The organism is Microcoleus sp. A006_D1, assembly GCF_036702805.1.
Classification (GTDB): Bacteria; Cyanobacteriota; Cyanobacteriia; order Cyanobacteriales; family Microcoleaceae; genus Microcoleus.
The window spans coordinates 1-57,671 of record NZ_JAUBVZ010000003.1; the positions used below are offsets into that span (position 1 = coordinate 1).

The window sequence follows — 57,671 nt, forward strand, 5'->3', positions numbered from 1 at the left end:
TTTGCTGGCATTTTTGTATTGATTGATTGATTGAGTTACTATTTATAGTATACCCTATTTAAATGCGCAACAGCTTACCCAAGTCCATAGACATGGAAAAATGGAGAAAGGGCAGCAGGGATATAAGTGTCCTTGCTGTTGTGGTAAAACTTTCCCCGAACACTTTGACAGTCTCTACTATGGTCGTCATTTAACAAAGAGAGGAAGTTCATACCATCCTTCAAGCTCATGGAGAGGGAAGTAGCCTTCGGGGAATTAGCCGTATCAGTGGCAGAGACTACGGGACGGTAGTTTCCCTTCTTTAAGCCCACATTCCGCAGATATTCAGAATTTATGTTAGAACTCGCCTACGCCGTAATTCATGGAGTAGAAGTTATACCAAATCCGCCTTCAAAATCTCCGATCGGACTCGGCGGTTTTAACCTATCCTCTACAAAGGAATTCCACTCCCAGCGGACTAATAAATAAAGGGGGTATTTAAGCCGGATTTGGTATTAGAGGAGAAACAGGAAACTACACAATACAACGTGTTAAATTTAACTCCAATCAGGCTGCTTAGCATTTCGTTACATAAAGGTGATTTTTCCCACCTACCTACTTAGTGCGTCAGATTGTGAGTTTTTCTCAAAAAACTCACAATCTGAGAACTGACGCACGCCTGAATAAATGGTGCGGAGCGAATTAGATTTTTGATGCGGAATTGAGAATTACCTTTCCTAACGCACCCTACCGCTCACTGTTTGTTAGGTGCGTCGATCGCTCGATTGTCCATATTTTTTTGATGACTTTTCTGTGACGACGCACCCTACGACGACTACTTCATCTCATAGCCAAACAAATTCGGATCGACCTCACCCAAATTCAAATCAGCCAAACCATACTCAGCCCAACGCCGCTGAACCATCGCCACCATATCAGGATCGGACTCCAAAGGTTTCCCCCATTCGTGATCCGTTTCCGGCGGCATCTTCGTAGTAGCATCAATCCCCATTCTGCCGCCCAAACCAATCTTTTCGCTGGCAAAATCCAAACTGTCAAACGGCGTATTCGGCAAAATAAAAACGTCTCGAACTGGGTCAACTTTAGAACTAATTGCCCAGACTACTTGACGCGGGTCGCGAATGTTGATACTTTTATCGACAACAATCACAAACTTAGTGTAAGTAAACTGCGGCAACGCACTCCAAAATGCTAAAGCAGCCCTGCGCGCTTGACCGGGATAAGCTTTATCTATCGAAATAATTGCTGCTTTGTAACTCAGCGCTTCCATTGGTAAGAAGAAATCGACAATTTCTGATACTTGCTGCCGCAAAATAGGGGTATAAATGCGGTTCAGCGCGATCGCCATCATAGCTTCTTCTTTCGGCGGCCGCCCGCTAAATGTGGTCAGATAAATCGGATCTTTCCGGTGCGTCATGCAGTTGAATCGCACCAGTGGCGAATCTTCCACACCGCCGTAATAACCCATGTGATCGCCAAAAGGCCCGTCGGGCAGAACTTCACCGGGGGTAATCGTTCCTTCTAACACGATTTCCGAGTCCGCCGGTACTTCTAAATCTACTGTTTTGCACTTCGCCAACTGCACGCCGGAACCGCCGTAAAGTCCCGCAAATAACCATTCTGACAAGTCAACCGGAATCGGTGTCGCAGCAGCGAGAATAATCAGCGGGTCAACTCCCAGGGCGATCGCAACTTCCAACTTTTTACCAGCCTGCGCCGCTTTCCGCAAGTGCCGCGCGCCGCCCCGGACAGATAGCCAGTGGACAGTCATCGTGTTTTTTGACTGCAACTGCAACCGATAAACCCCCACATTCGGCGTGCCGGTTTCGCAATCCTTGGTAATTACCAAACCCAAGGTGATAATTTTGCCCGCATCTCCCGGATAGGGGCGAATCATCGGGATTTTGTTCAAATCGACGCCTTCTCCTTCAAATACCACTTGCTGGCAAGCTGGGAAGAAGTCGCGGCCTGGTTTGGCTTTCACTACGTCGAACAGGACTTTGCCGAATTCTATGGCTTGGGAAATCTTTTTCGGCGGTTTGGGCTGTTGTAGCATACCTAATTTTTTGCCGAGCTCTTCAAGTTCGATCGGCTTTTCCATGTTCAGGGCCCAGCAAACCCGCTGTTCCGTGCCCAACAGATTAATCGCCACGGGGAACTCTGCCCCTTTGACGTTTTCAAACAGCAATCCGGGGCCGCCTTTTACCAGCATTTGGTTGGAAATTTCGGCAATTTCTAGGTCGGAATCGACTAAAGCGGTGATCCGGCGCAGTTGTCCCCGGTCTTCTAGCAGTTTGAGGAAGCCTCGCAAGTCTCTAGCCATTTTTTTTAAGAATTGTTAACGTTCTTTTGTTATTATGAGGCGATCGACCACCCTAAGTTAGGCTACGATCGTCAGTTAATGAAAAATCCCCGACGCTCCCCCGATCGATTTCGCAAAAGAGGTCGTTCCTGTGGCAGGCAGTTTTATTCGTCCCAAGCTCGCCGCCAACAATTGTTTGAGCCTTTGCCGCCGTCTAACAGTGGGTGCGCCGAAAGTACGATCGCCCCAGAAACAGCCGTAAAGTGCGATCAGGGAATTGCGATTTTATTGCTAGATGCAGAAAACTTGAAACTCGACATTAATACGGAAAAGTTTTTAGCCAGTCTGTGCAGCTATCCCCTGCAAGTTAAGATTGCTTTTGCTAACTGGAAAAACCCGCTAGGGGGCAAGCTAGATGCTGAACTTTACGATCGCGGTTACGAACTAATTCACGCTCCGGGCGGTTCTAACAGCGCTGACGGTAAAATGATTGCCTTTGGTGCTGCTATTTTATACCGCTATCCTGCTGTCCGACAAGTTTTTGTTGGTTCTTCGGACAGTTTGTTAAATCACCTCTGCAATCAACTGCAAAATCAGGGATTGACTGTCTTTCGGGTACGCAGTCAAAATGCTGTGTTGTCTGTAGAAAATCATCTGACTGGGGAGAGCAAGCACTATTCTTGCAAAGAGGAAGTGGAACTCCCTACTTTTGCAGAACTGGCTAATAAAATTGGCGATTTGCTGAAGGCAGAAAACCAATCTATCGAGGAGCGGATAGCTTGGTTTTCTAGTGTTACTCAACTTTTTCAAGAGCGCCGCGCAATCGAATTCAATCCTATAAATTCCCCCAATCTAGGAGGATTTTCGTCAGCCCAAAACGAAATTACTGCCGCAGAAGAACCCGCAAGTTCTCTTCCCCTCGCTCAAATTTTTCAACATCAGAACTTGCCAGAAACTTTACCTGCTAATTCAATTGCTATTGATTCGCTGGATGATTTAGAAAAGATACTTTTCGAGATGATTGAGGCGACGAGAGTTGAGTCGGGAGAGGATGCTATTTCTGTGGCAAAACTCAAGAAAAAAGTTTTCAAGACATATGACTGCCATGCCGATTTAATTGTCAAACATTTTTTGGCTAATTCCAGTTTGATCAAATTTTTGCAGTCGCGAGCTTCGGTTTTCAAACTAACATTAAATGGCAGCGAACATCAAGTAGCGATAGCTGAAAAAGATGCGCCGTCAAAAACTGACTCTCCGGCAGCGCTGAAAGCATCTGAGCAAAAATTGTGAGAGCTTTAACCGCTCAATCTCCCGGCAACTTTATTCCGATTCCCCACGTAGCCAGCGAATTAAACAAGCAATACGGTCAACCAATTACTAAAAAACTGAAAGCGCTCAAATTAGACAGCCCATTTCCCGATTTTTTGCAGTCGTGCCCAACATTTAAAGTGCAGAAGAAAGGTAAGGGGTATCAAGTGGCGATCGCCCCAAGCTCATCTTTTTAATCTAATTAGGACTTAGACACGGGGATAGGGAATCGGGTTTGTGTACGAAAAAACTTGATTGTGAACCGCAGATTTAGTAAAAAACCCGGTTTCTTCGGCCAGGAGTAAGTAAGTCCTGCTAATGTTAACTATAGATTAAAGAAAGGTTATCGTTTGTGCAGCCATTGCTTAATCATTAAAAGCTTAATCTATTCTTAACCATAATTTAAAACAAGCTTATCATTTCCCCTGTTTTTACTTAGGATTTCAGTCTATCCTATGGAAGAGATTTGTAAAGTCTGCTATTAATACTAAGGACGAGGAGTTATGGTTTTCTTCACTAAAGGCTGGCGACGTGGCTTTATTGTTTCGCTAGCAGTAGCAGCATTGTCGCTAAGTTTGATTACTTCGGCTGTAGCTGCGGTAACATTAAACGGTTCGGGAGCAACTTTTCCTAAACCTTTGTACGATCGCTACTTCTCTCAGATGAGAAGTGCAAATCAAATTACTGTAAACTACGAAGGCACTGGCTCCGGCGCTGGTATCAAAGCATTAATTTCAGGTACTGTGGATTTCGCTGGTAGCGACGCGCTGATGACTGCTGCACAAATCTCTCAGGTAAAGCGCGGTGTCATGGCAATTCCGACTGCTGGCGGCGCGGTTGCAGTTGTCTACAACTTGCCCGGAGTCAACAATGTCAAGCTGAGTGCCGATGCCATGAAGGGCATTTTTGAAGGCAAGATTACCCGCTGGAATGATGCGAAAATAGCAGGGATTGCCGGACAAGCTAAAAACTTGCCAAATACTGCAATTCGAGTAGTTGTGCGGGCAGACAGCAGCGGTACAACCTTTATTTTTGCTAACCACTTGCAGGCGATCGGCAGCAGCATCAAAGGTGCCGCTCAACCGAGTTGGCCCGGTAGCCCTCTCAGCGGTCAAGGAAACGCTGGCGTAGCTGGTTTGGTGAGACAAACAGCGGGTGCAGTTGGCTACGTTCAAGATACTTACGCTCGACAAAACAAGCTCCAAACAGCGTTTATTCAAAATAAAGCTGGTCGGTTTGTAGACGCTAACTTGGCAGAAGCCGAAAAAGCTTTAGCAGGGGAAACATTCCCGGCAGACTTCCGCTTGGTTGAAGGAAATCCTAATGATGGATATCCGATCGTTGGCTTGACTTGGCTGTTAATCTACAAAGAGTATCCTACTGCAAAAGCAGATGCTATTAAAAAGATGGTGAATTGGGTGATGACCACAGGTCAAGGTCTCAACAAACAACTAGAGTTTACCTCGATTCCCCAAGGCACAGCTCAAAAGGTGATTCAAACAGTGAATCAGAGTGTAGTTGCTAAAGGTTAATTCAAAAATTTTTCAGGGAGTTGAGTAGGTGAGCACAAAAAAGATAGTATTTGGTAGGGGCGGGTTTAGCTAAGAAGCTCTGATACAAGCGAGTATATAAATGCAAAACCCGCCCTCCCCATGTCAGATTTATTTGTTATCACCTACTTATGAGTTTTGAGTTAAATGTATGACGAAAAACTCATAAATTTCAGGGGCTTTGGTGCGCACTGCGCACCCTACAATATCGTTTAAGGGTCTTTGGTGCGTAATTCGCACCCTACTAGCTAGTTTCAGGGTAAGGTGCATAACAAGCACCTTACAAGCTAGTCTCTCAAGCACATATTTCGCTTTTTACGCCATAACTTGGTATGACCAATTCTTCAAAGAAACCGAAAAAATCGACTCGGAAGCTTGCTGAAATCAACACGCACGTAGACTTGACTGATACTGCTGGCGAAGGTTTATGGCTGGAGTCGGGATTTACAGTATTTGTATGGGCTTTTGCCTTAGCGACGGCGGGCACACTGTTCTGGATGAGCTGGATAATTTTCAAGGATGCTTGGCCCGCGATTAGCAAGTTTGGACTAGGGTTTTTGTGGAATACCAAATGGGATATCGGGGAGTTGCAGTTTGGGGCTCTACCTTTTATTTACGGTACAGTAGTTAGTTCTGCGATCGCCATTATCATCGCAATTCCTCTAGGACTTTCAGTCGCTCTCGTTACCAGCGAGAACTTTTTGCCGAGTTGGGTGCGATCGCCCTTGGGATTCATGGTTGAATTAATCTCAGCCATTCCCAGCGTCATCGTTGGCCTGTGGGGAATCTTCGTATTAATTCCCTTTCTGCTACCTTTACAGCAGTCGCTGTTCAACAATTTTAGTTGGTTTCCCCTATTCAGCAGCGAACCCTTTGGGCCGGGAATGCTACCCGCCGGGATACTTTTATCGATTATGATTTTGCCGACAGTCGCCGCCATCAGCCGCGATGTCTTGATGTCAGTGCCAGTAGATTTGCGAAGTGCTTCCATGTCCCTCGGTGCCACCCGCTGGGAAACCATATTTAAGCTGTTATTGCCAGCAGCAAGTTCGGGAATTATCGGAGCGACTATCTTAGCATTGGGACGCGCATTGGGCGAAACAATGGCAGTCACAATGGTAATTGGCAACTCGATTCAAATCAACCAATCCATATTAGCTCCAGGGTACTCAATTCCCGCCGTTTTGGCAAGTCAATTTCGGGAAGCTCAAGAAGAACTGCACATCGGTTCTTTAATGTATTTAGCGCTAATTTTATTTGTGATCACCCTATTAGTGAACGCAGTAGCAGTCTTGCTAGTTCAGCTAATCGGCGTTAAGGGAGCTAAGAATTAATCATGACTCAAACACAAAATTCAAACAGTATTCTGGATACGGAAATCTACAAACCCCTGTCACTGAGCCGCAATTTTTTCAGCCAGGGAATGACAGTTATTGCTTTCGCTCTCACAGCTCTTGCCCTGCTGCCTTTGTTCGCTATTTTGTACAAAATATTGGGCGAAGGACTGACACATTTGAGCTGGGAAGTGCTAGTATCTCTGCCCGCACCCGTCGGAGTTGAAGACCAGCCCAACGGCTTTGCAAATGCGATTTTCGGCACTGCTTTAATGGTAGGAATTGCCACATTATTTAGCGTACCAATCGGCGTGATGACGGGAATATTTCTGTCAGAATTTGGGAGAGAAAATAAGGCGATAGCGAATACCATCCGCTTTATCACCGTCATTCTCAGCAGCGTTCCCTCAATTGTTGTCGGCGTGTTTGCTTACGCCCTAATTGTAGTTACAACTAAGGCATTCTCAGGATTGGCCGGCGGTTTCGCTCTCGGCATTATCATGCTGCCCGTTGTGGCCCTGACAACAGAACAAGCATTAAAATTAGTGCCTGCTTCTTACCGCCTCGCTTCTGCTGGTTTGGGAGGCGGACGCTTTCAAACTATTTTTAGGATTATTATTCCCTCAGCACTCCCGACAATTACCACAGGCATTTTACTAGCAGCTTCCCGCGCCGCCGGCGAAACTGCACCCCTAATCGTAACTGCCTTGTCGAGCCAATTTTGGCCTCCTTTAGTTGAGAAACTGGGCGAGATAGTTCAGTCTCCCGTCGGCGCAGAAACCATCGCAAAAATCCAAGAAATTCCACAGACATTGCTGACTCCGACTCCTTCGATGTCAGTATTAATATACAGTTACGCCAGCTCTCCTTACAAGGAGCAGAACGAATTGGCCTGGACTGCTGCTTCTGTCCTTTTGGGAATGGTTTTGGTGACCAGCTTGGCTTCCCGCGCCGTCACTCGCAAACGCTTGCAAAATCGGTAAATTGCTGGTGAAGGAAGTTCGGCAACGGATTCTGTAACGGATTTAACGGATTGATGTGAGACAAGATTGCATTCATTCTATTTCCTATCTTGAAATTATCTGCCTTAATCTGTGTTTATCTGCCTTAAATCTGCGGTTTGTGTATCAATATATCCGTGATTTAAGAAATGAGTGCATAGCTAGAACGTCTAACTAAATAAGGTCATCGGGTAATCTTCTGCCTCTAAAAATCTACTACCAACACTAGAACAACTGCAAATCATGACACCCAAAAGTAACTTAAAGAGTGAAAAATATAGCGACAATTTCCTAGAAGACGCAACTCCTGAAATCGACCCCAATGCAATGCCAGCATTGCGGGTTCAGGACTTGAGTTTCTCCTACGGAACTCACAAAGTGCTCGAAAATTTGTCGATGAATATCCCTCACCCGCAAGTGACCGCGATTATCGGCCCTTCAGGTTGTGGCAAATCAACGTTTCTTAAAGCTCTCAATCGCATCGGCGAATTGGAAGGAAAAGTTCAAATCAAAGGCACGGTTGAGTTTTTTGGACAGGATATTTACAGTCCGAAAGTCAATATTAATAGTTTGCGCCGCCAAATGGGCATGGTGTTTCAAAGGCCGAATCCTTTTCCGCTGAGCATCTACGATAATATTGCTTACGGAGTACGAATTTTTGGTCGCAAAAGCAAAGCAGAATTAGATGAAATTGTGGAATCTGCCCTGAAAAGTGCGGCGCTTTGGGATGAGGTGAAAGACAATTTGAAGAAGTCGGCGCAGGGGATTTCGGGCGGACAGCAGCAGCGGCTTTGTATTGCTCGTGCTTTGGCGGTGAAGCCGAAAATTTTGCTGATGGATGAACCTTGTTCTGCTCTCGACCCGATTTCTACTATGAAGATTGAGGAGTTGTTTCAGACTCTGCGGCAGCAGTTGACTGTGGTGATTGTCACGCACAATATGCAGCAGGCGGCTCGTGTTTCTGATTATACGGCTTTCTTTAATACTGATGAAAGTCGCATCGGTCGCATGGTGGAATTTGGGCCGACTAGCCGGATTTTTACTTCTGCAAGTAATTCGAGTACGAGGGATTACATTCAAGGTCGTTTTGGTTAATATTTAGTCGCAATCCCACCGTGACATCAGAAACCGGGTTTCTACGGGATTTGGCGTTTAGTAACGACAAATATAGCCTTTCTCAGAAAGATGAGGTACGCTTCCGGCATAGGGCATAGGGCATAGGGCATAGGGCATAGGGCATGAGGCTCTCCTCACTTTTTTGAGAACCGCTATATACGAAGAAACCCGGTTTCTCGCCCCCCACCGTGAGCACAGAAACCGGGTTTCTACGAGATTTGAGGTTGAGTAGCGACAAATATAGGAAGAAACCCGGTTTCTCGCCCCCCCATGCAAAGCACAGAAACCGGGTTTCTACGAGATTTGAGGTTGAGTAGCGACAAATATACGAAGAAACCCGGTTTCTCGCCCCCCCATGCGAGCATCCCGATCGCATATAATTCCAATGTTACCGTATTTGAGATCAGTCATTACTGCGAACAATTTTTATATGTCTCCCCCACTTTTAAAGCGAGAATTGGGTGTTTTCGGTGCAACTCTCATGGGCTTGGGCTCGATTGTGGGCACGGGCGTGTTTGTGAGTATCGGAATTGCTGCGGAAATTGCGGGGCCGGGAGTTATTTGGGCTGTGGCTGTGGCGGCTTTGGTTGCTGTCTGCAACGGCCTTAACAGCGCTCAGTTGGCGGCGAGTCACCCTGTTAGCGGCGGTACTTATGAATATGGTTACAAATATCTCAATCCTTGGCTGGGTTTTACTGCCGGCTGGATGTTTCTTTTAGCTAAAACGGCTTCTGCTGCTACTGCTGCTTTGGGTTTTGCGGGGTATTTTTTAAATGCAGTTGGTGTAGCCGATCGCACTTACCTAATCCTAACAGCTTTAATCGCCCTCGCCGCCCTAACTTTAATTGTGTTGACCGGAATCAGGCGATCGAATATCATCAATACTGCCATAGTCTCAGTTACACTCTTATCTCTGACTGTCTTTATTGCTGTCGGTTTGCCAGAGGTAAACTGGGAAATGCCCACGCTACAGCATGATAGCTCGATCGGCTCCATCCTCCACGCCAGCGCCCTAATGTTTGTCGCTTACACCGGTTACGGCCGCATCGCCACCATGAGCGAGGAAGTGCGGGAACCACAAGAAACTATTCCGAAAGCCATAATTTTAACTTTAGTCCTGACAATGGTGCTTTACGTGGCGGTAGCAATAGTTGTCGCCGGCGCGGGGGGAGCCGATAAATTGTCTTTGCAAACAGGCGGCACGGCTGCACCTTTGGAAGTCATCGCCCGCAGTTTCCGAATTCCCGGAGTTTCGCAACTGCTAGCCGTCGGCGCAATTACTGCCATGCTGGGAGTCTTGCTGAACTTAATTTTAGGGCTGTCGCGCGTCTGGCTGGCGATGGGGCGGCGGTTGGATATGCCGAGAGTCTTGGCGCGGCTGAATCCTGCGGGGACAACGCCTTATGTGGCTGTCGTGTTTGTCGAAATTACGATCGCACTTGTAATCCTCATCGGCGATGTCAAAACCACTTGGTCGTTTAGTGCTTTTAGTGTTTTGATCTACTACGCTATCACCAACGCAGCCGCGCTGCAACTTTCTCCCGCCGAAAGGCTTTATCCCCAGTGGTTGGCTTGGGTAGGTTTGGCTTCCTGTCTGTTTCTGGCTTTCTGGGTGGAGAGGCAAATTTGGCTGACAGGGCTGGCGTTAATTGCCGCCGGTTTAATTTGGCGGGCGATGATCGTCCGACAGTCACAGAGAAACTAACATTATGATAGATTTGGGTTTAAAACCCCGTCCTTCGCTTGACGGCTTTTCTTGGATTCCAAACATCTTACAGAATAAATGCTATAGTGTAAGACATGACACAGAAAGCATTCAAGTACCGATTCTATCCAACGCCCGAACAGGAATCCCTGTTGAGGCGGACAATGGGTTGCACCCGTCTTGTCTATAATCGTGCCCTTGCCCTGAGGACAGAAGCATGGTATTCACTGCAAAAGCGAGTCGGATACGCTGAAACTTCTGCAATGCTGACTGAATGGAAAAAAGAAGATACTCTCACTTTTCTAACAGAAGTGAGCAGCGTTCCACTTCAACAGGGATTGCGACACCTCCAAACAGCATTTACCAACTTCTTTGCAGGTAGGGCAAAATACCCGAACTTCAAGAAAAAGCATCATGGTGGCAGTGCAGAGTTTACCTCATCCGCTTTTCGCTGGAAAGATGGTCAAGTCTACCTGGCTAAATGCGTTGAACCACTGGCTATTCGTTGGAGTAGGTTGCTGCCTCAAGGCATACAGCCATCCACTGTGACAGTGAAACTATCGCCGGCTGGTAGATGGAGTGTTTCTCTGTTGGTAGATGTCGAGATTGAAACATTACCTGAGTCTCCTAATCAAGTTGGGATTGACCTGGGTATTACAAGCTTGATTGCATTGAGTACGGGCGAGAAGATTGCTAACCCTAAAGCTTTTAAAGCTAAACGCCGCAAGTTGCGTAAAGCGCAGAAGGCTTTGAGCCGTAAGCAGAAAGGCTCGAACAACCGATACAAAGCCCGTTTGAAAGTCGCTAAAGTCTATGCTGAAATTAGCGACGCTCGTCAGGATTTTATTCACAAGTTAACGACTCGATTAGTGCGTGAAAACCAAACCATTGCTGTCGAAGATTTGGCTGTGAAGAATCTGATGAAAAACCACAAACTTGCTCTGGCAATTAGTGACGGTAGTTGGGGGGAACTGGTCAGGCAACTTGAATATAAGTGTGATTGGTATGGTCGCACTTTGGTCAAGATTGACCGATGGTTTCCTAGCTCTAAGCGTTGTGGGCATTGCGGTCATATTGTTGACAAGTTGCCTCTAAATATCAGAGAGTGGGATTGTCCCAAATGTGGGGCGAACCATGACCGTGATATTAATGCCGCGAATAATATTTTGGCGGCAGGGCTTGCCGTGTCAGTCTGTGGAGCGAATGTAAGACCCGACAGAAATACTTCTGAAGGGCAGTTGCGAAGAAGCAGAAAATCTAAGAAGTGATTCTTAGAATCCCCCCGGTACGGCCGAGGAGTATGTCAAGATAGATTGAGACACCATCCGCATTGTAGAGGGCCATGCCCGATCTAACTCCCTTGCTGACGACTCAAGAATCAGTCGCATTCAGCGCCATCAGTCGCTATATCGCTCAAACACTAATTTCCATTCAGCAACAGCACCCCGAATGGATAGCTGAAAAATATAGGAAAACCCCCTGGGGTCAACCTGATTTTCAGTCAGTTTTGATTGGAAAATTGACCAAAAGTTTTAGAGTAGCCAGCGATACAGATTCCCTGCTGCTGACGGCCAAAAAATATCTCCAAATTCTGCTGATTCCCGAATTCATTAATTCACCTCAATTCAGCAAATTATTGGCCAAAATTCAGCAGCTAGCCGCACCCCAAACACCACCAGCCCAATCACAAAACTCTGTTTCCTCAAAACCTCCAACTCCAACAGCCAATCAAACAACCCCCCTTCCTGCCGGCATTGCTATCTTGCTGCTAGATGTTGAAAACTTGCAACTCAACATCGAAACCGAAAAATTCCTAGAGGGAATCTCCCACTATCCCATCCAAATCAAAGTAGCCTTTGCCAACTGGCGCAGCATGGGCAAAAAAGACGCCGAATTTCACCAGCGCGGCTATCAACTGATTCACGTCCCCCCCGGCAAAGACAGCGCCGACTTGAAAATGGCGACTGTTGGCGCATCGATTTTCGTACATTATCCCACAGCCAAGGAGATTTTTGTCTGTTCGTCCGATCGCGCCCTCACCCACCTCAGCAACACACTGCAAGCCCACGGACTAACAGTCTTTCAAGTCCGCAAGCAAATAGATAAAATTATAGTTTTAAACAGCAAAACAGGTCAAGTGGAAACCCATTCCCTGGTAACAGTACCGGAAATTACACCTGTAGAACAATTAGTTATTCAGCTCAAAGAATTAATCAAAAAAGAGCAACAACGCACATCAGCTCAATGGATAAAACTTTCTACAGTTTCAGCTTTATTTAGGGAAAATTACGGTTTAGTCCTCAATGAAATTGTTGCAACTCATTTCCTAGGCACTAAAACCCGGGATATCTTTATCAAATATCCAACCGAGTTTGTCCTCCACAAACCCTCAGAAACTTCTCAAAGTTATGTCACTCTCTTTGAAATCAAATTGTCGCCCCCACCGCCAATACTGAGCAAAGAAAATCTCACTAACACCCCGGCAGCACCTGCGACATTAACAGACATCAATTCTCTGGAAGACTTGGAAAGAGCTCTAGTCAAAATAGTTAGCGACTTAACCGGCAACTCTCGTGATAATTCTGTATTTCTCTCCAACGTAGGCAGCGAATTTCACAGACAATACGGCAAACAAATTACCCAAATAATTAAGGAATTTAATCTCGGTAGAAAGTTTCCTAAATTTTTGCAATCCTGCACTTCTCTCCACCTCAAAAAAGCCGAAAAAGGCTGGCAAGTTTCTCTAAATTAATTATAAATTAAACAGCAATTCTCAAATAGGTAATGGGTAATTGCGAATTGGTAATGAGTAATTGGTAATAGGCTGGCGAGTACCTCACGAAAGTTTAGAACCGCTATACTTCGCTGTCGCTCCCCATGACCAATGACCAATGACCAATGACCAATGACCAATGACCAATGACCAATGACCAATGACCAATTACTAGCAACTTGAGTTATCATACAATCGGGACGTAAAGAAATGTAAAGCGATATGCAAGACAAAGTTGTAGTTGTAGTGGGTGCGACTGGTGGCATCGGTTCAGCAGTAGCCCGCAAACTCGCCGATGCGGGTGCGACGCTAGTGCTCGCCGCCAGAGACAGCAGTAAATTAGACGCTTTAGCAAGCGAACTTTCGACAACAGAGGTACTGTGCGTACCGACAGACATCACCGATTTGCCGCAAGTCGAGACGCTGATGCAAAAAGCTGCGGGGCATTTCGGACAAATTGATGCCCTCGTAAACGCTGCCGGTGCGGGAATTCTCAAGCAGTGGAACAAATTAGAACCCGCTGATTTAGATGCGATGCTTGACTTGAACTTGAAAGGCAGTTTTTACACATCTCAAGCAGCCGCAAATGTGATGAAAGACCGTAAATCTGGCCACATCTGCAATGTCATCGGAATTTTGGGCAAGCATTCGATGGCGATGGGAACGGCTTATTGCGCTTCAAAGTTTGGGGTAGTTGGTTTCAGCAAGTGCATGGCAGATGAGCTGCGACGCTACGGCATTAAATTTACGCTATTCTATTTTGGTGGGGTGGATTCTCCGTTTTGGGATAATGTGAGTTTGAAGGTAGACCGCTCAAAAATGCTGAGTACCGAAACTGCTGCAAATGCAATTATGTTTGCTCTTTCTTCTGACCCGCAAGCTGTGCCATTAGAAATTAATATTCAGCCAGAAAGTCATTTGTTCTTTTAGTGGTTTGCAGGGTGCGCAATGCGCACCGATTGAGTCCATACTAGGTAGCACGTCAACCATTTTTTGAACCCAGAACTGTTGGCGAAGGCCTCACCACAAAACTCAAGTCATCCCAGACACCGCGTTTCTTTTAAGTGCCGATGTATTTCTGCCTTCAGAGGGAGCTAGGATATTCAATTTTTGGGTTATGATTAAACGAGTATACAAAAAATTAATGAAAAATCTCCATTCCTCAGTCTCTCCCTTGCAGTTTAGCCCTGAAAATCAGCCAATTTTCAATTGTTCACGTTCCATTTTCAATTATTGATTATGGAGTTCGATCGCATTCAATTTTACGTTGAAAATGCTAAAGTATCCCGCGACTGGTTTGTCAGCCACTTAGGCTTTCAATCAATAGCAGGTTACGCCAACAGCCACACTCGCACTGAAGTTGTCAGCAGTGGCAATGTCTGTTTTGTGTTATCTTCGCCCCTGACACCAGCCAGTCCGGCTGCTAGTTGGTTGAAGTTTCATCCTGCCGGGATTGCGGATGTGGGTTTTAGGGTAAAAAATATTGAATTAGCGGTGGCTAGAGCGCAGGCGGCAGGCGCTAAAATTCTGGAACCGATTCAAGAAGACCTAACAACAGCAGGCTGTTTTAAGCGGGCAAAAATCTCTGGCTGGGGAGATTTAAGCCACACGCTTGTTGAGGGAATTGGCGAGAATTTGGTGATCCCCACTTCTGGTAAGCAGCCGCTGTTTAGGCTCATCGACCACGTAGTGTTAAATGTTGAATCTGGCGATTTGTCAAGTGCTGTTAGTTGGTATCAAAAAATATTCGGTTTTCAACCGCAGCAAAATTTTGATATTCAGACTGAGAAGTCGGCTTTGCGGAGTCAAGTTATGGTGCACGCTGAAGGTGGGGTGCAATTCCCGATTAATGAACCGGCATCGGCTAATTCTCAAATTCAAGAGTTTTTGAGTGCAAATCGAGGGCCGGGTATTCAGCACATGGCTTTGCAAACTAATAATATTGTGCAAGTTGTTGGAGAGTTGCGATCGCGCGGTTTGCCTTTTCTGCCAGTTCCTCCAACATATTACTCCGAATTGCGGCCGCGACAAAAGTATTTGCCCGCAGATTGGCAAGAAATTGCAGCTTCGGAAGTTTTGGCAGATTGGCAAGAAGATACTCCCGCTGCGATGCTGCTGCAAATCTTTACCCAGCCAATTTTTGCAGAACCGACTTTCTTTTTCGAGATTATTGAGCGCCGAGTTACTTTAGTTAACGGCAAACAGGTGCAAGCAGGAGGTTTTGGGGCTGGAAATTTTCGAGCTTTGTTTGAGGCCATTGAACGGGAACAAATGAAGCGGGGAAGTTTGACCGATGATTGATAAAAATTCCACTTTTTAGGTCATGCCGCCTTGTTGATAAGCACTGCGATATCCTTCCACCCATAGGCAATTTCTTTGAGTAGAACTCCTGCCCTGCTTGTCTGTTCTTCGTCCACTTTTTCACCTCCTAAAAATACATAAAACTGGCAGGCTGAATTGTCTCCCAGTACCCAAACCAGCATCGAATTTAAACTCAATTCTGCCAATTTTGTGGCAACTGCTCGCACGAGTTGCTGTCCGATTCCTTGACGCTGATATTCCTCCAATATATAGATGGCAAATAATTCTCCTTGATAAATATATTTGCCCGTGCGCTCGCAACCGCCCGCAGCAAAACCCACAATTTGTCCCGAGTCATTCTCAGCAACGCAGACAAAACCCCCAGTATTTTTGACGTTTGCCAGGATTTCTTGCCAACTGCTTTCTCGTTTTTGATATGACTGTTGCGCCAGGTAATCTGGCGGTACAATTTTTCGGTAAGCTGTCCGCCAAGTGTCTACGTTAACCCGTGCAATTGCAGGTGCGTCAGCGATTTTAGCTTCTCTCACAATCATCATAAAATACTCCTTTCCCGCTCTGAAATTCTCTCTTCGAGTCTAGGTAAACTATCCGATCACGCCCTTCTAGTTTAGCTTGATACAGCGCGCGATCGGCCTCCCCAATCAACCACTCCACAGATAGTTCAGGAGCGGGCACAGCACTAGCTACGCCCATACTCGCCGTCAGGGACTCACTTATCTTTGAACCTTCGTGGGGAATTGCCATAGCATTCAAATCCCTGCGAATTAATTCAGCTACCCGCTGGGTTCCCCTGGCATCAGTCCCGGACAAAATTACCGCAAATTCTTCGCCACCGTAGCGGGCTGCTAAATCGCCTCCCCGGTGAGCATTTCTGTCTAAAATTTCAGCCACTTTTTTGAGACATTCGTCGCCTCCTTGATGCCCGTAGCGATCGTTGTAAAGTTTAAAAAAATCGATATCTAGTAAAATCAAAGATAGTGGCTCTTTCTCTCTAGCCATCCGCTGCCATTCCGATTGCAATGTTTTGTCAAAACAGCGGCGGTTAGCAATCTGAGTCAAACCGTCCACAGATGCCAGTCTGTGCAATGCCTGATTAGCAGCTTCTAACTCTAATTTAGTCTGTTCTAAAGCTAAATTTTGCTGAGCTAATTTTTCACTTTGTTGTTTTTCTTGCTCGTACAAAAACCGGATGGAAGCTTCAGCTTCTTGCAATTCTTGCTCCGCATATTTGCGCTTGACAAACTGCCCTAATTGGGAACCGATCGCCGCCATCATTTGAAGCAAGTCTTCATCCGACGGCTGTTTTTCCCGGCAGAAAAAAGTCATTACCCCTACAACTTGACCGCTAGCGCGAATCGGGAAACCGAAAGCCGATCGCAATCCTGCTTTAGAGGCTAAGTGCGATCGTACAAAATTGCGATCCTTAAGAAGATCCGTAATCCACTGCGGATAACCGGTGTTCCAAACTATTCCCGGCAAACCCGCACCAGGCTCTAGACTAATCTGCTGGCAATTTTCCACAAACTCCCCAACTTCACTCCCCCGCCGCCAAACTCCCACTCGGAGCAACAAAGGTATATCTTCAACATTACTATCTGGTACAGTCAACAAAAATGGTACTCGTTCGCGCGTATATTCCGCATCAAATTTAGTCTCTTTTCCATCCATAGGCGTCCAAAGTTCGCCGATATCCCACCCCAAACTTTCACAAATAGCTTGCATAATTTTCGGAGTGGCGCTTTCTAAAGAACCCGATTCTGACATGATGCGAGCTACCGCATACTGTGCTGCTTGACGCTTTTTTGTCCGCTGTTCCTCGGTGATATCCCTGCCCACATAGACAAAATTTTGTATGGTTTTGTTGTCTGAGTGCTGGCTTTCTATGCTTGTCTCGATAGTAGAGCAGGAAAATGCAACTGTCAGCTTTGAACCTTTTTTAGTTGTACAAGCTACTTTTACTTGATGCCAAGATTCATTTTTAAGTTCAGGAGGTAGCTGGCTAACTTGACGCAATAATTCCTCGTCAGTCGTAATCATTGAGATTGGTTGACCGATTAATTCTGATTCTGTATATCCAAATAATAGTTGGGTAGATTTATTCACTTTTTTGATTTTTCCCGCTTCCGTTGTCACCAATAAAATATCATTAATAGAGTTAAGGATTTTATCAATATAATCTCGATCGCTCACCAAGTAATCAACTTTAATACTGTTTTCGTTTGCTGCCTGAACCATACTTTGCTGAAGCGCAGTAGTGTCTGTTACGTCTTCGCATAAAACAATCAATCTCTCAGGCTTCAGGTGATCTTTCTGAGCAAAAAAATATAAATCTAGATACAAATAAGAGCCATTAGTTAAAATTCTTGTTACTGATTTCAATTGAAAAATTGGCTGTCGTTGTTCAAGAATATCGTCGAGGAGTTCTTCAATTCCGATCAGTTCTGGAAAACTATCGCGCACATCTTTGCCTTTTTCGACCCCATCAGGAATGTCGGCAAACTCTTGCACGTTTAAGGATGTTTCTTGAATCTTCAGTTCTCGATCGACTGCGAGGTATTCAATTCGACGTAGGGATAACAATTTTTCAAGAAAATTGTTAATAGTTTTGGGGCTGATTTGTAAGCTTAATTTTGGCAGCATTTCGTTGTTATAGAACATGAACTTTACAGGTTAGCAGTTAAAGTTAGTTGTTATTTGATGCCTATTTTGCCTGAGAATTGTTATACTGGCAGATGCCAGCAATTGTTACCGCTGGCTAATTTGTCGAAACAGTAAACTTTTGATTCTCCAAGCAGTTTCTTTCCCTATTTTGAAAATCGGAGAACATATTAATTTGACCCACTTTTCTTGAGTAAGCGCGGTCAAAATTTGTCTCGATTGAGGCTTAAATTTATTAACAATATGTAGCGGTTTGCACTATTTGTGCTGCACATTTTAAATTGTAGATTCCCTGATATTGGTTACAACCGCTACAGTTGATGATCGGCACAGTTGAATTTAACTGTTTTCTTTAATTAGCACCATTCCTATAGACTTTACCTTCTGTGGGTAGTTGTGTCAAGTTTTGTAAATAGACTCTGACGTTTAAGTGATATAATCGCTAACAATTTGTATAAAATATTAAAAATACTCTGTTCAATGCTGAGACTTATTACCGACTTTGATGGCCCAATCATGGACGTGTCCGATCGCTACTACCGAGTTTACCAGCAGTGTCTGGCCGAGACTCAACGTGAAGGCGAACCAGTGCGCGAACTCTCAAAATCCGAGTTTTGGGACATGAAGCGGGCGCGGGTTCCCGAAACCGAAATCGGCATCCTCTCAGGATTAGACGCAGCCCAAGCCGTCGAATTTGCCCGCAAACGCCGTCAAACTGTCCACACTCTCCCGTTCCTGATGTACGATCGACCAGTTCCCAGCGCCGTGGAAACGCTCGAAAAGGTGCAGCGCGCTGGAGTAGACTTAGCGGTGATGACTATGCGCCGGGTCAGGGAATTAGACGAAGCCTTCAACCGCTGCAATTTAGGGCATTTTTTCCCAGAAAACCGTCGCTATTGCCTCCCCAACGATTACCTCAAAACCGGGGATGTTAAAGATAAGCCCCTGCTGATGGCAAGAGCTCTCGCCGAACTGCCGCCGGCTTCTGAGGTTTGGATGGTGGGGGATACCGAGGCGGATATTATTGCAGCAAAAACGCACGGTGTCAAGGTTATTGGTGTTTTGTGCGGAATTCGCGATCGCACCCAACTAGAAATGCACCAACCGGATTTAATTGCTAACAATTTGAGCCAAGCAGTTGAGATTATTTTAGTTAATAGTCATTAGTCAGTTGTCAGTTGTCAGTTGTCAGTTGTCAACAGTCATCAATCATTAGTAAACAGTCATTAGTTATTGGTAATTGTTAATTGGTAATTAGTAATTGGTAATTGGTAACAATCAACTAACTACTAACACCTAAAAACTACGAACCAACCAATAACAATTAATCAATAACAATAATTAACCACTGCCAACTGTCAACTGTCAACTGTCAACTGACAACTGACTATCGCAGAAAACCGCTGACCAGCCACAGAATTAAAAACGTAAACAAAGCGATAAATTTCTCTGTTGTGATAAATGGCGTAGCCGTACTGAGCAAAGGGCCCAAAAGACCTCCCAGCACCAAGCCTATAACCAAGCCAGCCACAGTTAGCAGCACAGCCCGACCAAATTTTTGTTCCTTGCGATTAACAAAATAAAGACAAGAGCCGACCCCAAGAGCCAGAGTCAATTGCAGTAAAGAATCATTAGCCGCCGGATAAATACTCAGCCCGCCTAACCCCGCATAAACTCCAGCCGGCCACAAAATGTCCGATCGACTAGGAGTATCGATCAGCCGCTGCAACCAAGCTGGGCTTCCCGAAGGAGGAGACGGAGTAAAGCTGGCGGGTGCGGGAGTCAGCCGCTCGGGAAAGCGGATGCGTTCGGGGACTTTAATTTTACCTTCCTGTCGCTGCCGCAGACGATCCATGAGGATCGCGTCGTAAGCAGCTTCGATGGATTCCAAACGTTTCTTGTCACCGCTGTACTGCTCGGCCTTGCGCGTGCGGGCCTCTTGCACTTCATCAAAGGAAGCATCTTCATCGACTTCAAGCAGTTGATAGGGAGTTGGCTCACTCATTGTAATAACCCGCTGAACACTCTTGTTATAGGGCAATCTTAACAAAAGAGGAAAGCGGGGCGGGGGCTCTGCCGCTTTCCCAAAAGTTTTGCTGCTAGTTTTTAGTGTTTTAAGACAGGAACCAGCAAACCTTACGAAGATAAAAATAATTCGGCATTCGGCATTCGGAAATAAAAAATTATGAATCCCAAAGATGTTTATTTTTACCTTTGCTGTCTCAAATTTTACCGAATGCTGAATGCCTTCAGCAGAGACTTGTCCCGCAGGCGCTCACAATTCCCGACCACTGGACTTTTTTAAGTCGATCGCGGCGGTAGGAAAAAAAGCGAGCCGAGTCAGAATAAGTACAGAAAGGAGCGATCGCCACTTGAGAACGATCGATTCCCAACTGTTGCAATTGCAGAGCATTGCAGAGGCGAACATCCAAGCGTACTTTTCCCGGTTCTGGATCGGTCAAAACAGGCGATTCGGGGAGTTGGTGCAAAAACTCTAAAATGCCGTCTGCTGTCGCACTAACGGCACTCTTGGGAGCAATCGTGGCTCCGAGTTCCGCTGCCACTTCCACAGATACCTGGTAAACCTCTCGAGCGATCGCCGGCCCCATAGCAATCTTCAGATTTTCTAGTTGACTGCCGACGGCCACAAGTTGAGCGATCGCCTCTGGTAATATCTTAGCAGCAGTCCCGCGCCAACCCGCATGAACTGCCGCCACCAGTCCCGTACCACTATCAGCAATCAGCACCGGCACGCAGTCAGCCGAGCAAACCCACAGCGCCTCCAACGGACGCTGGGCTACCAAGCCATCGGCATCCGCATAGGTTGGGGTAGCAGTTTCCGGGCCCGGAGCCACAACCGGGTGCAACTGAGTGGTGTTGAGTACCGCATTGCCGTGTACCTGTTGGAGACGGTAAACCGGAGATCCGGGTGCGAGAACTTCCGTCAGCTCGATCGGCCCAGAGGGCGAAAAATCGCGAGTAAAAAAGCCGTGAGACCACGGAGAAAGCAAGCTGCAAGTCAGATAGGGTAAGCCTTCGGCACTTTGCTGCCACTGCCAACTGATACCGTCAGGTTGTGCGGGGCGTTCAGAGTCAGGAAAATTTGTCAAGCGATCGCCAGCTACAGTCATGAAACTTATCCTTCCCCAAGCGCATCATTTAGCTTGTATTTTAAACAATCAACAATTTTGCCAGCCAAGTTTAAAAGTCCGATCGGCTGTAATCAAAAAATCGGGATTCCTCGGCGGTTAACGGCGGCGGACACTGCCGAATTTTTCTATAACCCGAGAGAGGGGGAGATGATTTGACCTCTTGCAAAAGTCCTTTTAATAATCAAATTTTTGGACGGGCTCTCCCGCCCATCCCACAATCAAAAAAAAATGTGGGATGGGCGGGAGAGCCCGTCCTAGGTATTTTTGCAAGAGGTCTATTTGACTGTGAAGCGGAATAGTTCATTGAAATATACAATTTAAATGCAGTCCAGGTTAATTAACAGACAGGAACGCCAAAGCGCTATTATCAGTGTGGCCGTCACAGGCAAGTTGTGCGATCGGGATCGCAAAAACCAAGGTATCGATCGCCAATCGACGCAGTAGCATCATGTGCTAGTTCCACGCACTAAAAAAAATTGCCACCAGCCCGGTAAAATCATTTAGGGCTGTATAAAGACAAGGATTGCCATACATTCGATCCTGACTTCGATCTCCTTGCGCCCCCTGTTGAGTTGGGAAAAAAACATCGTGAAACCAGTTCCAGACAAGCAAATAACAGCCCATTTGAACACCAAACAGCAAAAAAATCACCCCACAGGCGCCCGGACTCGATCGCGCCTTTTGTCCGAACGCTCACTGCTGGTGGGACTGGGTTGCCTTGCCAGTCTGGGACTGCTCAGCAAAGGCATAGTGTGGGCCCAAAGCGAAACACCCCCAGCAGAACAAGCCGTCCCCGGCGCAGCAGACCTCCAGCCATTATTTGAAGCTCCTCTGGCGCCTCCGGAACCCGCAGCCCGCCAATGGCAGCCAGAACCAGACCCTGCACCGCAGGCAGAAGTTCCGGCCCAGGAGCCAGAGTACGCCACCGAACCACCTCCGGCCCAATATTATCTGCCAGAGCCAGCGCTGATGCCCCTGCCAGAAGCGACGGCCCAGGAGCCACCTTTTGAAGCGCCAGTTAACCCAGCCCACGCAGAAACCGACCAAACAGACTACAGCGCTGGCGCTACCAGCGGCTACGAAGCGCCGACAACAATAGAGTTTGCAGAACGATCGACCGGCTGCCAAGGTTCCGTATCATCAGGACAAGGAGTAGGCGGTTTATGCGGGCCTGCTGCTGTTTCCGAGCCAGTGACGGCAGAAGCAGCCCCTCCCAGCTACAGCCCGGAAACTCCGATCGCCGACAGCTCCTATATTGCACCGCCTCCGGCTCGAAATCTGCCAGCGGGCATACCCAGCAACAATCCAGAGAGCCTTCCGAGCAATATTCGCCCAACAGTTGCCGGAAATAATAGCGTCCATGTCGTCGGCAAAGTCGGTCAAGCCGTTCAACAAATAGGCAACCAGCTTTGGGGACAGGGAAACCCGCAATCAGCCGATCCACGCCCAGGATACTCCGCAGACACCGGATACTCGGCTAATCCCGGATACTCAGCAGACACTGGATACCCTGGAGGCGGTGGATACTCCGTTAACCCTGCATCTTACGGCGGCTCAGCTCCACCGCCCAGCATGGGACTCGGGCCAGTGCAAGTCGGTGCGATTAGTGTCAGCAGCGGCAGCAATACAGGTTTTGCTTACTACAATCTCACGCCGCGTCCTTTAGGAATGCCCGGGAATGGCAACAGCAGGCTGCTGTTTCCCCTATCTATTGCTGCGGAAATTACTTCGCCGTTTGGGTGGCGGACTCATCCAGTTAGCGGCTACGGCAGGTTTCACACCGGAACAGACTTGGGGGCTCCGATGGGAACGCCCGTACTGGCCGCCTATGCGGGTCAAGTGGCGATCGCCGATTGGTTGGGCGGCTACGGTTTGACAGTGGTTCTCAACCACAAAAAAGAGTCTCAAGAAACGCTCTACGGACACCTTTCGGAACTGTTTGTCAAGCCCGGAGAGTTTGTCAAACAGGGTGATACGATCGGCCGCGTTGGTAGTACAGGAATGTCTACAGGGCCTCACCTCCACTTCGAGATCCGGCAAATGACTGACCAGGGTTGGGTGGCGATCGACCCCGGTGCTCAGCTAGAATTCGCTGTAGCCAAAATGCTCGGCACTTTGGAGACTGCCAAAATACCCCAAATGCCGAAAATCGTGGAAACACTAAGCGCTAGGGGACTCAAGGATTTGGAAAACGATCTGCCCCAGCTTCCACCTCTGCCCCTGGGAATGGACATCGAAGTTCACAACCTCCAGCCGCCATTCCCAGAACTGCTAAAACCTGACATTTCTAAACTCAAAGCTTCCGAAGCTGTCAAACCGAAAATTCAGAAGCAAGCTAGCAGGTAAAAATTGGGGATTACCTAAACAACGAGATCCATTAAATAGGTTGGCAGTGAGGAATTTAGTGTTCGCTACCAACCTATTTATTAATTGTAATTAACCGAATATGATATGATTTGTAGTTACCAGCAAAAGACTGGTAATGTGGAAAAATAAATAAAAATTGGTAACTTGCAGCCTATGTTAATAGCGCAGCATTTGTGGGAATTAATTTTATTTCTGATTATTGTAGTCGGCCCGATTCCCCTCAGCTTGTCTCTTGCCTTAGAGAATCAGAAGGAAAACAGTAACTATTCATTTCCTCATTTTCTCCTCGTACTGCTGACGGGATGGAGTGTTGCACAAGTTTGTATCGGTTTGATTTTAGGGAGTGTCGATCGCCTAAATATTGCTGTGGTTATTATAGCAGAAATTCTGATTTGTGCGATCGGCACAATCCCTATTTATACCAAAAAACACACAAAGTCTAGCTTCTGGAAGTCCCAGATCCCCAAACTCAAGCAACCTCTGAACCCATCCGAACTTTTGATTGTTAGTAGCGCCACTTTTGCGGGATTTGTGATGTGGGAAACCCTAGCAACCAAACCCACAACCAATTATGACTCATTGTGGTTTCACCTCCCCGCGATCGCCCGCTGGTATCAAACCCATTCATTTACACTATTAGATGCCGCCGGAAATTGGATTTTTGAACACGAGCAAGCCCGAGTATATCCCTACAATTGGCACGTCTTATCTGCCTTGTGCGTGCTCCCCTTCCAAGAAGATTTTCTCGCAGCTTTTCCCCTGCTAATTGCCTGGGCAATTGAAGGAATTGCCGTCTATCTATTGAGCGTCAAATTTGGAGCAAGCCGCATTCACGGCATGGCAGCAGCATCTTTAGTATTAACAGTACCAATGATGCTCAACCAAGTTAACACCATTCACCCCGACTTACCGCTAGCTGCCATATTTACAGTCGGTTTGTATCTAGGTTTATCCTATCACAGTAGCCGATCGCAATCCGAACTCTCCCTATTTTTGGCAGCCGCAGGAATGCTAGCCGGAATTAAAATCACCGGAATAGTCTATGCAGCCTCACTTGTCGTAGGATTAGCAATATTAGAAATTACAAGATTCGCGGTTAATAAAAAATCCAGACCAACTAATTTTAGAATTCGCCACCTCAAACCAGTCTTGCTGTGCGGCATAGTTTGCTGCTTGTTTTTAGGAGGTTTTTGGTATGCGAGAAACTTGCTGCACATTAATTATCCTGTCAGCGATGGCAGCGATATTAAAGTTCCCTTAGAGCCGGTTCCCTTACCGTCTCCCGTACCTGCACCAACACCTCCCGTACAGCAGCCAACACCTACCATACCTGCGGCCCCAGCTTCGCCACTTTTCAAGATTTGGCAAAGCACTTTAGCAGCTCAATTCAATCCCAGGAATACTGCTCACTGGCAAACTCTCGGCTGGCAAATTATCGTGAGGTTGCAACTGCCATTTCTGGCGATCGCACTTCAGGCCTGTTTTGCACCTCTGGCTTTCTTCAAACGTAAAAGCAGAATAATCGATCGCCATAATATCATCTTAATTGTAGTTCTAGTCAGCACCGGAATACTGTATCTAATTACACCTTACACATCCGGTACTGCGGGAGAGTCGATCGGTCAAATCAGCCCTTTACTCGGTTTCAATCTCAGATACGGATTTCCCTTTTTAAGCTTACTAGGCATCGCCGCCGCAGCTACAGCAACCAACTTGAAAACTCGGAATCAAGTTGTGGTACCAGTCGTCTTAATTAGCAGCATTTCAGGCATTGTTAGCAGCACAATTTTTGACCTGATTAAAAATGCTTCTTTTACTGGTAACAGTATTGTTTGGGGAAGCGGCTTAATTGACACCTTTAAATCTAATTTCGGTGCAGCCATCAATCAGCTCATAAAAATATTATCTCCCAGTTGGCAGTATTTAGGAATATACCCGTTACTTTATATTACTGGATTGCTGTTGCTGACTAAGATTGCGAGCAAAAACAATCCGAGTTTAATCAAGTTAAAAAAGCTCCTCGCCCGTCAAAAAAAGTCGAGTTACACCATGATAATTTGTGCCTGTATAGCATTGATGGTAAGTGCGAGTTGGGTGGCGATGGAAAAGCGAGATGTTGCTCGCGCCCAACTGTATCGCGGCATTTACGAGTATATTGATACAAATACAGTACCAGATGAAAAAATCGGCTTCTTTTTAAGTTCCCGCAGTTACCTGTTTTACGGCAAAAATTTGGACAGACAAGTTTTATATGTGCCGTTTAGAGCCGATCGACTTCCGGCATGGATTGACAACCTCCGCAAAAATAAAATTAGCACTGTGGGATTCGGGCCCCTGACTGAAACAGACGACTATACCAAACAAGCTTTATCTTGGTTGACAAGTCCCGAGGGCCCACTGCAACAAGTTTTCGGCAAAGATTTTAATACTGAGTCTGTATTATATCGCTTAAAAAATTAAGATATAAGTGCAAATAAAGATTAGACGGGAGAGAGGGCGGGTTTTGCACTTGTCAAATCGTTTGGATCATAAATTATCAGCTAAACCCGCCCCTACAAGATGCTATGTTTTTTGTCCTTACCTAATTAGTTATAATGAACCAAGCTAAAACTGTATTTTCCATCATTGTTCCGACTTACAATCGGCCCGAGAAATTAGCGCAGTGTCTTCAGTCTTTTGTACAACTAGAATATCCGCGCGATCGATTTCAAGTAATTGTTGTCAACGACAGCACCGAAATATCTGTAGAAACTACTATTTCCCCTTGGCAAAATCAGCTAAATCTCACAATTATGACACAACCAAACTCCGGCCCCGCAACAGCGCGAAATACTGGAGCTTTTGTCGCAGCAGGCAAATTTTTAGTGTTTACAGACGATGACTGTACTGTGGCGCCAGATTGGCTGCAAAATCTGGAAAAGCGATTTGTGGAAACACCAGACTGCTTAATCGGAGGTCGAACTGTCAACGCGCTGCCTGATAACATCTATTCTACTGCCAGCCAGCAACTAATCGATTATCTTTACAGTTATTACAATGCTATTGGCGATCGCGCGCAATTTTTCACTTCTAACAATTTTGCCCTTCCCGCTGAGGCTTTCCAGAAAATCGGCGGGTTTGACACGACTTTTTCTCTAGCGGCTGGAGAAGACCGGGAATTTTGCTTTCGCTGGCTCAATTTGGGAGGTCGCGCGGTCTACGCTCCCGAAGTTACAGTTTATCACTCCCACGCACTAACTCTCCGCAAATTTTGGCGGCAGCAATTCAATTACGGTAGAGGTGCTTTTTTGTTTGGGCAAATTATCTCGAAACGTGGGGCTAAGGGGAAACGGCAACATCCGTCATTTTATCTAAATTTGCTAACTTATCCATTGTTTCACGGTTCCGGCATTCAAATGTTATTAATTACAGGATTATTTTTGGTTTCTCAGGCGGGAATTGCTGCGGGATTGTTTTGGGAGAAAAAAATTTTTGTTGAGAAATAGTTCGTTGGTAAGGGGCGTCAGTTTTAATAGTTATGTTGATTTTATATTTTAGATTATAACTATTAAAAAAGAGATTTTAATCGATTTTTTGGACGGGCAAGATGCCCATTCCACCCTCCAATCATTGGGACGGGCAAGATGCCCATCCCACCCTCCAATCATTGGGACGGGCAAGATGCCCGTTCCACAATAGAACAATTTGGACGGGCAAGATGCCCATTCCACAATAAAACAATTTTGTGGAACGGGCATCTTGCCCGTCCTAGCTATTTTTGCATCCCACCATCAAACAATTTTGTGGTACGGGCATCTTGCCCGTACTAGCTATTTTTGTAAGAGGTATACTCTACGATTAAATACTTCGCGTACAGCCCAAGATTACATAAATCCGTGCTCAGCTAAAAATTCAGGAGTAATTGTTCCCAAACTGTTGATGGCGGGTGTTTCTTCCCAGGGTTCGGGATGCCCCTCCCGGCCGCTGCGGAGAAATTTGGCTACATATTTGCCGAGAATATCTGCTTCTAAGTTTACTAAGCTTCCCGGCTGCAAATAGCTGAGGTTTGTCTCGGAAAAACTGTGCGGAATTACGGCAATTTCAAACCAATTTCCGTCTGCATCGCAATCTGCCACTGTGAGACTGATGCCGTTGACGGCGATGCTGCCCTTGGAAACAATGTATGGTGCGATTTGACGCTGCCATGCTGAATTGGCTGTTGGTGGGGCTGCAAACCTCATCTCCCAAGCGTTGGCTGTTTGGGTTGATGTGGCTAAAGCGCCGATCGCATCTATGTGTCCCGTTACGAAATGTCCGCCCAATTTGCTACCGGCGCGCAGGGAGGTTTCTAGGTTCACCCAAGCATCGGGGAACGATCCCAGAGTGCTGCGGCGCAGGGTTTCTGGGGAAGCGACGGCGACAAAACCTTGGGGCACAACTTCTACTACCGTCAAACAGATTCCATCCACGGCTACGCTATCGCCAATGGCTAAATCTTGTAAAATCTGATAGGAGTTGCTTGAGGTGCAGGAAATTTGGAAGTAATCGTTGCCTAGCGACTTCAGCTTTCCGAGAGATTGAATTAGTCCTGTAAACATAGGGATTTTCCTGTAGTCGATCGCTTATTTAAATCTAACCAGAGGCACAAACAAACCAGACACATCAGCTTTAGCCGTCCCCCGGATGCTATCGAAAATCGAAAATCGACAGTCCCCCGATCGCTTGTAGATTCAGGCGAAGATCGAGTCATACTGGATTTAGGTCATCTTTATGTCCAAGTTCTCTACCGCCTTACAGTTTCTTTTTAATTCTATGAGGCCGATCGAATGATTGAAATGAAAGTCGCTGGAATTGCCTTAGATGCAGCCACGCGCAGCCCTATTGTCCTGTTGAGAGACTCTACTGAGCGACGCGCTTTGCCTATTTACATCGGTCAGGAGCAAGCAAAGGCTATTATTAGCGCTATTGAAGGTCACAAGCCTCCTCGACCTTTAACTCACGATTTGATGGTCAATTTCCTCGAAGCCTGGAGCCTGACCTTGGAGCGGATAGTGATTCACTCGCTGCAAGATAACACGTTCTATGCCGTCCTAGTCGTCCGTCAGGGTGAAGTTAAAAAAGAAATCGATGCCCGCCCCAGCGACGCGATCGCCCTGGCCCTGCGTACGAACAGCCCCATCTGGGTGATGGAAGAAGTCGTCGCCGATGCTTCGATACCCGTCGATCGAGATGCTGATGAGGCCGAACGCCGCGCCTTCCGGGAATTTATTTCAAACCTCCGCCCGGAGGATTTGATCAAGAGAAGCGGTTTGGGCCCGAGCGAAACTTCGTCGTAACATTTATGCGCTATCGACGGTTTGGCAAAACAAAGTTGCACCTGTCCGTATTTTCCTTGGGAACCATGCGCTATTTGGCTTCTGAGGAAATTGCCTGTCAGACTGTACAACAGGCGGTGTCTCTGGGAATCAATCACCTCGAAACGGCGGCGGGTTACGGTTGCAGCGAGGAATATCTGGGCGCGGCTTTGTCGGCCCTGCCGATCGATCGATCGCGCCTCCACGTCACCACGAAAATCCCCCCAACGGACGATGCTGCTGCCATGGAACGCTGCATCGATGAGTCCCTCAAACGCCTGAATCTAGACTATATCGACTGTCTGGCAATTCACGGTGTGAATACTATTGAACATTTGGCGATCGTGCGATCGCCCACAGGCTGCATGGAATCTGTACGCAAAGCCCTCGCTGATGGCAGAATTCGGCACGTCGGTTTTTCGACTCACGGGCCTCTGGATCTGATTTTGGCTGCAATTAATACAGATTTGTTTGAATTTGTCAACCTGCATTATTACTATTTTTTTCAGCGCAACGCCCCGGCAATTCAACTCGCCACAGAAAAAGATCTGGGCGTTTTCATCATTTCCCCGGCAGACAAAGGAGGGCAACTTTACACGCCCCCGGAAACTCTCGTACAATTGTGCTCGCCTTTCTCGCCCTTAGAGTTGAACTATCGGTTTTTACTTAGCGATACTAGGATTGGGACTCTCAGTGTGGGGGCTGCAAATGCGACAGAATTAGAGCAACCTCTAAAATATTGCGATCGCGACTTTCCCCTTACCGATGCCGAAATCGCTCAGTTTGCGAGGCTAGAATCGGTGATTGCAGAGCGCTTGGCAACCGACAAATGCAGCCAGTGCTATGCCTGTTTGCCCTGCCCGGAAAACATCAACATTCCCGAAGTATTGCGGCTTCGCAATCTCGCTGTCGGCTGCGACATGACAGACTTCGGTAAATACCGGTACGCCATGTTTGAAAATGCCGGACACTGGTTTCCCGGCAGCAAAGGCAACCGCTGCACCGATTGCGGCGAATGTTTGCCCCGGTGTCCCGAAGAGTTAGACATCCCCACCTTGCTCAAAGATACTCACCAGCGGCTGGGCGGCAAACCGGGCAGGCGGTTGTGGGATTGATGTGAAGCAGCCAAAAGGTCGATCGAGCCGATCGAGCGTGCTGCAATAATTAAGTTAGACTTTGTTCTAGGTGGATTCACGATCGAGTCAATCAAAAAACTACCTAATTTCGGGACAGTCGGCAGCAGCCTCCAGATTTCGCAAACAAAGTTTTTTATGTCTAGCGAGCATCCTGCACCACAAAGCCGATATTTCTGGCTTTGAACTCGCGTAGTGCACTCCCGCGTGAAAGCGCACTCCGAAAAGATGCTCCCAATAAACTTTTAAATAGCAGCGAGCAGCATATGTGAAAACAACTGAAAAACCAAATCTGGTTGCACCGCAAGCAACCCAGATTTTGGGAAAATACCCCAGTTATTTCCTTACTTTGTTGGCGAGAGTCAGAGCTAACAATTTTATGATTAGCGATTAACCGAACTCGAACTCAAAGCTAAAATCTATAGCAACTGTCCCCGACGGTGAGGAATTTCTGGCATTGCTGAAACATCAGCTTTGATTGCGGCTTCACTGGGGACTTCTGACTTCTTTATTCTGCTATAAAATTTGAAATTGATGGCGTTTCAGATTAATTCGTCGCCTGTCATCTACAACCGATTCAGCAGCATCTACTACTATGGCTCAAACTCAGTTAAACGACAGCCAGCTAAATTGTCACCCGCCCACAAAAGTTGCGAGTTCCGAAATATTAAAAGCAGCTTTAAAGCCGCATCTCTACAATTTTTGCCTTAGCAGAAAACAGCTAATCGGACTGCTGGCCTTACAAACAATCTTGCCAGTCGGACTAACGGGAGCAGCACTTTGGCTGACATCAGCAGTTGGCAGCACTCAACTGCAAAATCAAGCTAAATCAGAATTGAGCCTTAGTGAAATCAACTACAATGTCCAACTCGATCGCGCCGCTGACCGTTTGCAAAACTCCTCTGAAAGCCAAACCATCGCCCAAACAGCCTCAGCTTACAACAGTGGCACAAACCTATCAAATTTGCGTAAATCTGTCAAGCAAATTCTCGAAAATCAAGTCAGCACAGGGGAAATAGACAGCGCAGCCTTATTTGGAAAAAACCGACAGATTGTGGTTAGCGTCAATCCCAACCAGAAGGGAAAAAGTTTTAACCTGCAAAAAATAGTCGATCGAGTATTCACCGCAAAAGAGCCAATAACCGCCAGCGAAATTATTGCTAAATCAGAAGTTCAGAAACAATTGGGTTCTTTGGGGCCCGGAATGGGCGACGGCAGCGTCCTCGTCCGCTACGCAGCAACTCCGGTAAAAGATCCAAAAACTCAGACAGTGATGGGTATCTTAGTGTTAGGAAAAATTCTGGGCCAAACGGCGGAAGTTGCTAACAGCGAAACCATAAATTTACAGGGCGGCGGATATAGTGCTATCTACAAACCGCTGGCTGACGGTAAATTTGTCTTGGCAAGTTCCCAAACATTAACAAAAAATCAACAGTTGCCCGATTTGCCTACGATCGACAAATCGCTACTAAAATCTGCACTCGCGGCAGATGGCAAACCAGTCGCCGCACAGGTAGAAACAGGCAGTCAAACTCATGCAGTAGCTGCCAAATCCCTGGACAATTTAGCCGGGAAACCCGGAGCAATTTTAGTGCGATTCATCCCTAAAACCTCCGAAACCTGGTGGGGGAAAAATTGGCTGCTGCTGGGACTGTCTGCCGTGGCTGTCCCCCTCGCCTTGGCAGTTGCAGTCACCCGCCGGAATGCCAAACTCGCTAACTCAGATTTATCAACAGCAGACGGGATTTTATCATCTAATTCTACCGCCGAACCGCAGCAGCTATCACGGATCTGCGTTAGCGAAGCCCGCCCCTACGCGAGGCTCATCAACGAAGACGATCGCACTTCTGACAATTTATCGGAAAAATTAAATTTAGGCGAATTCCCCAGCTTATTTCCCAAAAAACCAATTTTAGATCGTCAATTAGCGCTCGATTTTCCAGATCGAAGCTTGGCCGGTGATCGGGCGAAAATCGCAAATTTCCAAATCCCGCTAACTTTCCACCCCCTAGAATTGCCCGCAAACTGCGTCGTCTCAAAGCAGTCGCGGCCGACAGATACAGCACTAGAAAAAAGTGCGATCGCCCTAAATCAAGTCCAAGAAGCTTGGCAAGACTTAAATCGCGTCAACTTGGAATTGCAGGGAGAAATACTCGATCGCCAAAACGCTCAAAAAGCCCTGCGAAAGAGCGAAGCACTGCTGCAAGCGATTTTAGACAACTCCACAGCCATGATTTACATCAAAGATGTTGAGGGAAAATACCTGCTCACCAACAGGCATTTTGACAATTTGTTCCACATGGCAAAAGAGCAAATAACTGGCAAAACCGACGGCGATATTTTTCCGCAAGACTCTTCAGCAGTCTTGCGAGAAAACGACTTAAAAGTTATCGAAGCCCGATCGCCCCTCAGCATCGAAGAAGTCATCCCTCAAGACGACGGCCCCCACACTTATCTTTCTCTGAAATTTCCCCTCTGCAACTCCAAAGGTAGAACTTATGCAGTCGGTACAATTTCTACAGATGTGAGCGATCGCAAAATAGCCGAACTCACCCTAGAAAAAGCCAAAGCAGAACTAGAAATAGAAGTCCAACAGCGCACCTTATTTCTCAAACAAGCCAACGAACTCTTGCAGTTTGAACTCGCAGCCCGAGTCCGCGGCGCCATCACCGTCAGACAAATGACCGCCCAGGTAGCCCGACACGCCAGAACAGTTGACGGCATTCTCGGCGCTTCCCTCGACCTAATTTTTCTAGTAGATCGATCGGGAAAATACACCTACGTCAGCCGCACCGCCGCCCAAGCTGTCGGCATGAACCCCAGAGAAATGATTAGCAAAACCTGGCAGGAATTAGGCTGGCCGCCCAAAATCATGCAGCGGGTTCATCAAAAGTGCGACGGCGTATTTGCCACAGCAGAGCCGGTGAAAGGCGAAGTAATAGTCCCCACCGCAAGCTGGGGAACCCGCGACTACGAGTACATTCTCAGCCCGGTTTGTGCCACAGACGGCAGCGTGGAAGCAGTCGTGGCGACGCTGCGGGATATCACCGAACGCAAAGACGCCGAGGAAGCATGGCAATTAGCCAAAGAAGCGGCAGAACTCGCCAACCGCGCCAAAAGTGCTTTTCTGGCAAACATGAGCCACGAGTTGCGCACTCCCCTGAACGCGATTATCGGCTACAGCGATATGCTGGTGGAAGATGCCGAAGAGTTGGGCAACTTAGAGGTAGTGTCGGACTTAGATAAAATTCGCACTGCTGGCAAACACTTGCTGCGACTGATTGACGACATTCTTGACATTTCCAAAATTGAAGCTGACAAGATGGAGATTTATCTCGAAAGCTTTGATGTTGGCGGCTTAATCGAGGAAGTGGCAACAACCATCAAACCGTTAATGGATAAAAACGGCAATACCTTGCAAGTATTGAGTGGCCAGAATATCGGCGCCATGCACGGCGATTTGATGAAAGTGCGGCAGGTAATACTGAATTTGCTGAGCAATGCTGCTAAATTTTCTACTAATGGGGCGATCGTCCTGACTGTCGAAAGAATCACTAGCGAAGAATTAAAAAATAAATATCAATCGAAAGTTGCTCAAATGTTAATTTTGGATTCAGAATTTTTAATTTTTCGAGTGACGGACACGGGCATCGGCATGACACAAGAGCAGCAAGAGCGATTGTTCCAACCTTTCACTCAAGCCGACAATTCTACTACTCGCAAGTACGGCGGTACTGGTTTGGGATTGACTATCAGCCAGCGTTTTTGTCAGATGATGGGCGGGGATATTGAAGTTAGTAGCGAGTTAGATTGCGGTTCTACTTTTACTGCTTGTCTGCCTGCTTCCTTGTTTAGGCGATCGGAATTTTGACAGTTGATAGTTGATAGTTGATAGTTGACAGTTGATAGTTGATAGTTGATAGTTGCTTGTTACCAGGATCTGCCTGGTAACGCAGATCCGGAGGCTCTGCCTCCTTTTACCTCACAAATTAATAGGAGAAAGGACTGTGGGAGGTGTTTAAGTTATTAAATTTTCGTTTCTTAGTTGATAGCTTGCTCTGAGATTGTCGAAGGGTTAATTTTTGACAGTTGTCAGTTATTGTATGGTGCGGAGGGGGCTGATTTTTTTAACAACAGACTAATAACTTTCCCGCTCCGCACCTACAGTTAATTAGCTTTTTCCTTCTTCCCTCTGCCTTCTGCCTTCTTCCCTCTTCCTTCTTCCCTCTTCCTTCTCAAATCAAAAATTGTTTCCTCGCAGCGCCAAACTTGCCACCACCGCCACCAACTCAGCAGGATCGAGAGGCTTGAGGAGGTGAATTTGAAAACCCTGTCGCAGCGCCCGCACCCGTCGCGCTTGCAGCTAACTTAGCCTAACTCGTTTTCCAGATTATTTTTGTCTAGTGAGATCTGACTTAATTCTATATTGCTTTGCCTCTCTTCTCTAGCTCAAATTCACGCTTAATTCCGATCTGATTTCCGGAATTGCGATCGCTCCCATCGCAGAAAATCCAAGTTTCTGGTCTGTCTGCTTGATTTTTTACCGGATTCGCCTACCGTGCCACAATTAAAACCGGGCAAACTGTTGGCTGGTCGATCGCCCTCGCCGATTAAAAAGCACTTTTGCAACGCTATAATTAGTGTCAAACTGCATCTATCCAAAGATGTATATTTTAATAGCCTCCGAACTCAGCCTGCACAGAAGGAGGCTGACTTGGGTCAAACAAAGTGCCACAAAAGCTATAGCAGTTGACCGCTCGACAATGGACAGTTGACAGTTGCATAACCCGAATCAGACCATTGATGCAGTACGGGTATCGGCTCTATTCATTCCGGTTATTTATAGCAATCGCCACAGCGTTGAGGACATAAATAACCGGAATGAATAGAGCTTCCTAACCCATAGCCTAAACGGTTTGATTTCCTGATTCTGCAACTGTCCCAGGTCAACTGTCAACTGTCCACTGCTATATGTCCTCACCGATGTGGCGGTTGCTATAAAATGACAGACAGCTCGATCGCAGCAGCTAAACTTGCATTCCCCGCAGCCTTAGACCGACCCAGCGATCCGTTCAGTCCGAGCAAAACAGTATTAAAATATACAATATGGTGAGCTGTTCCATAGCAGGCATAGATAAAAAGCCAGCGCTTTCCTGGCAATAATTCTTTAAAATATAGGTACACCACCGCCGAACACTAACTCTTGCACGTCAGAAAGCGTAGCGGTTAGCAAAATAAGCAGACGATCATCGTCCACAGTAACTTTCAGTAAAGCCCGTGCAGTTGCTTTATTCTCAAGTTTATTCAGGTTATTGCAGCCAGTTACGAGGAGATTTGACCCGCCGTGCTCCAACGCATCAAACAAGACTTAAAAAACGACCTGATCGCAGGTCTGCTGGTAGTGATCCCCTTAGCTACCACCATCTGGCTGACAATTACCGTCGCCAGTTGGGTGATCAATTTTCTGACGAAAATTCCCAAGCAGATCAACCCTTTTGACGGACTCAACCCGATTTTGGTAAATCTGCTGAATCTTTTAGTAGGGCTGGCTGTACCCCTGCTGAGTATTACAATTATCGGTTTGATGGCCCGCAACATCTTCGGCAAGTGGCTGCTAGACTTTGGCGAACACCTGTTGCAGGCAATTCCCCTAGCGGGTTCGGTTTACAAAACCCTCAAACAACTGCTGGGAACAATCCTCAAGTCGAACGACAAATTTCGCCGGGTGGTATTGGTAGAATATCCGCGGCGGGGAATCTGGACTTTGGCATTTGTGACAGGTTCGATCGTGAGTAACGACATTCCGCCTCATTTATCCGGCGAAAGCCCGATCGGCATTTTCATCCCCACGACTCCCAACCCCACCACCGGATGGTACGCTATAGTCCCGGAGGCAGATGTAGTTAATTTGTCAATGTCGATCGAAGATGCCTTTAAAGTCATCATCTCCGGCGGCATCGTCAACCCCAACAACTCAGTCACAGGCGACAACCCCCCAAGCAAAACACTCGAACCCTTGGTATCCGAATCAAGATACCAGCCTGTCCCAGTCGAAGAAGATTAGACCAAGATAGGACGTACGGTTGAAACCGCGCCTAGAAAAACGTAATTTCAACCGCCAAGTCTTCAACCCACGGAGGTGCGTGAGTGTTTGTGTAGACGCGGTTTCAACCGCCAAGTCTTCAACCCACGGAGGTGCGTGAGTGTTTGTGTAGACGCGGTTTCAACCGCCGAGTCTTCTAATAACAGATAATATTTGTCCAAAACCTGCCCAGAAACAATCGTGACCGAGGCAGGTTTTTTGCGAAATTTTCTGCTAAAGTCCAAGTCTATGCTCTCAACCAGCGCCTAGCAATCTCAACAATTACTAAATTTCTAAAGTCCCAATTTCTATCTAAAAATTATGAAAAAAGCACGCGAAACATCACGCGAACTCGCACTCCTCGGCATCAGCCAACTGCCGGCAAATCCAGAACTCTTAGAAGCCAAAAAACTGCAAGATGTCGTCCTCGCCGCCATCCGCACCCTGACTACAGAAGTTCAAGAATCCCTAGAAACAGCAGCCTCCGAAGTGCAGCGGGGTAGCGACAAACTCCTGTCGAGTGAAATCCGCGCCGCCGATATACAAAGTGCTAGAGCAATGGTGCGCGAAGCAATCGAACTCACCCAAACCGCGATCAACCGCCTCGGTTCGGCTATGGAGTTTCCAGAACTGATCCAGCTAGCCAACCAGCAAGATGTCCGCACCTATGCTTTGCAAATCCTGACGAAAGTCAGCGCCAATCGCGTTCAAATTGACGAATTGCTCTCCGAAGCGCTGGTAGACTGGCACATCGATCGCCTGCCCCGGATCGATCGAGATATCATGAGAATTGCGATCGCCGAAATCCTCTATCTCGGTTTACCCGAACAAGTCAGCGTCAACGAAGCCGTCCAACTAGCAAAACGCTACAGCGGCGACGAAGGACATCGGTTTATCAATGGAGTTCTCCGCCGAGTCGTCGATAAAATCAATGCAGAAGTTGTGAGTCAATAGTCATTAGTCTCTAGTCTGTAGGGTGCACGGCGCGGCGCACCTTACCCGGAGTCATTAGCAATCCGCAATCCGCAATCCGCAATCCGCTCTAAACTAGGGACTGAAGACTAATAACTATATTCCCCATTTACTTCTATGGTTTTTAATTGGTTTCGTCGCCAGTACAGCGAAAGCGGATCTTCTGAAACAGAAACTCCCACCGAACAAACCCAAGATGAGGCGGCACAATCGGCACCGGTTGAGCCTCAAACAGATGCAGCAGCAGAGCAAAGCTCCCCCGCTGTAGCCGAAGATTATCTCAATTGGGCCAAAGCTGCTTATAAAAATATTCAAAAACAGCAAAAACCTGACACAGAAGTTGCCGAGACAGCAGCGCCTGAAGTTCCAGCAGCCGATACAGCAGAGACAGAAGTTGCAGAAGTTGCAGAAGTTGCAGAAGTTGCAGAAGTTTCAGAACCAGCGCCGCTTGAAGCTACCGATGCTCAAGAACTCGATGCAGCGCCTACCGCAGCAATTGCCGAAACTCTGCAACCAACAGCCGAGGCGATCGACCTTGCACCTGTTGCTCAACAATTAGAAGTTACAGCCGAAAATATAGAAATTGCCGAACCTGCAACTGAGCTTGCAGACACCTTAAAGATCGCATCTGAGAGCCAAGAAACCGAATCCCTGCCGTTTTGGGCCAGAGCTCAAGCCGATCGCCTGGAACGCATCGAACGCCTCAAAGAAACCGCCCTCGAAGAACCAGAAGTAATCGCAGCCGCCGCCGAAAGAGCCGCAATTATCGAAGAAATTCCCGGTTTCGCCTTTGACGAAGGCTTCCTGTGGTCATCTGAAATCCTCGCCAGTCAAGGCCGCCGCCCAGATCGAGTATCCGTCGAGGAAATCACTTGGCTGCAAAAACTGCGCAAAGGCTTAGAAAGAACGCGCCGTAGCTTAATTAATCGACTAAAGGCGATCGTCGGTCAAGGCCCGCTCAATCAAGATGCAGTAGCCGAAATCGAGACTTTGCTCTTACAAGCCGATGTCGGAGTCGCAGCCACCGACATCATTATCAATCGCCTCCAAGAAAGACTCAAACAAGAAGTTTTGCCGCCAGAACAGGCTCTAGCCTTCCTGAAAAGCATCCTGCGCGACATTCTCGACGCTCCGACAGCCGAAACCGCCGCCGGCAATCCCGCCTACAGTCTGACTTTTGCACCGGAAAAAGACACTTTCAACATCTGGTTAATTGTCGGAGTCAACGGTGCGGGCAAAACTACGACGATCGGCAAACTAGCCCACATCGCCCAAAAATCCGGCTACAAAACCTTAATTGCCGCCGCCGACACTTTCCGCGCCGCCGCCGTCGAACAAGTGAAAGTTTGGGGCTCCCGCAGCGGCGTCGAAATTATTGCCAACCCCGGGAAAAATACCGATCCGGCTGCTGTCGTGTTTGATGCGATCGCCGCCGCCACCGCCCGAGGCACAGAATTGTTGATCGTAGACACCGCAGGCCGCCTGCAAAACAAGAAAAATCTGATGGACGAACTAAGTAAAATCCGTCGCATTGTAGATAAGAAGGCTCCCGGCGCTACCGTAGAATCTCTACTGGTCTTGGATGCGACACTGGGTCAAAATGGTTTGCGACAGGCAGAAGTTTTCGCAGAATCTGCAAAATTAAGCGGAGTAGTATTGACAAAACTCGACGGTTCTGCTAAAGGTGGTGTTGCCCTAGCAGTAGTGCAGCAGCTTGGTCTGCCCATCCGGTTTATTGGAGTCGGGGAAAGCATCGAAGATTTGCGCCCCTTTTCTAGTTACGAATTTGTGGAAGCCCTGCTCGATTTTAGATTTGAGAGTTGAGATTTTAGATTGATGAGGTGTCTGTAGCCGTCCCGATTTTTTGAGGCGGATACAGAGCTTCAAAATATCAAATCATCGGGTGTCAAACTACGATCGCAGGACTTGTGCAGATAGTCACGGGCGATCGAGTGAAAACTAAATATCTAGAAATAATACCTTCGTTCTGTTCTTGCTTTGTTGGGTTCAAAGTGCGATCCAAAGCGTGTCAAATTGAGCTACGGATGTAGTATTAGTCTGCTGTCTGATTGCACAGTCTTCCCGATCCCCCCTTAGCTTGCCCCCTACTCCCCCTTAAAAAGGGGGGGACAAGAGCGCTCAAAGTCCCCCTACAACCAGGGGTACAGGAAATGGTCAAAGTCCCCCTACAACCAGGGGGATTTAGGGGGATCGGGCCTCAGCTATAAACGAGATTTCTTAAGGATTTCAGACTTAAGTTGATACCAATACCCTACTGCCCAAACTACTTGCTCCAAAAAAAACCGGGTTTCTATTCAAGTGGCCCGTAAGTCCTCACTCAATCATCCTCCTTTTAAGATCGAAAATCACAAATCAAAAATGACTGCTGTGCCCTTGCCTCGCCCCTCACCTCAACCTGCTGACCGCCCTCCGAGTCGCAATTCTACCGACGCGACGCCAGTATTTGCCCTCAAAGAACTGGTGGCGCGCTTGCACCGATACCAGCACAACGTTCAAGATATGTTGAGTTCGCTGGGATTTGCCCTGCGGAGTTTTAACAATCTCAACCAATTTTTGGAGTTGGTGCCTTTGGTGGCGACTCGCATTACCGACGCCGACGGGGGAGCTCTAGTGCTGTTCAAACCCAACGGTCAAGTCAGGTTCCAGCAGTTGCACTGCCAGGAAGGACGGCAGTGCCAAGATATGCGAAAAGCGCTGGAAATAGCCACCAGGCAAGCTACAGCAGGTGCGGGCGCGGCGGGTGGTGAATCTTTTTCCGAAACCTCCGGGCAGGCTTCTAGTCTCGACTTGCAAGTAAGCCGTTATTTGGGCCCTGAGGTTCATTTGTTTGGGGCGCCAATTTTAGTCAAGAATTTGGAACGCGGACGGCTTTATGTTTTTAGCAGCGATCCGCAATATCTCTGGACTCCCGGCAGACAGAAATTAGTTCGGTTGGTGGCGGATCAAACCGCCGTGGCGATATGCAAGGACGAACTTACTGCTAAGTTGGCTGAAAAAGAACGCTTGGACAGAGAGTTAGAAATCGGGGCGGAAATTCAGTTGCGCCTGCAACCCCGCAGTTGTCCGAAAATTCCCGGTCTTGACGTGGCCGCCCGCTGTCAAACTGCTAGCAGGGTCGGCGGAGATTATTATGATTTTATTCCCGCTGACTATGACCCGATCGGCAAGGAAGATGAGGGGGAACACCCCCCATCCCTGATTAAAAATCTCAAGTCCAAAATCGACAAGGGCCGCTGGAGCATCGTCATCGGCGACGTGATGGGCAAAGGCGTACCCGCCGGCCTGCTGATGACGATGACGCGGGGTATGCTGCGGGCGGAGGTTTTGAACCGTCACTCGCCTTCGAGAATTTTGCAACATTTAAACCGGGTAATGCACGCGGATTTGGAGAATTCCCACCGTTTTGTAACTCTGTTTTATTCGGAATACGACCCGAAAACTCGCGTTTTGTCTTACAGTAATGCTGCTCACCACCCGCCTTTGCTGTGGCAAGCTGCAACTAATTCTATTGTGAGGCTCGATACTTTGGAGGGAATGTTGATTGGCCTGGATGCTGATTCGCACTACCAAGAAGCTCAAGTGCAATTGCAGCCTGGTGATACTATTATTTATTACACTGACGGATTTACTGATGCTGCTAATCAAAGGGGCGATCGGTTTGATGAGGATAACTTGATCTCGGCTTTTCAATGGGCTTGTCAAAATTATCAGCAGTCTGAGGAAATTTTGGATTATTTGTTCGATCGGGTTCACCAGTTTATCGGCATCGGCAACCGCAATGAAGATGACATGACACTGGTTGTACTTAGAGTAATACCTGCTACTGGAGAAAATCACCATGATAGTTAATTTAATGCCGGAAATTACTACTGGATTGACCAGCTCAATTAATTGGAACGATGCCGCTCATTTGTTAGTTGTGAAATCTCATTTGAGTTCGACTCTGTTTTTGGGTCAAAGCTACGATATTTTTACGAATTTTCAGAAAGCTTGGAATAATTTTGTGTCTACTGGTCAAATTGGAGCTTTTTTTATAGGTATGTTTGTCGGCTGGTTCTTCAAGGGAATTTTCCGTTAGATTTGTGGTGGGGATTTGGGGGTATTAGGAAAGGATTTGAAAAGTTCATAGTGAGGACTTCAGTCCTTTCTTATGCAGCACAATTTTCACGATTTTGTAGTCAGGACTTCAGTTTTTTATTGTAAATACAGCTATAAACCGGGAGAAGGACTTACATTCCTTACTACAAACCGGGAGAAGGACTTGCATTCCTTACTACAAAGCGGAGGAAGGACTTGCATTACTTACGAAAAATCGGTTTTTAGAGAGTTCTGCAAAAGACATATAATCTAGTTTTAGCTTCAGCAATGACAACACAACAAAAAACTTGGAGTCAAAGATTTGAATCGGCGCTGCACCCGGCGATCGCCCTATTCAATGCTAGTATTGGCTTCGACATCGAACTGATTGAGTATGACTTGACCGGTTCTATCGCTCATGCTAAAATGCTCGCCAAAACCGGGATAATTTCCGCAGCAGAAGGCGAACAGTTAGTCAATGGCTTAGAACAAATCCGCCGCGAATACCGCCAAGGTCTTTTTGTTCCGGGAGTTGATGCAGAAGACGTTCACTTCGCTGTAGAGAAGCGGCTGACGGATATTGTGGGGGATGCGGGGAAAAAGCTGCACACGGCTCGATCGCGCAACGACCAAGCGGGTACTGATACTCGTTTGTATTTGCGCGATCGCATCGCCGAAATTCGCGAGCAATTGCGGGAATTTCAAGAGGTTTTGCTGGAAATAGCGGAGCTTAACGTCGAAACTTTAATCCCTGGTTACACGCACTTGCAACGCGCTCAGCCGATTAGTTTGGCTCATTACCTGTTAGCTTATTTTGAAATGTCCGATCGCGATTGGGAACGCCTCGGCGATGTCTTGAAGCGGGTGAATATTTCGCCTTTGGGTTGCGGGGCGCTGGCGGGGACGACTTTCCCGATCGACCGACATTATACGGCAGAACTCTTGCAATTTGACAAGGTTTATGCTAATAGCTTGGATGGAGTGAGCGATCGAGATTTTGCGATCGAATTTCTCGCAGCCGCCAGCATCATCATGGTACACCTGAGCCGTTTGTCAGAAGAAATGATTTTGTGGTCTTCTCACGAATTTGGATTTATTACGCTCAAAGATAGCTGCGCTACTGGTTCTAGCATCATGCCCCAGAAAAAAAATCCCGACGTGCCTGAGTTGGTGCGGGGCAAGGCGGGGCGGGTTTTTGGTCACTTGCAAGCCTTGCTTGTAGTAGTGAAGGGACTGCCTTTGGCCTACAACAAAGATTTGCAAGAAGATAAAGAAGCTTTGTTTGATACCGTGAAAACTGTACAGGGTTGCTTGGAAGCAATGACGATTTTGTTGCGGGAAGGAATCGCGTTTAATGGCGATCGCCTCGCCGCAGCGGTTGCAGAAGACTTTTCCAACGCTACAGACGTAGCAGACTATTTGGCTGCTAAAGGCGTTCCCTTCCGGGAAGCTTACAACCTGGTGGGCAAAGTCGTCAAAACCTGTCTTTCGGGGGGCAAACTCCTCAAAGATTTGACACTTGAGGAGTGGAAAGACTTGCACCCAGCCTTTGAAACAGACATTTACAGCGCGATCGCACCTCAGCAAGTGGTGGCGGCTCGCAATAGTTACGGGGGTACCGGGTTTGAACAAGTGAGGAAGTCACTGATCGCTGCGCGCGATCGGATCGCCTAAACATCGTTAAATTTTTGGAGAAATTCTGGCTGGCTATCTCTCCTTAGAACGATCGTGTTGTGCACTCTGGTTCTAAGTTCGGCAGATAGCCTGACTCAATTACTCTTCAGCAGCAGCCATGTCTTTGTCCCTTCCGCCACCGCTCATGGCGCCCATGCCACCGCCGTTGCCGCCGTCAAATCGCCTTCTCTTGTTGGAGAACATATCTTGATTTCTCCGCTTGCGAAATTTGCGAGCGTATGCTTGATTTCGTTGTGCCTTCTCTTTCTTGAGATTGCGGCGCTTAGCCATTATGACCTCACTAATAAACATTGACATTCCCCTGGCTTTCACGCCCGGGGATTCTTAAGGATAAACTTTTTTTCGGGATAAATCCGCAAAAAGTTTGATTCTTAAAGGCGCTGTCTGTGCACCAGGGCTCGCGGACTCCGCCATTGAGGCTGAGTTTTTAGCAAATAATTCAAATTAAAACTGTATCTTGTTGCATACTAATTGTTTGATTGACTCTCTTGACTGCTGTTTCCATCCCTGACAAGACCGGAAGCTCCGGAAGCGGGTATGGGGCAGCTATGGCGCCGATCGCTTGCGGGATTTCCACTTGTGGCCAGCGCTGAGAGTCACTTAACTTTGTATGCCGTCGTATATTATATCAAATTTTAGACGCTTTTGCTCTGATTTCACAAATACCACAAATGACGCTCGATCCAAGTGACACAGCCCCTGTCTTCAGCCTGCCCGACGCTGCCGGCAATTTGGTGAGCCTCGCCGATTTTCGGCTTGAGCGGGCAAAATATCACCCCAAGTTTGCAGCCAAATATCAACTGCCTTTTCCCAGGCTGTGCGACTCAAAGGCAGAAGTCGCACAGCAACTACGGCTGTTACCGACTCAAAAAGTTTATGGTTCAAGAATTTATGGGCATTACTCGATCGACCGCGAGCGAGCCAGATGGTACGATGGAAAAGGTTTACCGCTTGCGTCAAACCAAAATCTCACGCAGCGGAGATTTTAGCAGACCTCTCGCCTGACTAAAAAATTAAAAATTAAGACTCGATAGCTGCGAGCTAAGAACCCTGAAATTATTTTTCCCTAAACAAGCTTTTGAGTTAAATGCTTAGATTGTGGCAAATTGTACAAACTGTGCTGGGGCTGATTTTTCGACATCCCGTCACGGGTACTGCCGTGATTCCTGTATTGCCTGACGGGCGAATTGTGTTAATTCGCCGCCGCGACAACGGTCGCTGGGGACTGCCCGGAGGTATGGTGGATTGGGGAGAGGATATTCCGACGACGGTGCGGCGGGAATTGGCGGAGGAAACAGGACTCGATTTAGTCAAAATTCGCCGCTTGGTGGGCGTTTATTCGGCAGCCGATAGAGACCCTCGCCTCCACTCGATTTGTATCGTGGTGGCCGCAGAGGTACAGGGAAAGATGCAAGTTCAGGATACGCTGGAAATCAGCGAGGTTGAGGCTTTTTTGCCGGCAGCGATGCCCGAGGGCCCGCTCAGCCACGATAACGAGCAGCATTTGCAGGACTATTTTCAAGGCCTGACAACTTTGGCTTGACAGTTGACAGTTGACAGTTGACAGTTGACAGTTGAGGGCAACCTCTACCTAGAAGTCCGAGGATTCGAGTAATGAATAGTCTTGTTTTAATTTCTCCCTACAAGGGTTCGGGCTTTAAACCAATTGTTTCTGGTAAACCGAGGATGGGGTATCGAAATTTGAGCAAAGTCGGGAATTAGCTGGCCGGAGCGTCGATTTTCCATTTTCCATTTTCGATTTATAAGGGCAGATGAATCTGGGAACTTGAACAGGAGTCTAAAATTTGGAGTTCTCCATCACTGCTGTCGCAAAGCAAGTATCCGTTTTTGGGCAGGGTCAAAAGCTGCCTGTTATGAGTCGGGAATTAATTTTTAATGTTTTCCTACTTTAATTCACAATCTCTGAACATTAAATTAATCATCTTTTTATTGTTGAATATTTAACCGGATGTACTCACAGCGACGCAATTCTCGGGTCAAACTTTCTGTAGGGCAAATCTTCTGGCGCGAAGTCGGTCAGGGCCCAAGTTTAGTATTTTTGCACGGTTCTTGGGACGACGGCACTCAGTGGCTCAGGACGATCGAACTTTTGAGTTCCCACTACCAATGCTTCGCACCGGATTTGCTGGGGTTTGGCGACTCGGAACGCCCGAATGTTCATTATTCGATCGACCTGGAAGTAGAATGTCTCGCCCAATACCTGGATACTTTGAAGCTGCGACAGGTTTATTTAATCGCTCACTCTGTGGGCGGCTGGGTGGCCGCCAGCTACGCAATCAAATATCCCGATCGAGTTCAGGGTTTGGTGTTGTTGGCCCCAGAAGGCGTCAAAGTCGGTCACCGACGGGCGCGGTGGCAGACGGCTAGCTGGCTGATCGGTCAACCTCCGCTGGCTTTCTGGTTGCTGCGATCGATCTATCCAATTGCTAAGCTGCTGGGGGGTCAAAAGAAGATTGACCAAATGCTCGAGTTCAGACAGCAGTTGATGCAGTCCCCAGTTGCCGTGCAGTTGCTGTTCCGGCGGCGGCGGGCTGAAATTACAGCCGAGTTAGTTGATGAGAGTTTGCCTTTGCTGAAAGCGCCTATTTTGGTGTTGCACGGTTCTGAAGATACTGTCGCCGCTTTGTCTCTGTGTCAATCCTATGCTGCTCTGGCTCCTAATGCCGAACTGCAATCTGTCAGTCCCGGGGAAAGCAATTTGCCGCAGGAAGTCCCGGATATTGTTGCTAAGTATATTCGCGAGTTTGCGAAGTAAATTGGTCGTTGGTCATTGGTCATTGGTGATTGGTAACAGTTAATCTAATTAGCCTTTAAAGTAGACGAGCAATTGCATAAATCTTTAATTAATAGGCTAACCGCAGATGCAAGGCAGATGAACACTGATGAACGCAGATAATTTAAAGATAAGAGAGCTTGGGAGTGCAAGAGGTCTATTGTTGTCAAAAAATAATCAAATTCTTGTGGGACGTTGCTCTGAGCATCGCCCGGAATATGCAATTTAGATGCACAACAGCTTAATAACCAATGACTGATGACTGATGACTAATTCCCCAAAAAATGGCTGCTGGTGCGTGAATTACTGAGGAGGCTGTATCGGGAAAGGCTGCGGTGAGATATTGCAATAGTAAAGTTCGATCGCCCCCAGTGACTGCAATTTTGCTATTAGGAAACAAACGCAGCCAATCTTCAATAAAATCCCTAACTCCTGCCACAGTCGCATATACAACTCCGCTGTGAATTGCCCCGGCAGTATCTGTAGCCCAGCGATGCGGCAGAGTTTCTGGTAAGCTGACGGAGGGCAGTGCAGCGGTTTTTTGGTTTAGGGACGACAACTGTAAACCCAAACCCGGCAAGATGGCGCCCCCAACTAAATACCTATTGACATTAGCCCCAGTAAATGTTAAAGCTGTACCAGCATCTATAAGTAAAACTGGCCAACCTAATTGGCTGCCAGCACCAAGTAAAGCCAAAGCTCTATCAATTCCCAGGGTAGGATAGAGTCCCCCGATCGGCAACTGGTCTAAAGTAATAATTCGGACTTCAGGATAACTCTGCCAGATTGCTGTTTGGTGGGGAACTACTGATGCCAAAACTAGAGGTAGTGGCCTTAAAGAAGGTGTATGAGGATGAGAGACAGCGGGAGTAGCAGGAAGACCAGGTAGATTTCGATCGGCTATTTGCTCGATCGACCTCCTCACTGTTTGCACCAAATATTCTGCCTTTTCCTCACAGGAGAGCCCAGAAACAGCATCAGCTTTGAGATGCTCTGTCTCCCATGTTTTCTCCAGAGTTTTGCCCGCAAATAATCCCCAGTGCAGCCGCGAATTGCCGATCGCCAAAGCTATTTTCATTTGGCCTTTACCTGTCAATCCAAGTGAAACGTTATCGGTGCAAGCTGGCGGGCTAAAATTTTCGGGCATTGAGTTTTCCATGTCGATCGCGCGCGCAAACATTTAACTAAAGACAGATTTTAGATTAATTTTCTTCGCTTAACATGGCGGTTAACTCTAATTGACATCTGATGCACTTTAATGGTGCGTGCCTAATTAGCTTTGTCGGCTACAGAACGCATAATTTATAGTGATAAATATTTGTAAAGGAAATGATTGCTATCCTCATACTGCATCCTTTATAATGTATGAAGATTCCAATAGTCCTGGTAGCTGCGATCTGGCTGTTGGCGGGGTAAGCTTAGGTATAAAAGACCAGACTAAATCAAGATACTGCAAAACTGCTGAGTAAATATGTCTTTAAAAATACAAGAACACGAAAACCCCTGGCCGACATTAACTTCGCGGTTGCCTGAACCAGGAAATTGGAGGGAGGAAGAAGGTCTCTTATTACCAGAAATAGACGCACAAAAAGCCCTGATCGTGCAGATGCAGCAGCAAGTTCAGCTATCAAACTTGCTGAACCAAATTAATAACGAAATTCGCAGCACCCTTGACATTGAACAGATTTTAACATCTGCTTGCCGATTGTTGGGGCAAGCGCTAGAGTGCAGCCGCGTCAGTATTTTAGTCAAAGAATCCAATAGAGAAAAAACGTTAGTCACTCGGGGAGAGTACAACGCGGGGGACTATCCGATCCAACTGGGTATGAAAGTACCGGTTACTGACAACCCGCACTTGACTGCTGTCGTATCTGGGCAAGAGTCGCTAGCATTGACGAAGTTTCTCGATTTTCCCGGATTGAACGAACAAACCCGACAAATTGCCGAGGCTTTGGAGATTAAGTCAATGCTGGCAGTAGCTACTCGCTATCAAGGTGAAGTGAATGGCATAATTGGGTTGCATCAGTGCGATCGCGAACGGGAATGGACTCATTGGGAACAGCAACTTTTAGAAGGGGTAGCCTCCCAATTGGCGATCGCGATCAATCAAGCTAAACTCTACAGCAAAACCCGCCGCCAAGCCGAAAAAGAATCGCTGCTGCGGCTGATCGGCAACCAAATTCGCAGTACCTTGGATCTGGGAACTATCCTGCAAACAGCGGTGAGGGAAGTCCGCCAACTGTTGCAGTGCGATCGAGTAATTATGTACCAGTTTGAAGACAACTGGGTGGGAAAAGTTGTGGTTGAAGATATGACGGTTCCTTGGCCTTCAATTTTAGGAAATATGGGGGCTGATAAGTGTTTCAGGGGAGATTACGCCGATCTTTACCAGCAAGGGCGAGTCAAAGCAATTAATGATATTTTTAATGCCGGTTTAGAGCCTTGTCACGTTGATTTCTTAGACAGTTTGCAGGTGAAAGCTAATCTGATCGTGCCGATAGTTACATCCAGAAGCGAAGAAAATTCACCCGAAATAGACGGAAGTTGTAATTTCAAATTTCCCGGTAGACTGTGGGGTTTGCTGATTGCTCACGAGTGCCATGATACGCGGAATTGGGAGCTGCAAGAAACGGAGTTGCTGTCGCAGCTAGCTGACCAAATGGCGATCGCCATTCAGCAAGCAGAACTTTACAGCAAAGTCCGAGAAGCTGCGGTCAAATCTCAAGCTCAAACCCAGCAATTGCAAGCAGCGATGCAAGAATTGCGATCGACTCAACAGCAATTGATTCAAAGCGAAAAAATGTCTGGTTTGGGGCAAATGGTGGCGGGAATTGCTCACGAAATTAATAACGCTAACAATTTCATTCACGCTAACTTGTTTCACGCTCAAGAATATTTCAAAGTCTTAGACGAAGCTCTCGAATTGTGTGGGAATGCCTGCCCGGAAGCAGCGGCGGCACTTGTCAGAATCAATGAAGAATTAGAACTCGATTACATTCGAGAAGATTTTAGTAAACTGCTCAATTCGATGCGGGAAGGCAGCAGCAGGATTCGATCGATCGTGACAACGCTGCGAAGTTTTTCTCGTTTAGATCATGCTGAATTTAAAGCTGTAGATTTGCATGAAGGTTTAGAAAGCAGTTTGTTGATGCTGCAAAATAAGCTGAAAACAAATATCAAAATCGATAAACAATACGGAAGTCTGCCACGAATCAAATGTCATGCAGGTCAAATCAACCAAGTATTTTATAATTTGCTTGATAATGCTTTAGATGCGATCGACTCAACGAGCAAACCGGGGGAATTAACCATCCGCAGTTGGCAAAGCGAGCCGGACTGGGTAACAATCTCTGTCCGCGATACGGGAAATGGCATTCCGGCAGAAATTCAAGACAAGATTTTTGACCCGTTTTTTACCACTAAACCTGTGGGGAAAGGTACTGGTTTGGGACTTTCTGTGTGCTATCAGGTAATTGTGCAAGCTCACGGCGGCCGGATTCGGTGCGTCAGTCAGGTTGGCGAAGGAACTGAGTTTATTGTGGAGTTACCGCTGAAAAATTAAACAGCCACCCCATAAAATTGGTTCGATCGCATTCTTCAGCGCCCTCGCATCAGGGGCTAGAAACCCGGTTCCTACGAGTTTTTCGTTTACTAACGAGAAATTTATGAAGAAACCGAGTTTCTGAGGTAGCGGGTGCGTCCAATTTATTTGAAATAAGCTGTTGAGCATCTGAATTGTATATTCGGGACGGGCTAGGAGCAACGTCCCACAAGAATTTAATTAATTTTTGACACACAATTTAAATGCAGAACAGCTTATCGAAACGGTCAAATATGAATTATGTCAAAACCTAATTGGTAGATTTTTGCAAAAAACAGTCGATCGCGCGCTGCACGTACAAGCACCATTCGACTCATCTATAGCGGTTCTAAAAAAAGTGAGGAGAGCCTCATGCCCTATGCCCTATGCCCTATGCCGTTCGCGTACCTGATCTTTTTGAGAAAGGCTATATGTTCGTTCATTTTAGGCAGAGAATAGGTGTCAACCTAGTCAATAAAATCAACGAAAAAATGGTCAAAGAGCACACCGAAGTACCAGGCGAAGTAGTCGAAAAAAGTCATCAGAAATAAATGAGCCTAAAAATTCAGGAAAATTAATATTAGACGCAACCTGCGCGCCAGCCGACATTTTAACAAGAATTTTTGGAGACAATTAGCCGATCGCACTTCCGGCAAAATAGAATAATTGCCGGAAGGGCGATCGCACTTTTTGACAGTTAACGTTCGATCGACAATTGCATCGGAATTGGCACGCTGGTTTCAGTTAGGGACAGCGCATTCACGAAAACAAGTGTATGGGAGACGGCGGGCATTAAGCGGCGGAGTGCATTGAGGTAAGATTCCGCATCGCGGCGGCGGCTGAAACGGGCGACTGTTAACCGCTGACAGTTGGGGAGGTGGCGAATTATGCACCAAGGCACAAGTCGATCGCGATAGGTCGATTCTTTTGGTATCATAGATGTGTTCTGCCCACTTTGGTGGGTGGTAAAGGAAAGGCGATCGCTCTAGATTTCTCAGGTCACGGGGCGATCGCCAATTTTGATAATACTAATCCTATGATACGTTCGTATCGACTGTCAAGTGTAAGATGGGGCTAATTAGGTTGCGAGTTCGAGAACTCGCTGAGGAGAAGGGTTGGACGCTTAAAGAAGTTTCTGAGCGATCGGGTATTCCTTACAGTACGGTTAGAAGCTACGCCCATTCTCCGAAGCTGGCAACCGTTGACTACACAGCATTGGATAAGATGGCCCGTGCGTTCGATATTGCGATCGAGGATTTAGTGGAAATTCTGGAAAATTAGGTGCGATCGGGCTTTCTTTCTCTTCCTTCGCGCTAAGAGCGCTTACGCACCGCTTCGCGTACTGCGTCTTCGCGGTTCGTTGTTCGATCGGATCTCGGCTATTTCCCTGGTGTCATCTATTAATTCTTTTGTTATTCTGTCAAGGCGATCGTTTGCATCCTTGGCAAGTTTGAAGCAACCCACACTGACAGCCATGCCGCTAGATGTGGTGACAGCGCCTTCAGTAACTTTGCCTGACAATAGAAGTGCCGCACCGACAAGGCTGATGCAGGTAGAGAGTACGGTTGCTGCTAAAGCAGCGTTAAAGCTATAACGCGATTGGCGCAAGCGCTCTTTGACAATAATCATTTCTAGTGCGGAGTGAGGGTTGGTGATTAGCTTGTTATTCATGATTTCGTAGAACCTGTAGACTTCATACTTTTATTGTCAAGCCAAATGCCTGAAACCTTGACTAGGTAATGATTGTCTTGTTAATCTATTTTGACTTGGCTATGATTGCCTGATGCTTTAGATATGACTGCGCTAAGAATTGTTTTTATGAAATTGAGGTAATCAATGCCAGACGCTAGCCCATGCAGAAAAAAGAAAAAACTTACTCTTGTTGCCTCTAAACAAGGTGTAGAAATAGCAGAAAGAGCTTTAATCAGGCTAGGATTTGACTCTAAGAGCAACTTTGCCGTGGCTCAACGGTTATCGCGCAGTACAGTGACAAACTTTTTCAAGCAAGTTCCTATTCAGCTTGATTCATTTAAAACAATATGTGATGCACTAAAATTAAAGTGGCAAGAGATTGCTGGAATAACAGGAGAGAGCATAAATTATGACCAAATAGAAAGACAGGTTAACCCAAGCCCTGATATTGAAGAGGGAGTAAAACTGAAAATGCTTTCCCGCACAGTAACTGTTGTAGACGAGCCAACTCAGACAAGCAAAGCTGTAATTACATTAAAGGGGGATATAGATTCGATTTCAAATCTCCAGATTCTTGCATTTATTTTAAAAGAATATGGAGGTCATACTATACAAATTACTGATATTAAAGAAGGCAGTATCAAATTAATCATAGAAGGGTCTCAAGAAGATATTGAGCGACTTTTAATTCAGATCCAGTCAGGAGAATTAACCGAACTAGATGGATTTCCTGTAGAGGATGCTCAAATACTAAGCGAAAGTTCAGAAGAACAGCAACACGGTTTGGAACAAGAAGCTACCCGAACAACAGGATTTGTCCTAATCCAAGCAGAGCAGCGATTGCCGAAAGAAATTAAGCCGAAGAGCAAAGAGTACAAAAGGGTGCGTGAAATTGAAACAAGCCTGAAAATGCTGCGAGCGCAGCTACACTATTTAGAGAAAGAAATTATCCTAACAACTTCTTCACCAGCACAATTTCAACTAAAGCGACGTTTGGAAACAGACATTCAGCCACGGATTCAGAAGTACGAACAGGAGTATTGGCAGATTCTTGCCAAAACAGCGGAAACAGTGGAAATTCCCGCACCGGAAGCTGAGATTATTGTTGCCGAGATTGTCGAAGAAGTTGGGCAAATCGAAGTTCAACAACTGTATCCAGATGAAGTGCTTCATATATTGCGGGAGATTCGGGACAAACTGGACCAGCCGGGACCGACAGCAGCCGCGAAACTTAAAGGCGTAATCTCAAGCATTCCGCCGTTTGTGGGAATTTCCTACGAGGCTGAATTGGATACAGAGAATATTTTCCAGCGGCATTTCCCAACCTTTCAGAAGTGGGCTAAGGCACTAGCAAAAAAGTCCTAGACCTGGAGTCAAGTAGGTAGGGTGCGTCAGAAGAATGAGATTTTTGATAAAAACGCACAATCTGACAACTGATGTAGACCCGGAATACATGGTGGGTCAGAATTAGATTTTCGGTGATGATTCAGAATTACCTTGCCTGACGCACCCTACCGCTGTAGCTACGGATGATTCTGATGATTATTTCCTGCTCTTTCCTCAATCATATGCTTGAACAATTCAAATTGCGATCGCTCTTCCTCTATACTCTTTGGAGGATGAAACCATATCGCTTCGGAGTCGGGAGTACGGCGACTGTAAAGAACATCCAAAGCTTCTAAATCCTCCCGATGCGCCAAGGCATAAGCCTTGAGTTCTTGATTAGTCATTTTTTCAAATTTCGGTTGCATCTAAAAACCTCCAGTCGCCATTAGGGGATACGATAATTTGCAGTTCCTCGCCTGCAAATATAAAGACTACTCCGGTGCGATCGCTAAAACGGAATAGTTGGATGTCTCGGTAGCAGTTAGACAACATCTGGCAGACGCGCAGACAGGCTTGGGCTTGTTCGTCAGTGGGATTAATCGTTCGTTCCTCCATTCTGCCACAAACTCTAAAATATAATATAACTCTTTAGCAAAGTATCGTCATCAAGAGTTTCATAGATTCTTACTTTTACATCAACTAAATATTTAGGACGCAGTTGAGGACATAAAAATCTAGCAATTTGATTGATTAACAAGTGATGTATTCCCGGCCAGAGTTCGGGATGCTCTAAATAGGGGTCAATACCGGGGAAGGGAGATGGCATTGATGTGACTCCTTGATTGAAATCTATTTCCAGTTTAACAAGAATTTTTGGGCACAATTAGACGATCGCACTTCTGACAAAATAGAATAATTGCCGGAAGGGCGATCGCACTTTTTGACAGTTAACGTTCGATCGACAATTGCATCGGAATTGGCACGCTGGTTTCAGTTAGGGACAGCGCATTCACGAAAACAAGTGTATGGGAGACGGCGGGCATTAAGCGGCGGAGTGCATTGAGGTAAGATTCCGCATCGCGGCGGCGGCTGAAACGGGCGACTGTTAACCGCTGACAGTTGGGGAGGTGGCGAATTATGCACCAAGGCACAAGTCGATCGCGATAGGTCGATTCTTTTGGTATCATAGATGTGTTCTGCCCACTTTGGTGGGTGGTAAAGGAAAGGCGATCGCTCTAGATTTCTCAGGTCACGGGGCGATCGCTATCTGTATATCATTAAAAGCTATGAGCATAGCTTGTGTCAAGCATAATGGGGCAAATTCGCTTACGAGTTCGAGAACTGGCTGAGGAGAAGGGTTGGACATTAAAAGAAGTTTCTGACAGAACGGGCATTCCCTACAGCACGGTCAAAAAATACGCGCAAGCTCCTAAACTGGCAACAGTAGACTACACGGCTTTGCAGAAGCTTGCCCAAGTCTTCGATTTGATGATCGAAGACTTGGTTGAGGTTTTGGAAAATTAGGGGAGAGGGCGATCGGGCTTTCTTTCTCTTCCTTCGCGCTAAGAGCGCTTACGCACCGCTTCGCGTACTGCGTCTAAGCGCTTCGCGCAGGCTGCGCCAACGCGGTTCGTTGTTCGATCGCATCTCGGCTGTTTCCCTGGTGTCATCTATTAATTCTTTTGTTATTCTGTCAAGGCGATCGTTTGATGGCAAACCGCTAGTTAACACTAAAAATTATGCGATCGCACTTATCATCGCAGGCAATTCAGCTTTCTTCATATCATCTAGAAACCGGGTTTCTACGAGTTTTAGGAACAGAAACCAGAAATATACAAATTTATTTGAAAGCTTAATTTGTAAAATTGGAATTTTGTCAAGACCTAATTGGTAGATTTCTGCAAATAACAGTCGCTCGCGCGCTGCACGTATCAAGAACTTTGAAGTTACTTAACACCGTCATAAGAAATTTTATAAAGATTTACAAAAGAAACGTGTCAGAATGAAAACAATAAGGTAATGGGTAACAGAAAAGGAGGCCTGATGGTAGCGCTGACTGAACGAGTCCAACGCAGATTGACGGTGGAAAAAGTCGAAATTGCCCCTGACACAACGGCAATTCGATGCCTGGACTGGGATAGAGACCGCTTTGACATCGAGTTCGGTCTCAAAAACGGTACAACTTACAACTCATTCATCATTCGCGGCGAAAAAACTGCCCTCGTCGATACCTCGCACGAGAAGTTCCGCCAGCAATACATGGACACTCTGACGGGGGAAATTGACCCCAAAGAGATTGATTATCTAATTATCAGCCACACCGAACCAGACCACAGCGGTTTAGTTAAAGACGTGCTGGCTTTGGCACCCCAGGCGATAGTCGTGGGGGCGAAAGTAGCAATTCAATTTTTAGAAAACCTTGTACACCAGCCATTTGAGCGACTGGTAGTTAAAAACGGCGACAAACTAGATTTAGGAAACGGCCACGTTATCGAATTTGTGTCGGCGCCGAACTTGCACTGGCCTGATACGATTTTCAGCTACGACAGCAAAACTAAAGTGCTGTTCACCTGCGATGCTTTCGGGATGCACTACTGTTCCGACAGCACCTACGATGACGATTTGGCAGCGGTTGAGGAAGATTACCACTTTTATTATGAGTGTTTGATGGGGCCTAATGCTCGATCGGTACTCAGTGCAATGAAGCGGATGGCCGAGTTGGGAGAAATCGGTACAGTTGCGACCGGTCACGGGCCGCTGCTTCGATACAACGTAGTCGAACTTACCGGGCGTTACAAGAAGTGGAGCCAAGAACAAGCTAAGGCAGAAACCACTGTAGCGGTATTTTACACTTCTGATTACGGTTTTAGCGATCGGCTCAGCCAAGCGATCGCCCACGGAATCACCAAAACCGGTGTCGCCGTAGAAATGATGGACTTGAAAATCGCCGACTTCCAAGAAGTTCGGGAACTTGTCGGTAGCGCTGCGGGAATCGTGATTTGTTCGCCGCCGAGTAATGGCGCTGCTGCGGAAAATGCCGAAGCTGCTATCAACACAATTTTAGTCGCAGCTAACAACAAACAATCCTTCGGTTTGTGCGAGTCCGGCGGCGGCGATGACGCATCGGTTTATCCGCTGCGAAACAAGTTCAAAGAGTTGGGTTTGAAAGAAGCATTTCCCAACATTTTGATTAAAGAAGCGCCGACGGAAGCGATTTATCAACTTTGCGATGAAGCCGGGACTGACTTGGGACAGTGGCTGACGCGCGACAAGGCTGTCAAACAGATGAAATCCCTCGATAGCGATGTTGATAAAGCTTTGGGACGCATCAGCGGCGGATTGTACATCATTACTGCTCAAAAAGGCGAGGTTAGCAGTGCGATGTTGGCTTCTTGGGTGACGCAAGCCAGCTTTAAACCGCTGGGTTTAACTATAGCAGTTGCTAAGGATCGGGCGATCGAATCGATGATGCACGCGGGTGATAAATTTGTCCTCAACGTGCTGGAAGAAGGCAATTATCAAAGCCTGATGAAGCACTTTTTGAAGCGTTTTGCTCCTGGTGCCGATCGATTTGCTGGAGTGAAAACTCAACCTGCTACCAACGGTTCTCCGATTTTGACAGATGCTTTGGCTTACATGGAATGCGAGGTGGTCAGCCGGATGGAACTTTCGGATCATCATATCGTATATGCGATCGTCGATAGCGGCCGCGTATCCCATCCCGAAGCTTTGCCGGCGGTTCACCACCGCAAAGTCGGCAATCACTATTAGTCAGTTGACAGTTGACAGTTGTCAGTTGACAGTTGGTAGTTGACAGTTGGTAGTTGACAGTTGGTAGTTGTCAGTTGTCAGAAGCAAGAAGCAAGAAGGAAGAAGGCTATAAAGGCTTCGCGAGCGCGTCAAAAGAAGGGTGAAGGATGTTTCAACAAGTGCATTTAACCCCTGATAAATCTAGTTTACATCCGAGGCCCGATCCCCCTAACCCCCCTTAGGTCGGGGGGAACCGGAAACAGATAAAAGTCCCCCTTTTTAAGGGGGATTTAGGGGGATCTGGCCTCAGCTACAAATGAGATTTCTCAACGTAGGGTGCGCGCCGAACACCTTACCAGCCTCTAAAAGTAGGGTGCGCACCGCGCAGTTTCCTACTTTTTTTCTCGATTTTTACTCTTAGGAATTTGCCAATGCCTGCTAATCTTTTAGAAGACCGAGATTACACAATTATTATTGCCAGAAGCGAGACCAGCAGAGACTCCCAACATCCTTGGTACGAGGAGTGGGTAGAAGCACAGGCATCTCTGATCGACTTAGCAAAAAAATGTCAGGAATTTGACAGCGATGGCATCACTGTTTACGAAGCCTCTACTCCGATGTGGAAGTATAAAAATTCAAATGTTGCCCGGTTGGCTGAAATTTTGCAGCGACAAAATGCGGAGCCGGATGCAGCAAAACCGACTGCAATTAATTTAGCAGAACCTCTGAAAGAAGCTTTTAGCGATTATTTTAAGCTCAAAACAAATGCCAAAGGGAAGAAAGGAGCAGTGATTGTTGCAGTCCTTGATGAAAAACCCGAAAATGCCACTGCTGTCGCCGAAATTATTGTAAGTGCGGCAAATAAAATAGATAAAGATCAAGAAATTGGGGTGAGCTTTATCCAAATTGGCGATGATTTGCCTACTAGGGAATTTCTAACTGACTTGGATACCAATTTACAGGCTCAAGGTGCAAAATTTGATATTGTAGATACCAAGTTTTGGCACGAAATTAAAAGAAGTTCTGTAGTGCAGTTTCTCATAGGTGCAATTAATGACTAATACTTTGACTCCCCGACTCGCATCTGATACCAGACCCCGCGACGTGCAATTTATCCCGATCGCCCTTGATACTTTTATTGCGCGATCGCGCACTTGGGATCGACTAAAATTTGAAGTAGAATACTCCCTGCAAAAGGGGACAACAGCAAACAGCTATATCATTCAAGCCGACAAAACTGCTTTGTTTGACCCGCCGGGGGAATCTTTTACCCAAAATTTTCTGGAATATTTGCAGCAACGGCTGGACTTGACCAAGCTGGATTACGTGATTTTGGGACATTTCAACGCTAACAGAGCCGTCACCATCAAAGCTTTGGTAGAATTGGCTCCTGAAGTAGCTTTTGTTTGCACGAATCCAGCCGCAATTGGTTTGCGAGCTGCTTTTCCCGAACAAGAGTTAAATATTATGATCGTTCGGGGAGAAGAAACTCTCAATTTAGGCAAAGGCCACGCCTTAAAATTCATTGCGACTCCGACTCCCCGCTGGCCTGACGAACTGTGCACTTACGATCCGCAGACTCAAATCGTGTTCGCTGACAAATTTTTTGGCGCTCACGTTTGTGGCGA

The 57,671-nt window shown here is 46.8% G+C and carries 52 protein-coding genes and 1 pseudogene (1 of these 53 running past the window's edge); 37 read left to right on the plus strand and 16 right to left on the minus strand.

Annotated features, from left to right (window positions below; genetic code table 11):
• Positions 1 to 333: 333 nt before the first annotated feature.
• Positions 334 to 468, plus strand: coding sequence for a hypothetical protein (locus tag QUB68_RS05635; RefSeq protein WP_332990184.1), 135 nt, complete (start codon positions 334 to 336; stop codon positions 466 to 468).
• A 346-nt stretch (positions 469 to 814) separates the two neighbouring features.
• On the opposite strand, the gene QUB68_RS05640 is transcribed toward QUB68_RS05635, so the two are convergent.
• Entirely contained in the window at positions 815 to 2,323 is a 1,509-nt protein-coding gene (locus QUB68_RS05640; protein ID WP_332990186.1) for a UbiD family decarboxylase, read from the minus strand.
• 12 nt (positions 2,324 to 2,335) lie between these two features.
• On the opposite strand from QUB68_RS05640, the gene QUB68_RS05645 reads away from it, so the two are divergent.
• The 11 genes from QUB68_RS05645 (at position 2,336) to hppD (ending at position 15,390) form a co-directional block, all read left to right on the plus strand.
• Positions 2,336 to 3,592, plus strand: a complete 1,257-nt coding sequence (locus QUB68_RS05645) for an NYN domain-containing protein (protein ID WP_332990188.1) — start codon at positions 2,336 to 2,338, stop codon at positions 3,590 to 3,592.
• On the plus strand, positions 3,589 to 3,807 hold the full coding sequence (locus QUB68_RS05650) for a hypothetical protein (RefSeq protein WP_332990191.1): 219 nt from the start codon (positions 3,589 to 3,591) through the stop codon (positions 3,805 to 3,807). The genes QUB68_RS05645 and QUB68_RS05650 overlap by 4 nt, the downstream gene beginning before the upstream one ends.
• Before the next feature lie 306 nt (positions 3,808 to 4,113).
• On the plus strand, positions 4,114 to 5,142 hold the full coding sequence (gene pstS / locus QUB68_RS05655; protein WP_332990193.1) for a phosphate ABC transporter substrate-binding protein PstS: 1,029 nt from the start codon (positions 4,114 to 4,116) through the stop codon (positions 5,140 to 5,142).
• Between the two features lie 350 nt (positions 5,143 to 5,492).
• Positions 5,493 to 6,494 (plus strand): phosphate ABC transporter permease subunit PstC, encoded by a 1,002-nt coding sequence (gene pstC, locus QUB68_RS05660; RefSeq protein ID WP_332990195.1) that lies wholly within the window; start codon positions 5,493 to 5,495, stop codon positions 6,492 to 6,494.
• A 2-nt stretch (positions 6,495 to 6,496) separates the two neighbouring features.
• Complete coding sequence (gene pstA, locus QUB68_RS05665) at positions 6,497 to 7,477, plus strand: phosphate ABC transporter permease PstA (RefSeq protein ID WP_332990197.1); 981 nt, start codon at positions 6,497 to 6,499, stop codon at positions 7,475 to 7,477.
• A gap of 261 nt (positions 7,478 to 7,738) precedes the next feature.
• Positions 7,739 to 8,590, plus strand: coding sequence for a phosphate ABC transporter ATP-binding protein PstB (gene pstB / locus QUB68_RS05670; protein ID WP_332990199.1), 852 nt, complete (start codon positions 7,739 to 7,741; stop codon positions 8,588 to 8,590).
• 451 nt (positions 8,591 to 9,041) lie between these two features.
• Positions 9,042 to 10,316 carry an APC family permease gene (locus QUB68_RS05675; RefSeq protein WP_332990200.1) on the plus strand — a complete coding sequence of 425 codons (1,275 nt, stop codon included), beginning with the start codon at positions 9,042 to 9,044 and terminating at the stop codon, positions 10,314 to 10,316.
• Between the two features lie 95 nt (positions 10,317 to 10,411).
• Positions 10,412 to 11,584, plus strand: a complete 1,173-nt coding sequence (locus QUB68_RS05680; RefSeq protein WP_332990201.1) for an RNA-guided endonuclease InsQ/TnpB family protein — start codon at positions 10,412 to 10,414, stop codon at positions 11,582 to 11,584.
• Between the two features lie 74 nt (positions 11,585 to 11,658).
• The gene (locus QUB68_RS05685) at positions 11,659 to 13,068 is read left to right on the plus strand and encodes an NYN domain-containing protein (protein ID WP_332990202.1); all 1,410 of its coding nucleotides are present in this window, start codon (positions 11,659 to 11,661) and stop codon (positions 13,066 to 13,068) included.
• Positions 13,069 to 13,311: 243 nt separating this feature from the next.
• The gene (locus QUB68_RS05690; protein WP_332990204.1) at positions 13,312 to 14,019 is read left to right on the plus strand and encodes an SDR family oxidoreductase; all 708 of its coding nucleotides are present in this window, start codon (positions 13,312 to 13,314) and stop codon (positions 14,017 to 14,019) included.
• 309 nt (positions 14,020 to 14,328) lie between these two features.
• The gene (gene hppD / locus QUB68_RS05695; RefSeq protein ID WP_332990206.1) at positions 14,329 to 15,390 is read left to right on the plus strand and encodes a 4-hydroxyphenylpyruvate dioxygenase; all 1,062 of its coding nucleotides are present in this window, start codon (positions 14,329 to 14,331) and stop codon (positions 15,388 to 15,390) included.
• Between the two features lie 20 nt (positions 15,391 to 15,410).
• Here the strand turns inward: hppD and QUB68_RS05700 are convergent, their stop codons facing one another.
• Positions 15,411 to 15,947 carry a GNAT family N-acetyltransferase gene (locus QUB68_RS05700; protein WP_332990209.1) on the minus strand — a complete coding sequence of 179 codons (537 nt, stop codon included), beginning with the start codon at positions 15,945 to 15,947 and terminating at the stop codon, positions 15,411 to 15,413.
• Entirely contained in the window at positions 15,925 to 18,069 is a 2,145-nt protein-coding gene (locus QUB68_RS05705) for a diguanylate cyclase domain-containing protein (RefSeq protein ID WP_332990211.1), read from the minus strand. The genes QUB68_RS05700 and QUB68_RS05705 overlap by 23 nt, the downstream gene beginning before the upstream one ends.
• Positions 18,070 to 18,549: 480 nt before the next feature.
• On the opposite strand from QUB68_RS05705, the gene QUB68_RS05710 reads away from it, so the two are divergent.
• Positions 18,550 to 19,236: an HAD family hydrolase gene (locus tag QUB68_RS05710; RefSeq protein WP_332990213.1), complete on the plus strand. Its 687-nt coding sequence runs from the start codon at positions 18,550 to 18,552 to the stop codon at positions 19,234 to 19,236.
• A gap of 220 nt (positions 19,237 to 19,456) precedes the next feature.
• On the opposite strand, the gene QUB68_RS05715 is transcribed toward QUB68_RS05710, so the two are convergent.
• Both QUB68_RS05715 and pgeF read right to left on the minus strand, forming a co-directional pair.
• Positions 19,457 to 20,074: a CPP1-like family protein gene (locus tag QUB68_RS05715; protein ID WP_332990216.1), complete on the minus strand. Its 618-nt coding sequence runs from the start codon at positions 20,072 to 20,074 to the stop codon at positions 19,457 to 19,459.
• A gap of 244 nt (positions 20,075 to 20,318) precedes the next feature.
• Positions 20,319 to 21,200: a peptidoglycan editing factor PgeF gene (gene pgeF, locus QUB68_RS05720; protein ID WP_332990218.1), complete on the minus strand. Its 882-nt coding sequence runs from the start codon at positions 21,198 to 21,200 to the stop codon at positions 20,319 to 20,321.
• A gap of 342 nt (positions 21,201 to 21,542) precedes the next feature.
• Between pgeF and QUB68_RS05725 the strand changes: the two genes are divergently transcribed.
• The 4 genes from QUB68_RS05725 (at position 21,543) to QUB68_RS05740 (ending at position 27,073) form a co-directional block, all read left to right on the plus strand.
• Entirely contained in the window at positions 21,543 to 21,665 is a 123-nt protein-coding gene (locus tag QUB68_RS05725; RefSeq protein WP_332990220.1) for a hypothetical protein, read from the plus strand.
• A 144-nt stretch (positions 21,666 to 21,809) separates the two neighbouring features.
• Complete coding sequence (locus QUB68_RS05730; protein WP_332990222.1) at positions 21,810 to 23,567, plus strand: M23 family metallopeptidase; 1,758 nt, start codon at positions 21,810 to 21,812, stop codon at positions 23,565 to 23,567.
• A gap of 174 nt (positions 23,568 to 23,741) precedes the next feature.
• Entirely contained in the window at positions 23,742 to 26,048 is a 2,307-nt protein-coding gene (locus QUB68_RS05735; protein WP_332990224.1) for a hypothetical protein, read from the plus strand.
• Between the two features lie 134 nt (positions 26,049 to 26,182).
• Complete coding sequence (locus QUB68_RS05740) at positions 26,183 to 27,073, plus strand: glycosyltransferase (protein WP_332990225.1); 891 nt, start codon at positions 26,183 to 26,185, stop codon at positions 27,071 to 27,073.
• Positions 27,074 to 27,451: 378 nt separating this feature from the next.
• Here QUB68_RS05740 and ribE read toward each other — a convergent pair whose 3' ends face one another.
• Positions 27,452 to 28,165: a riboflavin synthase gene (gene ribE, locus QUB68_RS05745; protein ID WP_332990227.1), complete on the minus strand. Its 714-nt coding sequence runs from the start codon at positions 28,163 to 28,165 to the stop codon at positions 27,452 to 27,454.
• Between the two features lie 228 nt (positions 28,166 to 28,393).
• Here ribE and QUB68_RS05750 point away from each other — a divergent pair, with 228 nt between their 5' ends.
• The 9 genes from QUB68_RS05750 (at position 28,394) to argH (ending at position 42,880) form a co-directional block, all read left to right on the plus strand.
• Positions 28,394 to 28,903 carry a bifunctional nuclease family protein gene (locus QUB68_RS05750; protein WP_332990229.1) on the plus strand — a complete coding sequence of 170 codons (510 nt, stop codon included), beginning with the start codon at positions 28,394 to 28,396 and terminating at the stop codon, positions 28,901 to 28,903.
• Between the two features lie 5 nt (positions 28,904 to 28,908).
• A complete protein-coding gene (locus tag QUB68_RS05755) occupies positions 28,909 to 30,036 on the plus strand; it encodes an aldo/keto reductase (RefSeq protein ID WP_332990231.1) in 1,128 nt (375 codons plus the stop codon).
• Positions 30,037 to 30,649: 613 nt separating this feature from the next.
• Positions 30,650 to 33,925 carry a PAS domain-containing sensor histidine kinase gene (locus QUB68_RS05760; protein WP_332990233.1) on the plus strand — a complete coding sequence of 1,092 codons (3,276 nt, stop codon included), beginning with the start codon at positions 30,650 to 30,652 and terminating at the stop codon, positions 33,923 to 33,925.
• A gap of 1,473 nt (positions 33,926 to 35,398) precedes the next feature.
• Complete coding sequence (locus tag QUB68_RS05765) at positions 35,399 to 36,118, plus strand: DUF502 domain-containing protein (RefSeq protein ID WP_332990236.1); 720 nt, start codon at positions 35,399 to 35,401, stop codon at positions 36,116 to 36,118.
• Between the two features lie 339 nt (positions 36,119 to 36,457).
• Entirely contained in the window at positions 36,458 to 37,090 is a 633-nt protein-coding gene (gene nusB / locus QUB68_RS05770; RefSeq protein ID WP_332990237.1) for a transcription antitermination factor NusB, read from the plus strand.
• A 135-nt stretch (positions 37,091 to 37,225) separates the two neighbouring features.
• Positions 37,226 to 38,932: a signal recognition particle-docking protein FtsY gene (gene ftsY / locus QUB68_RS05775; RefSeq protein WP_332990240.1), complete on the plus strand. Its 1,707-nt coding sequence runs from the start codon at positions 37,226 to 37,228 to the stop codon at positions 38,930 to 38,932.
• A gap of 555 nt (positions 38,933 to 39,487) precedes the next feature.
• Complete coding sequence (locus QUB68_RS05780; RefSeq protein ID WP_332990242.1) at positions 39,488 to 40,978, plus strand: PP2C family protein-serine/threonine phosphatase; 1,491 nt, start codon at positions 39,488 to 39,490, stop codon at positions 40,976 to 40,978.
• Positions 40,968 to 41,207 carry a hypothetical protein gene (locus QUB68_RS05785; RefSeq protein ID WP_332990244.1) on the plus strand — a complete coding sequence of 80 codons (240 nt, stop codon included), beginning with the start codon at positions 40,968 to 40,970 and terminating at the stop codon, positions 41,205 to 41,207. The genes QUB68_RS05780 and QUB68_RS05785 overlap by 11 nt, the downstream gene beginning before the upstream one ends.
• 287 nt (positions 41,208 to 41,494) lie before the next feature.
• Positions 41,495 to 42,880 (plus strand): argininosuccinate lyase, encoded by a 1,386-nt coding sequence (gene argH / locus QUB68_RS05790; protein ID WP_332990245.1) that lies wholly within the window; start codon positions 41,495 to 41,497, stop codon positions 42,878 to 42,880.
• Between the two features lie 99 nt (positions 42,881 to 42,979).
• Here the strand turns inward: argH and QUB68_RS05795 are convergent, their stop codons facing one another.
• Positions 42,980 to 43,171 (minus strand): hypothetical protein, encoded by a 192-nt coding sequence (locus QUB68_RS05795; RefSeq protein WP_194066729.1) that lies wholly within the window; start codon positions 43,169 to 43,171, stop codon positions 42,980 to 42,982.
• Positions 43,172 to 43,572: 401 nt separating this feature from the next.
• Here QUB68_RS05795 and QUB68_RS05800 point away from each other — a divergent pair, with 401 nt between their 5' ends.
• The 3 genes from QUB68_RS05800 to QUB68_RS05810 all read left to right on the plus strand — a co-directional run bounded on the left by QUB68_RS05800 (position 43,573) and on the right by QUB68_RS05810 (position 45,677).
• Positions 43,573 to 43,890, plus strand: coding sequence for a hypothetical protein (locus tag QUB68_RS05800; protein ID WP_332990248.1), 318 nt, complete (start codon positions 43,573 to 43,575; stop codon positions 43,888 to 43,890).
• A gap of 98 nt (positions 43,891 to 43,988) precedes the next feature.
• Complete coding sequence (locus tag QUB68_RS05805) at positions 43,989 to 44,444, plus strand: NUDIX hydrolase (protein ID WP_332990251.1); 456 nt, start codon at positions 43,989 to 43,991, stop codon at positions 44,442 to 44,444.
• Between the two features lie 426 nt (positions 44,445 to 44,870).
• The gene (locus QUB68_RS05810) at positions 44,871 to 45,677 is read left to right on the plus strand and encodes an alpha/beta fold hydrolase (protein ID WP_332990254.1); all 807 of its coding nucleotides are present in this window, start codon (positions 44,871 to 44,873) and stop codon (positions 45,675 to 45,677) included.
• A 259-nt stretch (positions 45,678 to 45,936) separates the two neighbouring features.
• Here QUB68_RS05810 and QUB68_RS05815 read toward each other — a convergent pair whose 3' ends face one another.
• A complete protein-coding gene (locus QUB68_RS05815; protein WP_332990256.1) occupies positions 45,937 to 46,842 on the minus strand; it encodes a pantothenate kinase in 906 nt (301 codons plus the stop codon).
• Between the two features lie 324 nt (positions 46,843 to 47,166).
• Between QUB68_RS05815 and QUB68_RS05820 the strand changes: the two genes are divergently transcribed.
• Both QUB68_RS05820 and QUB68_RS05825 read left to right on the plus strand, forming a co-directional pair.
• A complete protein-coding gene (locus tag QUB68_RS05820; protein ID WP_332990258.1) occupies positions 47,167 to 49,257 on the plus strand; it encodes a GAF domain-containing sensor histidine kinase in 2,091 nt (696 codons plus the stop codon).
• A 449-nt stretch (positions 49,258 to 49,706) separates the two neighbouring features.
• Positions 49,707 to 49,885 (plus strand): annotated as a pseudogene (locus QUB68_RS05825) (IS5/IS1182 family transposase); the annotation flags it as partial.
• Positions 49,886 to 49,972: 87 nt separating this feature from the next.
• Here QUB68_RS05825 and QUB68_RS05830 read toward each other — a convergent pair.
• Positions 49,973 to 50,212 carry a hypothetical protein gene (locus QUB68_RS05830; RefSeq protein WP_332990261.1) on the minus strand — a complete coding sequence of 80 codons (240 nt, stop codon included), beginning with the start codon at positions 50,210 to 50,212 and terminating at the stop codon, positions 49,973 to 49,975.
• Positions 50,213 to 50,343: 131 nt separating this feature from the next.
• On the opposite strand from QUB68_RS05830, the gene QUB68_RS05835 reads away from it, so the two are divergent.
• On the plus strand, positions 50,344 to 50,556 hold the full coding sequence (locus tag QUB68_RS05835; protein ID WP_332990264.1) for a helix-turn-helix domain-containing protein: 213 nt from the start codon (positions 50,344 to 50,346) through the stop codon (positions 50,554 to 50,556).
• A gap of 42 nt (positions 50,557 to 50,598) precedes the next feature.
• Here the strand turns inward: QUB68_RS05835 and QUB68_RS05840 are convergent, their stop codons facing one another.
• Complete coding sequence (locus QUB68_RS05840; protein ID WP_332990267.1) at positions 50,599 to 50,946, minus strand: TRADD-N-associated membrane domain-containing protein; 348 nt, start codon at positions 50,944 to 50,946, stop codon at positions 50,599 to 50,601.
• A 165-nt stretch (positions 50,947 to 51,111) separates the two neighbouring features.
• On the opposite strand from QUB68_RS05840, the gene QUB68_RS05845 reads away from it, so the two are divergent.
• Positions 51,112 to 52,332: a hypothetical protein gene (locus QUB68_RS05845; RefSeq protein ID WP_332990270.1), complete on the plus strand. Its 1,221-nt coding sequence runs from the start codon at positions 51,112 to 51,114 to the stop codon at positions 52,330 to 52,332.
• 158 nt (positions 52,333 to 52,490) lie between these two features.
• Here the strand turns inward: QUB68_RS05845 and QUB68_RS05850 are convergent, their stop codons facing one another.
• From QUB68_RS05850 to QUB68_RS05865, 4 genes are all read right to left on the minus strand, one after another.
• Positions 52,491 to 52,697, minus strand: coding sequence for a DUF6887 family protein (locus tag QUB68_RS05850; protein WP_332990273.1), 207 nt, complete (start codon positions 52,695 to 52,697; stop codon positions 52,491 to 52,493).
• 4 nt (positions 52,698 to 52,701) lie between these two features.
• Positions 52,702 to 52,908, minus strand: a complete 207-nt coding sequence (locus QUB68_RS05855) for a DUF6888 family protein (protein WP_332990275.1) — start codon at positions 52,906 to 52,908, stop codon at positions 52,702 to 52,704.
• A 13-nt stretch (positions 52,909 to 52,921) separates the two neighbouring features.
• Positions 52,922 to 53,119, minus strand: a complete 198-nt coding sequence (locus tag QUB68_RS05860; RefSeq protein ID WP_332990279.1) for a DUF4058 family protein — start codon at positions 53,117 to 53,119, stop codon at positions 52,922 to 52,924.
• Between the two features lie 121 nt (positions 53,120 to 53,240).
• Positions 53,241 to 53,480 carry a hypothetical protein gene (locus QUB68_RS05865; RefSeq protein WP_332990261.1) on the minus strand — a complete coding sequence of 80 codons (240 nt, stop codon included), beginning with the start codon at positions 53,478 to 53,480 and terminating at the stop codon, positions 53,241 to 53,243.
• 124 nt (positions 53,481 to 53,604) lie between these two features.
• Between QUB68_RS05865 and QUB68_RS05870 the strand changes: the two genes are divergently transcribed.
• Positions 53,605 to 53,817, plus strand: coding sequence for a helix-turn-helix domain-containing protein (locus QUB68_RS05870; RefSeq protein ID WP_332991137.1), 213 nt, complete (start codon positions 53,605 to 53,607; stop codon positions 53,815 to 53,817).
• A gap of 48 nt (positions 53,818 to 53,865) precedes the next feature.
• Here QUB68_RS05870 and QUB68_RS05875 read toward each other — a convergent pair whose 3' ends face one another.
• Together QUB68_RS05875 and QUB68_RS05880 are read right to left on the minus strand one after the other, a co-directional pair.
• Complete coding sequence (locus QUB68_RS05875; protein ID WP_332990281.1) at positions 53,866 to 54,024, minus strand: hypothetical protein; 159 nt, start codon at positions 54,022 to 54,024, stop codon at positions 53,866 to 53,868.
• 6 nt (positions 54,025 to 54,030) lie between these two features.
• The gene (locus QUB68_RS05880; RefSeq protein WP_332990283.1) at positions 54,031 to 54,228 is read right to left on the minus strand and encodes a hypothetical protein; all 198 of its coding nucleotides are present in this window, start codon (positions 54,226 to 54,228) and stop codon (positions 54,031 to 54,033) included.
• Positions 54,229 to 54,336: 108 nt separating this feature from the next.
• Between QUB68_RS05880 and QUB68_RS05885 the strand changes: the two genes are divergently transcribed.
• From QUB68_RS05885 to QUB68_RS05895, 3 genes are all read left to right on the plus strand, one after another.
• A complete protein-coding gene (locus tag QUB68_RS05885) occupies positions 54,337 to 56,064 on the plus strand; it encodes a diflavin flavoprotein (RefSeq protein WP_332991139.1) in 1,728 nt (575 codons plus the stop codon).
• Between the two features lie 410 nt (positions 56,065 to 56,474).
• Positions 56,475 to 57,104: a hypothetical protein gene (locus QUB68_RS05890; protein WP_332990284.1), complete on the plus strand. Its 630-nt coding sequence runs from the start codon at positions 56,475 to 56,477 to the stop codon at positions 57,102 to 57,104.
• On the plus strand, positions 57,097 to 57,671 hold the 5' end (the start) of the coding sequence (locus QUB68_RS05895) for a diflavin flavoprotein (protein ID WP_332990287.1). It continues 1,171 nt past the right edge of the window; only the first 575 of its 1,746 coding nucleotides appear in the window; its start codon is at positions 57,097 to 57,099; its stop codon lies off the right edge, out of view. Before QUB68_RS05890 ends, QUB68_RS05895 begins: the two co-directional genes overlap by 8 nt.

Bases quoted from the DNA above. Each gene is read 5' to 3' on its own strand.
- hppD (WP_332990206.1), top strand. From the start codon at position 14,329: ATGGAGTTCGATCGCATTCAATTTTACGTTGAAAATGCTAAAGTATCC.
- pstB (WP_332990199.1), top strand. From the start codon at position 7,739: ATGACACCCAAAAGTAACTTAAAGAGTGAAAAATATAGCGACAATTTC.
- QUB68_RS05715 (WP_332990216.1), bottom strand. From the start codon at position 20,074: ATGAGTGAGCCAACTCCCTATCAACTGCTTGAAGTCGATGAAGATGCT.
- QUB68_RS05890 (WP_332990284.1), top strand. From the start codon at position 56,475: ATGCCTGCTAATCTTTTAGAAGACCGAGATTACACAATTATTATTGCC.
- QUB68_RS05755 (WP_332990231.1), top strand. From the start codon at position 28,909: ATGCGCTATCGACGGTTTGGCAAAACAAAGTTGCACCTGTCCGTATTT.
- QUB68_RS05835 (WP_332990264.1), top strand. From the start codon at position 50,344: ATGGGGCTAATTAGGTTGCGAGTTCGAGAACTCGCTGAGGAGAAGGGT.
- QUB68_RS05780 (WP_332990242.1), top strand. From the start codon at position 39,488: ATGACTGCTGTGCCCTTGCCTCGCCCCTCACCTCAACCTGCTGACCGC.
- QUB68_RS05700 (WP_332990209.1), bottom strand. From the start codon at position 15,947: ATGATGATTGTGAGAGAAGCTAAAATCGCTGACGCACCTGCAATTGCA.
- QUB68_RS05860 (WP_332990279.1), bottom strand. From the start codon at position 53,119: ATGCCATCTCCCTTCCCCGGTATTGACCCCTATTTAGAGCATCCCGAA.
- QUB68_RS05735 (WP_332990224.1), top strand. From the start codon at position 23,742: ATGTTAATAGCGCAGCATTTGTGGGAATTAATTTTATTTCTGATTATT.
- QUB68_RS05830 (WP_332990261.1), bottom strand. From the start codon at position 50,212: ATGATACCAAAAGAATCGACCTATCGCGATCGACTTGTGCCTTGGTGC.
- QUB68_RS05675 (WP_332990200.1), top strand. From the start codon at position 9,042: ATGTCTCCCCCACTTTTAAAGCGAGAATTGGGTGTTTTCGGTGCAACT.
- QUB68_RS05845 (WP_332990270.1), top strand. From the start codon at position 51,112: ATGCCAGACGCTAGCCCATGCAGAAAAAAGAAAAAACTTACTCTTGTT.
- QUB68_RS05810 (WP_332990254.1), top strand. From the start codon at position 44,871: ATGTACTCACAGCGACGCAATTCTCGGGTCAAACTTTCTGTAGGGCAA.
- QUB68_RS05800 (WP_332990248.1), top strand. From the start codon at position 43,573: ATGACGCTCGATCCAAGTGACACAGCCCCTGTCTTCAGCCTGCCCGAC.
- QUB68_RS05760 (WP_332990233.1), top strand. From the start codon at position 30,650: ATGGCTCAAACTCAGTTAAACGACAGCCAGCTAAATTGTCACCCGCCC.
- QUB68_RS05690 (WP_332990204.1), top strand. From the start codon at position 13,312: ATGCAAGACAAAGTTGTAGTTGTAGTGGGTGCGACTGGTGGCATCGGT.
- QUB68_RS05785 (WP_332990244.1), top strand. From the start codon at position 40,968: ATGATAGTTAATTTAATGCCGGAAATTACTACTGGATTGACCAGCTCA.
- QUB68_RS05635 (WP_332990184.1), top strand. From the start codon at position 334: ATGTTAGAACTCGCCTACGCCGTAATTCATGGAGTAGAAGTTATACCA.
- QUB68_RS05815 (WP_332990256.1), bottom strand. From the start codon at position 46,842: ATGCCCGAAAATTTTAGCCCGCCAGCTTGCACCGATAACGTTTCACTT.
- nusB (WP_332990237.1), top strand. From the start codon at position 36,458: ATGAAAAAAGCACGCGAAACATCACGCGAACTCGCACTCCTCGGCATC.
- pstA (WP_332990197.1), top strand. From the start codon at position 6,497: ATGACTCAAACACAAAATTCAAACAGTATTCTGGATACGGAAATCTAC.
- QUB68_RS05885 (WP_332991139.1), top strand. From the start codon at position 54,337: ATGGTAGCGCTGACTGAACGAGTCCAACGCAGATTGACGGTGGAAAAA.
- QUB68_RS05805 (WP_332990251.1), top strand. From the start codon at position 43,989: ATGCTTAGATTGTGGCAAATTGTACAAACTGTGCTGGGGCTGATTTTT.
- QUB68_RS05705 (WP_332990211.1), bottom strand. From the start codon at position 18,069: ATGTTCTATAACAACGAAATGCTGCCAAAATTAAGCTTACAAATCAGC.
- QUB68_RS05725 (WP_332990220.1), top strand. From the start codon at position 21,543: ATGCAGTCCAGGTTAATTAACAGACAGGAACGCCAAAGCGCTATTATC.
- pgeF (WP_332990218.1), bottom strand. From the start codon at position 21,200: ATGACTGTAGCTGGCGATCGCTTGACAAATTTTCCTGACTCTGAACGC.
- pstS (WP_332990193.1), top strand. From the start codon at position 4,114: ATGGTTTTCTTCACTAAAGGCTGGCGACGTGGCTTTATTGTTTCGCTA.
- QUB68_RS05640 (WP_332990186.1), bottom strand. From the start codon at position 2,323: ATGGCTAGAGACTTGCGAGGCTTCCTCAAACTGCTAGAAGACCGGGGA.
- QUB68_RS05870 (WP_332991137.1), top strand. From the start codon at position 53,605: ATGGGGCAAATTCGCTTACGAGTTCGAGAACTGGCTGAGGAGAAGGGT.
- QUB68_RS05685 (WP_332990202.1), top strand. From the start codon at position 11,659: ATGCCCGATCTAACTCCCTTGCTGACGACTCAAGAATCAGTCGCATTC.
- QUB68_RS05795 (WP_194066729.1), bottom strand. From the start codon at position 43,171: ATGGCTAAGCGCCGCAATCTCAAGAAAGAGAAGGCACAACGAAATCAA.
- QUB68_RS05710 (WP_332990213.1), top strand. From the start codon at position 18,550: ATGCTGAGACTTATTACCGACTTTGATGGCCCAATCATGGACGTGTCC.
- pstC (WP_332990195.1), top strand. From the start codon at position 5,493: ATGACCAATTCTTCAAAGAAACCGAAAAAATCGACTCGGAAGCTTGCT.
- QUB68_RS05750 (WP_332990229.1), top strand. From the start codon at position 28,394: ATGATTGAAATGAAAGTCGCTGGAATTGCCTTAGATGCAGCCACGCGC.
- ribE (WP_332990227.1), bottom strand. From the start codon at position 28,165: ATGTTTACAGGACTAATTCAATCTCTCGGAAAGCTGAAGTCGCTAGGC.
- QUB68_RS05820 (WP_332990258.1), top strand. From the start codon at position 47,167: ATGTCTTTAAAAATACAAGAACACGAAAACCCCTGGCCGACATTAACT.
- QUB68_RS05855 (WP_332990275.1), bottom strand. From the start codon at position 52,908: ATGGAGGAACGAACGATTAATCCCACTGACGAACAAGCCCAAGCCTGT.
- QUB68_RS05840 (WP_332990267.1), bottom strand. From the start codon at position 50,946: ATGAATAACAAGCTAATCACCAACCCTCACTCCGCACTAGAAATGATT.
- argH (WP_332990245.1), top strand. From the start codon at position 41,495: ATGACAACACAACAAAAAACTTGGAGTCAAAGATTTGAATCGGCGCTG.
- QUB68_RS05680 (WP_332990201.1), top strand. From the start codon at position 10,412: ATGACACAGAAAGCATTCAAGTACCGATTCTATCCAACGCCCGAACAG.
- QUB68_RS05740 (WP_332990225.1), top strand. From the start codon at position 26,183: ATGAACCAAGCTAAAACTGTATTTTCCATCATTGTTCCGACTTACAAT.
- QUB68_RS05865 (WP_332990261.1), bottom strand. From the start codon at position 53,480: ATGATACCAAAAGAATCGACCTATCGCGATCGACTTGTGCCTTGGTGC.
- QUB68_RS05850 (WP_332990273.1), bottom strand. From the start codon at position 52,697: ATGACTAATCAAGAACTCAAGGCTTATGCCTTGGCGCATCGGGAGGAT.
- ftsY (WP_332990240.1), top strand. From the start codon at position 37,226: ATGGTTTTTAATTGGTTTCGTCGCCAGTACAGCGAAAGCGGATCTTCT.